Origin of the sequence: Streptomyces sp. NRRL S-244 (assembly GCF_000717915.1) — a bacterium.
Classification (GTDB): Bacteria; Actinomycetota; Actinomycetes; order Streptomycetales; family Streptomycetaceae; genus Streptomyces.
This window is the reverse complement of the sequence record NZ_JOCX01000046.1, coordinates 1-53652: the sequence shown is the minus strand read 5'-3', so window position 1 is coordinate 53652 and position 53652 is coordinate 1. Positions and strand designations below refer to the sequence as shown.

The window sequence follows — 53652 nt, the reverse complement described above, 5'->3', positions numbered from 1 at the left end:
GCCAAACTCTCACCGCGGCGGCGACCGCGGTGTGGTGTGTGCCACTCGCCCCACCCCGCCCCCCCCCTCTCCCCTCCTCCGCGTACACGCGCGGTCACGACCCGTGGTTCTGCGCCGACGGCACGCACGGGCGCCACCGATAATCATGCCCGTGGAAGATCTTGGATTTCGCCGGGCCGCGCCCGCCCTGGCCGTCTTCGCGGCGGTCCGGCTGCTCGGGCTGGCCGTGCTCGCGCTCTGGTGCGCGGCGGCCGGCAGCAGCCCGCACACGCTGCTGTCGGCGCGCTGGGACTCGCTCTGGTACGCCCGCATCGCCGCCGAGGGGTACGGGTACGAGGTGCTCCTCCCGAACGGGGACGTGCACTCGAACCTGGCCTTCTTCCCCCTGCTGCCCTGGCTGGAGCGGCTGGTGGCGGCCCCGACCGGGCTGTCGTACGGCTCCGCCGGCCTGGTGGTCTCGGTGGTGGCCGGGCTCGCGGCGGCCTGGGGGATCTTCGCGGTCGCGGACCTCCTCCACGGCCGCCGGGCCGGGGTGTTCGCCGCCGGGGTCTGGGCCGCGCTGCCCGTCGGGATCGTGCAGTCCATGGCGTACAGCGAGTCGCTGTTCACGGCCCTGGCCGCCTGGGCGCTGTACGGGGCCCTGCGCGGCCGGTGGCTGACGGCCGGCGTGCTCGCGGCCGGGGCGGGGCTGACCCGCCCGGTCGGCGCCGCGGTGGTGGCGGCGGTCTGGGTGGCGGCCGCCCTGTCCTGGCGGCGCGGGGAGCGGTCCTGGCGGATGGCGGCGGGGGCGGTACTGGCCCCGCTGGGCGCGGCCGCGTACGTGCTGTGGGTCGGGGCGCGCACCGGCGGCGGGCTGCTCGGCTACCTGGACGTGCAGGGCGGCTGGGGCAACGGCTTCGACGGCGGCTGGGCGTTCGCCCGGTTCATCGGGGCGAAGCTGGCCTCCTCCGCCGCGCCCGCCGGGGTCGGGCTGATCGCGGGGGTCGCGCTGGTGCTGTGGCTGTACTGGCTGTGCGTACGGCAGCGCCAGCCGGCCGCGCTCCTCGTCTACTGCGGGATCGTCGTCGCGCTGGCGCTGTGCGCGTCGGGGTACTTCGGCTCCAAGCCGCGGCTGTTGCTCCCGGCGTTCCCGCTGCTGCTGCCGGCGGCGGTGGCGCTGGCCCGGTGGCGGACCGGGCGGGCGGCGGCGGTGCTGGGAGTGGTGGCACTGGCGTCGGCGGTGTACGGAGCCTTCTGGCTGAACGGGTCGGGGCCGCCGTAGGGGCCCGCCGGTCTGCCCGCCCGGCCCGCCCGACGCGCACGGCCCGCCCGGCCCGCCCGACGCGCACGGCGTGGCCGCGTAACGGAATGGATCATTCCGATCCATCTTTCAGCAAAGTAATTGAGCCGCGGTGATAAAGCGCGGCCGGGTATGCGAAAGAATGGCCAGGGCAATGGATCAAGACACCTCCAACTAATGCCTGAATGCCAGGAATTAAGCGCCGCGTGAGACCAACTCCACATCACATGGTCATCACAAAGCCCGTGATTCGACCGGGCCGCCCATCGGCGCGCGGTAACGTCGATTGAGTGCGTACCGACCAAATCCTGACCCGTCTGGAGCGGGTGTTCGCCCGGCTGGACCGGGAACCAGAGCGACCGGCTCATCTGCAAACACCGCAGATGAGCCGGCACCGCGTCGTGCTCCTCGGATCGACCCTCGCGTTCTACCTCGCGATCGTGGTGGCCGTCCTGACCACGTCCTGGCTCGTCCGCCTGGACTGGCAGGTCATGTTCTTCCGGCCCTACGAGCAGTGGCCGCAGCTGCACGCCTTCCTCGACTACCTCGTCGTCCTGGGCCAGCGCGGACCCACCGCGGTCATGGTCGCCGCATGGCTCGGCTGGCGCTCCTGGCGCCAGCACACCCTCCGCCCGCTGATCACCCTCGGCGTGGCACTGCTCCTGCTCAACATCACCGTCGGCGCCGTCAAGCTCGGCCTCGGCCGGCTCGGCCCGCACTACGCCACGCAGATCGGCTCCGCCGAGCTCTTCGCCGGCGGCGATATATTTCCTTCCGGCCACACCGCCAATGCCGTCGTGACCTGGGGAATCCTGGCCTACCTGGCTTCCACCACGGTCACCCGGCGGGTGCTGTCCGTGGTGTCCGCCGTTGTCTCGCTGAGCGTCGGCGCCACCACCGTGTACCTCGGCACCCACTGGGTGAGCGACGTACTGCTCGGCTGGTCGGCGGGTCTGCTGATCATGCTGGCGCTGCCCTGGTTCGAGCCGCTGATCGCCGGCGCCGAGGCCCGCGTCTTCGCGCTGCGGGAGCGGCTGCGCCGCCGCCTGGAGACCGGAACCGTGCCCGTCCCGGTCGCCACCGCGCTCACCCCGCTGCTCTCCGCGGGCGGCAAGTGGCAGCTCCGGCTCGCCGGTGACGCCGCCGGGGCCGCCGGTCCGCAGGAGCCGGCCGCCGCGCCCGTCCCGGCGACCGCGCAGGCGGCCGTCGCGGGCCCCGGGCACGCCCCGGTGCCCCGGCCCGCCGCGCACGTCTCCGGCCGGCCGCACCTGATCCGGTCCGAGCGGACCCCGGTCACTCCGGTCGGCAGCCGCCGCCCGGCCCACACCGAGCGGCCCGCCGGTCGGGCCGCGGCCCGACCCGCCACCGGCGGCTGATACGCCGGTCGGCAGCACGGGCCGTACGCGGCACTCCGGGGCGGTACGCACACCCTCACCCCGCACCACCGAAATGGCCGAGGCGGGCCGGGTCACCACCCGGCCCGCCTCGGCCATTTCGGTGGTTCCCGCGGCGCATCCGACCGGAACGTCAGCGCAGCGCCCGGAGGTTCGTCCGAACCGGGTCACGCTTGGGTCACGGAATGTCGACAGTTCTTTGACGGGCCCGGCTCCATCCGAAGCACCGCGAAAGCGTCCCCGCGTCATTCTTTTTCCGGCCCGCGACAAGCGGTCCGTACATCCTGTTTCGCATTCCGTCCGGGACCCCCGGAATTTCCCCGGGGATTGCCGCGGCCACCCCGGGGCGGCCGGGTGAACCCCCGCGGTTTCCTTACATCTTCTCCACGGCCCGCCCGAGAAGGTCCCGGGCCGCTCTGATCCGGTCCGTCAGCTCCGGCGGCTCCAGCACCTCGAACTCACAGCCGAGCAGCATGACGTGAATGACGAGGACGTCGAGGTTCACGGCGCCCGTGCGCAGCAGGCAGCTCTCGGCGTCGAGCGGCTCCAGGGCCCCGTCGCTCGGCCCGACGATTCCGGCCGCCGCCTCCGCCGGCACCTTCAGCCTCAGCACCGCCTTGGCCGCGTACGCAGCCTGCGCCACGCCGCGCGACACGTACGCGGCGAGGTCCTCGGCGGGCCCCGGACGCGGGGTGAACCGCGGCCCGTGCGGCGGCCTGGGCTCGATCCGGTCGGCGCGGAAGGTCCGCCAGTCCTCCCGGTCCAGATCCCAGGCGACCAGGTACCAGCGCCGCTCGGTGCACACCAGCCGGTGCGGCTCCACCGCGCGGCGGCTGACGGCGCCCGCGTGGTCCCGGTAGTCGAAGCGCAGCCGCTCGCCGTCCCGGCACGCGGCGGCGAGCTCGGTGAGCACGGAGGGGTCGACGGTGGCGGGCCCCGGCCCGCGCAGCATCGGCACGGTGAACTCGTTGAGCGCCGACACCCGCCGCCGCAGCCGCCCCGGCAGCACCTGCTCCAGCTTGGCGAGCGCCCGTACGGAGGCCTCCCCGATCCCCTCGACCCCGTTCCCGGCGGCCGTGCGCAAGCCCACCGCGACGGCGACGGCCTCGTCGTCGTCGAGCAGCAGCGGCGGCAGCTCGGCACCGGCGCCCAGCTGGTAGCCGCCGCCGGTGCCGGGGCTGGCGTTCACCGGGTAGCCGAGCTCCCGGAGCCGGTCCACATCGCGCCGCACCGTCCTCGGGGTCACGCCGAGGCGCTCCGCGAGATCGGCGCCGGTCCATTCGCGGTGGGCCTGCAACAGGGACAGCAGGCGGAGCAGTCGTGCGGAGGTCTCCAGCATGCCGAGCAGTCTGCCCGTACCCCGGCCCGCGTCCGAATCGCCCCCGCGGGCCGAGACCCCGTCAGGAAGCGGGCACGGCCACCGGTGCCGCGGGGGCCATCGGCGCCGCCGGGACCGGGGTCGGCGCCGGGGTCGGCACCGGCGCCGTGACCGGAACCGGAACCGGCGCCGGTGGCGGTGGCGGTGGCGGTGGCGACGACGGCGGTAGCGGTGGCTCCGGCGGCAGGGCCAGCAGCGTGCCGACCACCAGCGCCTGCGGCTTCGGGCCGATCACCGCCCGGTTCGCCTCGTACAGCGCCTGCCAGCCGCCCTTCAGCCGGTACCGCCGGGCGATCTTCTCCAGCGTGTCCCCGGTCCGGACCACGTGCATGCGCCCCGTCAGCCCGTACCGCTTGGAGCACACCGGCCACGCGTCCCACCCCTGGAACCCCACCACGTCCTCCGCCACCCTGATCTGCTGCTCCCGGCTCGCCAGATCGGCCCGCGCCGCGAAGACCAGCCCCCCGTACTCCTCCCACGTCGGCTGCCAGAACTGCAGGCCCCCGTAGAAGCCGTTGCCGGTGTTGACCGCCCAGCGCCCGCTGCTCTCGCAGTCGGCCACGCAGTCCCAGGGCCACTGCCCGCCGGGACCGCAGTCCCCCGGGCCGGTCCCGATGATCCCGGGCGAGCCGGGGTGGGCCGCCCCCGCGGGCCCGGGCGCGGGGGGCGGCGGGGCCGCGCCGGCCCCCGAAGGGAGTACGAGGACGAGGGCCAGCGCGGCAGCGGCGGCGGCACCGGCCGCCGAGGCGGCCCGCCGGATCCGGAGGTCGGGCATCGCGTCACGCTACGCAGCACCGCGGCGCCCGCCCGGCCTTGCCACGCGGAACGCCCCGCGGCCCACCCGGTCGGCGGAGCCGCCGCCTCCGCTGGAAACGGCCACTTCCGACCACCAACTGCGCACATGCAGAAAAGAGTTGGCAGGAAAACAAACCGCCGGTCCGACCGTTCACCCCTCCGGGGGCCCGGTTCGATTCCGTTCCCTCCAACGGCGTGACCCCGGCCGCCGCTCGGCCGTTGAGCCCGGCGAGCCGGGAACCGCCCGGCCGCCCCCGCTCGCCTAGTCCGAGGAGCCAGCCCGTGCCCCGCATGCTCGACGTCAGTGATGAGGTACGTGCCGAGATCGGTGACGAAGAAGCCGAGAGGCTGCTCACCGGCGACGACGCACCGCGCAGCTACGACTGCACCTCCTGCCGCACCCCGGGGGACCCCGAGACCGACCGCACCAGCACCGTGCTGTTCGTCGGCGAGGAGACGGCCGTCCTCGCCTTCGCCCACGCCGGCTGCATCCCCTCGCAGGTGGTGACCGTCTCCGAGGAGCAGCTCCAGGGCGCGGTCCGCAGCATCACCGGCGACAGCCCCGCCGGCGGCCAGTCCCCGCAGAACGTGCCCGGCGGCCAGGCCGTCCTCGGCATCACCAGCGGCCTGGTCCTGATCGGCGGCGAGCTGCACCCCGCGCTCGTGGTCGAGCCGACCGCGCCGATCGCCCGCCCCGGCACCACCGGCCCCGGCGACGACTTCCTGCCGCTCCTCATCGAGCAGGGGTTCGTCCCGGTCACCAAGACCGCCGAGCTGCCCTCGCCGCTGAACGACTGGTCGGTGCTGCTGGCCGCGGGCCAGCTGCACGCCGTGCTCCAGCCGGGTGTCCCCGGCGGCGGCCAGGTCGCCTGGTGGCAGGCGCACCAGGCGCTGTCGGTCACCGACGGCTGGCGGGCCGCCGTCCACAAGACCCAGCGCGTGCTCGTCTACGCCGCCCCGGTCGGCTCCATCGGCCAGCAGCCCCGCGAGGACCTGCTCCGCGACGCGCTCGACAAGGCCGCCGCGGTCGGCAAGCTCGTGGCGGCCTCGATGCCGCTGGCGGGCACCTCCGGCGCCTGAACGGCGCCTCGACGGCCTCTGATTCCCGCCGCCGGCAGGGATCCCGGAACGCCGCGCCGCCCCCGTCGAGGGGGCGGCGCGGTATGCGCCGGGGGTACGCGGTCCATCCCGCGCACCCCCGGCGATCTGCGTTTTTCTGCTCTGGCCCGCATCCGCAGGGCCCCGGGTTCGTTGGCTGATACGTGCATTCATACGACCCCTCCCGCGCCCCTGCCCACGCGAGCACCGTCTCCCCGATGCGCCCCGCAAGGGACCGGGAGAGCGCCCCGGCCGCCGTCTCGCACACCCCGATCTACGACACGCTGTACTCGGAGTACCTGCGCGCCTTCCGGGCCCTGCCGGGCGACCGTACGGGCGAGGAGGACCTCGGGTTCACGGCGTTCTGGTACGCGGGCGGCGGCTCGTACCCCGGCGGCGGCACGGCGTACGGCAGCGGCACCGGCGGCTCCGGGTACGCAGGCGGCTCGTACGGGAGCGGCTGGAACGGTTCCGCATGGCAGACGGACCCCTGGCCGGCCACCTACGCCCCCGCGCCGCAGCCCTCGTACGCGTACGCCGGGTCCGCGACCGGCGGCGCCGACCACGCCGCCACCGGCTCCGCATACGCCGGCGGGCGGCAGCACCACACCGGGATGCAGCACATCCCGGCGGCCCTGCCGCCCGCTCCGCGCCGGGGTTACTGACCCCGGACCGGCGCTCGCCGCGTACTTCTTCCCGGCCCCTACTTCTTCTTGTGCTGTGCGCCGCGCTTCTCGCGCACCCGCACGGAGATGTGGATCGGGGTCCCCTCGAAGCCGAACTCCTCGCGCAGACGGCGCTCGATGAAGCGCCGGTAGCCGTGCTCCAGGAAGCCGGAGGCGAAGAGGACGAACCGCGGCGGCTTGCTCCCCGCCTGGGTGCCGAACAGGATGCGGGGCTGCTTGCCGCCGCGGATCGGGTGCGGGTGGGCCGCGACGACCTCGCCGAGGAAGGCGTTCAGCCGGCCGGTCGGGACGCGCGTCTCCCAGCCCGCGAGGGCCGTCTCGATCGCCGGGACCAGCTTCTCCATGTGGCGGCCGGTGAGCGCCGAGACGTTCACCCGGGGCGCCCAGGCGACCTGCTGCATCTCGGTCTCGATCTCGCGCTCGAGGTAGTAGCGGCGCTCCTCGTCGAGCTCGTCCCACTTGTTGTACGCGATCACGATCGCGCGCCCGGCCTCGACGGCCATGGTGATGATGCGCTGGTCCTGGACGCTGATCGTCTCGGTGGTGTCGATCAGGATGACCGCGACCTCCGCCTTCTCGACGGCGGCTGCCGTGCGCAGGGAGGCGTAGTAGTCGGCGCCCTGCTGGAGGTGCACCTTCTTGCGGATGCCCGCGGTGTCCACGAACTTCCAGGTGACGCCGCCGAGCTCGATCAGCTCGTCGACCGGGTCGCGGGTGGTGCCGGCCAGCTCGTTGACGACGACCCGGTCCTCCTTCGCGACCTTGTTGAGCAGCGAGGACTTGCCCACGTTCGGGCGGCCGATGAGCGCGATGCGCCGGGGGCCGCCCACCGGGGTGCCGCCGAAGGTCTGCTCGGGCGCCTCGGGCAGCGCCTCCAGGACGGCGTCGAGCATGTCGCCCGTACCGCGGCCGTGCAGCGAGGAGACCGGGTGCGGCTGGCCGAGGCCCAGGGACCACAGGGAGGCGGCGTCGGACTCGCCGCTCTGGCCGTCGACCTTGTTCGCGCACAGGACGACGGGCTTGCCGGCCCGGCGCAGCAGCTTGACGACGGCCTCGTCGCTGTCGGTGGCGCCGACCTTGGCGTCGACGACGAAGACGACCGCGTCGGCGGTCTCGATGGCGTACTCGGCCTGGGCGGCGACGGCGGCGTCGATGCCGAGGACGTCCTGCTCCCAGCCACCGGTGTCGACGACCTTGAAGCGGCGGCCGGCCCACTCGGCCTCGTACGTGACGCGGTCGCGGGTGACGCCCGGCTTGTCCTCGACGACCGCCTCGCGGCGGCCGATGATGCGGTTCACCAGGGTCGACTTGCCGACGTTCGGGCGGCCGACGACGGCGAGCACGGGCAGCGGCCCGTGGCCCGCCTCCGCGATCGCGCCCTCGACGTCGTCTACGTCGAAGCCTTCCTCCGCGGCGAGCTCCATGAACTCCGCGTACTCGGCATCGCCAAGCGCTCCGTGGTCGTGCTGGTCGTTCATGAAGTCCGTTCCTCGTCGTTCGTGGTGATCGGTGGTGCCCGCGCAGCGCGGTTCCACTACTAGGTCAAGTCTCGCTCAGCGCCCGGTCAGGCGCTTGGCGTCGGCCAGGTGGGCGGTCAGCCTGCTCTGGATGCGTACGGTGGCCTCGTCCAGGGCCGTACGGGTACGGCGGCCGGTGCCGTCGCCCGCGTCGAAGGCGGAGCCGAAGACGACGTCGACCCGGCTCTTGAACGGCGGCAGTCCGCGGACCAGCCGCCCTTGGCGCTCGGTGCTGCCGAGTACGGCGACCGGCACGACGGGCGCGCCGCTGCGCACCGCGAAGTACGCGAGCCCGGCGCGCAGCGAGGCGAAGTCGCCCTCGCCGCGGGTGCCCTCGGGGAAGATCCCCAGGGCTCCGCCGTTGTCGAGCACCGCGAGCGCCTTGCTGATCGCGCCCCGGTCCGCGCCCGTACGGTCGACCTTGACCTGGCCGATCCCGTCCAGGAACGGGCCGAGCGGGCCGACGTACGCCTCCTTCTTGATGAGGAAGTGCAGCGGCCGCGGGGCGGTGCCCATGACCATCGGCCCGTCGATGTTGTGCGCGTGATTCACGGCAAGGATGACAGGCCCCGATGCGGGCACGCGCCAGGCGCCCAGCACGCGCGGCTTCCACAGCCCGTACATGAGGCCGATGCCGATCCGCCGGCCGAGCGCCGCACCCTTGAGGGAGGGCGTTCCGCTCACTTGCCGCGCCGCTCTTCGACCAGGGTCACGACGCATTCGATCACCTGGTCGAGCGTGAGCTCGGTGGTGTCGACCTCGACGGCGTCGTCGGCCTTGGCCAGCGGGGAGGTCTTGCGGCCCGAGTCGGCGGCGTCGCGCTTGATCAGGGCTTCCTTGGTGGCCGAGAGGTCCGTGGCCTCCTTGCCGCGCAGCTCACCGCTGCGGCGCGCGGCGCGGGCCTCGGCGGACGCGGTCAGGAAGATCTTGAGGTCGGCGTCGGGCAGGACGGTGGTGCCGATGTCCCGCCCCTCGACGACGATCCCGCCCTCGGCCGACGCGGCGATGGAGCGCTGGAGCTCGGTGATCAGGGTGCGCACCTCGGGGACGGCGCTGACGGCGCTGACCTTGGAGGTGACCTCCTGGGTGCGGATCGGGCCGGAGGCGTCCAGGCCGTCGACCGTGATGGTCGGCGCGGCCGGGTCCGTACCGGAGACGATGCCGGGCTTGCCGGCGGCCACGGCGATGGCGTGGGGGTCGTCGGTGTCGATCCCGTTGGTGATCATCCACCAGGTGATGGCCCGGTACTGGGCACCGGTGTCCAGGTAGCGCAGCCCGAGCTTGGCGGCCACGGCCTTGGAGGTGCTGGACTTGCCCGTGCCGGAGGGACCGTCGATGGCGACGATCACGGCGGACGGAGCTGCGGTTTCCACGGTGCGGGCACCTTCCTGGTTGCGCGTACGTGTCCGGGCGCGCCAAAGCGCCCCTCTCCAAGGTTACCGGCCCCGGACACGGGCGCCGCCCAGTACCGGGGAGGAGGGCCGACCGGTACCGGGGAGGAGGGCCGACCGGCTACTGCTGGCGCAGCGCCCAGCCGCGTTCGCGCAGCTCCGCGGTGAGGGCGGCGGCCGCCCTCGGGTCGACCATGAGCTGGACCAGGCCGGCCTGCTGGCCCGTGGCGTGCTCGATCCGCACGTCCTCGATGTTGACCCCGGCCCGCCCGGCGTCGGCGAAGATCCGCGCGAGCTCGCCCGGCTGGTCGCTGATCAGCACGGCGACCGTCTCGTACGCGATGGGCGCCGCGCCGTGCTTGCCCGGTACCCGGACCCGGCCCGCGTTGCCCCGCTTCAGGACGTCCTCGATGCCGGCCGCGCCGCCGCGCCGCTTCTCGACGTCCGCCGACTGGAGCCCGCGCAGTGCGTCGACCGTGGCCTCGAGGTCGGAGGCGATGCCGGCGAGGACGTCGGCCACCGGGCCGGGGTTCGCCGAGAGGATCTCCACCCACATCCGCGGATCGGAGGCGGCGATCCGCGTCACGTCCCGGATCCCCTGGCCGCACAGCCGCACCGCCGTCTCGTCGGCCTCCTCCAGGCGCGCGGCGACCATGCTGGACACCAGCTGCGGGGTGTGCGAGACCAGCGCCACCGCCCGGTCGTGCGCGTCGGCGTCCATGACCACCGGTACGGCCTTGCACAGGGCCACCAGTTCGAGCGCCAGGTTGAGCACCTCGTGGTCGGTGTCCCGGGTCGGGGTCAGCACCCAGGGCCGGCCCTCGAAGAGGTCGGCGGTCGCGGCGAGCGGGCCCGACCGCTCCTTGCCCGCCATCGGGTGGGTCCCGATGTACGCCGTGATGTCCACGCCGAGGGCCGCGAGCTCCCGGCGCGGTCCGCCCTTGACGCTGGCCACGTCCACGTACGCCCGGGCCACGCCGCGGCCGATCGCCTCGGCCAGCGACGCCGCCACGTGGGCCGGCGGTACGGCGACGATCGCGAGGTCGACCTGGCCCTCGGGGGCCTCGTCGGTGCCGGCGCCGAGGGCGGCGGCCGTACGGGCCTGGGCCGGATCGTGGTCGGCGAGGTGGACGGTGATCCCGCGGGCGGTCAGGGCGAGCGCCGCGGAGGTGCCGATCAGTCCGGTTCCGATCACGACGGCGGTTCTCACGGGGGCGCTCCAGGGGTGCGGGTGACGAGTAACGGCAAGTCAGGGCCAGAGTAGCCAGCGCACACGCCGAGAGGGCCCGGCAGCCCGTCATGTGGGACGGCGGCCGGGCCCTCGGCGCGCTCCAACGCTCCGACGCGCGCGGGTCAGAGGTTCTGCTGGCGGATGATGTCCTCGAGCGACCCGCTCGGGATCGAACCCGCCGGGCTCAGCTTGTCGACGGCGTCCGGCAGCGACTCCGCGATCTGGTCGGCGGCCTCCTGCGGGCTGACCCCCGCCTGCTGGGCGACCTGTTGCAGGGTGTCGTCCGGCAGCGCCTCGGCGATCTGGGCGCCGCTGACGGGCTTGTTGTCGCCCGTGCCGATCCAGGACTGCGCCTGGTCGGCGAGACCGGACTTGCTGAGCATGTCCATCAGCCCGCCGAGCGGATTGTTCCCGCCTCCGGCCCCCTGGGCCCCGGCCGCACCGCCGCCGCCCATGAGGGCACCGAGCAGCGCGCCGAGGATGTTGCCGCCGCCACCGCCGCCTGCCTGGCCGCCGCTGCCGCCTCCGAGGAGACCGCCCAGAAGGGAGCCGAGGTCGTTACCCGCCATCGTCCATGCCTTTCGAGAGGGTTCGGGACACGGACAATGTCACCCGATCCAGTCCATTCCGCCACTTGGTGCAAGCGTTCGGCAGCCCCTGCGGTAGAACGATCGACATGATCTTCCACATCGTGCCGCTCGCCGACTGGACCGCCGAGCCCGAGCTTCCGTACGCCCCCTCCTCGCTCGACTCGGAGGGCTTCGTGCACTGTTCGGCGGACCGCCCGACGGTGCTCGCGATCGCGGACGCGCACTACCGCGACGTACCGGGTCCGCTGCTGGCCGTCGAGCTCGACGAGCGGGCCCTGACCTCGGAGGTCCGCCGCGAGGGTGAATCGGGCGGCCGCTACCCGCACGTCCACGGCCCGTTGGACCGGGCGGCCGTGGTCCGCCTCTGGGAGGTCGTGCGTACGCCGGGCGGCCCGACGGAACTGGCCCCGTGGGAGCCGGGCTCCTGAGCCGGGCGGCGCGGGGGCTTCTCCTGGGGCCCCCGACACGCCAGGATGCTGCTCGCCATCCCGGAGCGACCCGATCGAGGAGCACCCCATGAGCGACCCCACGCCGACGGCCCGCCGTACCGTACTGGCGGCAGGAGCGGCCGTCGCGCTGGCCGGCGGCACGCTCACCGCGTGCGGCGGCGACGAGAAGAGCCCGAACAGCGAGCCCGGCAGCCCCTCGACCCCGGAGGCGGCGGCCCCGTCCTCCCCCTCCTCCCCCTCGTCGGGAACGGGCAAGGCGCTGCTCAAATCCTCCGCGGTGCCGGTGGGCGGCGGCACGGTCCTCAAGGAGCAGAAGCTGGTGGTCACCCAGCCCACGGCCGGGTCCTTCCGCTGCTTCACGGCCGTCTGCACGCACCAGGGCTGCCTGGTGAACAAAGTGGAGGCCGGCACCATCGACTGCCCCTGCCACGGCAGCAAGTTCCAGATCACGGACGGCGCGGTGGCCCACGGCCCGGCGACCCGCCCCCTGGCGGAGAAGCAGATCACGGTGGCCCCGGACGGGGATATCTCGCTCGCGTAGCCCGGCCGCCCCGGCCTACGCTCCCGGGATGAACGCGCCGACCACACCCCCGGAAGCCCTAACCCTCGTACGCGAACACACGATCTACGCGTGCGTGATGGGCTCCCGGGCGTTCGGCCTGGCGACGGAGGCGAGCGACACCGACCGGCGCGGCGTCTACCTCGCCCCGACGCCGCTCTTCTGGCGCTTCGAGAAGCCGCCGACGCACGTGGAGGGCCCGCGGGAGGAGGAGTTCTCCTGGGAGTTGGAGCGCTTCTGCGAACTCGCCCTGCGCGCCAACCCGAACATCCTGGAGTGCCTGCACTCCCCGCTGGTGGAACGGCTGACCCCGCTGGGCGAGGAACTCCTCTCCCTCCGGGGGGCCTTCCTGTCCCGCCGGGTGCACACCACCTTCACCCGGTACGCGATGTCCCAGCACTCCAAACTCGTCGCGGACGTCCGCATCCACGGCGCCCCGCGCTGGAAGCACGCCATGCACCTGCTGCGCCTGCTCCTGTCCTGCCGCGACCTGCTGCGCACGGGCCGCCTGACGATCGATGCCACCGACCACCGCGACCGCCTGCTCGCGGTCAAGCGCGGCGAACTCACCTGGCCGGAGACGGACACCTGGATGACCCGCCTCCGGGAAGAGTCGGACACGGCCCTGACCACCACCCCCCTCCCCCCGGACCCGGACCACGCCCGAGTGGCCGACTTCCTCCTCCGCACCCGCCGCACCTCGGCCCTCGGAGAATCACCGGAAGTCGCCATTCCGCATTGCCCCTGACAGGAATCAGAGGGGATGCAGGCCGAGCAAGAAATGGGCGCACGCATCCGATTCCTCCCCACAAGATCAACTTTGTGTTCATTGGAGGTAAGCAGCGGCAATTCATGCTTTCTGACAGTGCATCCGGTAATGCAAATCACCCTGCTAGTCTGCGCTCCGAATATTTCCATTAGAGCAGTTGGGGTGGGGTGTGAGACGATTTCGCACACGAGGACTTTCAGCGGCTGTGGCCGCAATAGTCCTCGTCGGCGTGCTGCCTGGTGCAGCAATAGCGGCGGAGGCCAAGAAGGGTCCGTCGCTGCCAGTACTGAAGCAGCCGAAGGCAGTTCCGGTGGGGAAGGTTGCCGTTGGGGGCGCCAAGCGTCCGGACGCGGCTTCCGATAATTCTTGGAAGAAGCAGAAACCGAAGGCGAGCTGGCCCGCGGCCGGCTCCGCCGAGGTTTCCCTGGCCACGGGCGGAACTCCCGGCCTGCGCCCTGACCACTCCCGAACGCCCGGAGTGCCGGACCCAGAAGCCGCTGCAGACCAAGAACGACACCCGCACCGGCAAACTGTCCGCCCAGATCAGCACCCCCGGCGTGACAGGCGCCGCAGCGAAGTCCGGCAAGAGGACGATGTCCGCTGCCGCCGCCGCATCGGGCGGCGCGACCGTCCTCGCCGCCACCGCGGAAGCGTCCGGCGCAACGGGCGACTACAAAGCGACCTCGCTGACGGCCTCGGGCTCCTGGAGTGCCGGCGGGCCCACCGGCGGGCTGAGCTGGTCGTACCCCATCGGGGTGCCGGCCGTTCCCGGCGGTCTGCAGCCGGGAGTGGCGCTGGACTACAGCTCGCAGGCGGTGGACGGCCGCACGGCCGCGTCCAACAACCAGCCGAGCTGGCTGGGTGACGGCTGGACGTACGAACCCGGCTTCATCGAGCGCAAGTACAAGGCCTGCCAGGACGACAAGACCGGCGGTACGAACACCACCAAGGAGTTCGACGAGTGCTGGTACAACAACAACGCCGTGCTGCACCTCGGCAGCAAGACCAGCGAGCTGGTCTACGACGCGGCCAAGGGCTGGCACCCGGTCTCCGACTCGGGCGAGAAGGTCGAGAAGCTCACCGGCGCGACCAACGGTGACAAGGGCACGGCCGGCGTCGACGGCGTGGGCGAGCACTGGAAGGTCACGACGACCGACGGCACCCAGTACTTCTTCGGCCTGAACCGGCTCCCGGGCTGGAAGGACAACGGCACCGCCGCCGACGACCCGGTCACCAACTCCACCTGGACCGTTCCCGTGTTCGGCAACCAGGCCGGCGAGCCGTGCTACAACGCGACCTTCGCCAGCGGCTGGTGCCAGCAGGCCTGGCGCTGGCAGCTCGACTACGTCGTCGACACGCACGGCAACGCCATGGCGTACTACTGGAACACCGAGAAGAACAACTACGCCCGGGCCTTCAACGAGTCCACCGGCAAGGGCACCAGCACCCCGTACGTCCGCGGCGGCTGGCTCGACCACATCGACTACGGCCTGCGCGCCGACGCCGTGTACACCGGCAAGGCCATGGGCCGGGTGAAGTTCGACGTCGCCGAGCGCTGCCTGACGGGCTGCGGCACCTTCGACGAAACCAATGCCAAGAACTGGCCCGACACCCCCTTCGACCAGCACTGCAAGGACGGGGACGAGTGCAAGAACCAGTTCGCCCCGACCTTCTGGTCGCGCAAGCGCCTCGCCTCGATCACCACGAACGTGCTGACCGGCGGTGTCCTGAAGCCCGTGGACAGCTGGAGCCTCGCCCAGGACTTCCCCGCGTCGGGTGACGGCGTCTCGACCCCCATGTGGCTGAAGTCCGTCCAGCACACCGGCAAGGTGGGCAGTGACCTGGCCCTGCCGCCCGTCACCTTCGCCGGTGAACAGCGGGCCAACCGGGTCGACAAGACCGGTGACGGGCTCGCGCCGTTCATCCGGCTGCGCATGTCGCAGATCAATACCGAGACCGGCGGCGTGCTCGGTGCGTACTACTCCCAGCCGGAGTGCACCGCCACCAAGCTCCCACCGGCCGACGGGACCAACACCGCCCGCTGCTTCCCGGTGAAGTGGGCCTTCGAAGGCCAGACCTCCAAGGAGGACTGGTTCAACACCTACGTCGTCACCCAGATCGTGGAAAGCGACAACCTGGCGTCCACCCCGGACACCGTGACCGCCTACACCTATCTGGACGGCCCGGGCTGGGCCAAGAGCTCGGACGAGTTCACCAAGCCGGAGGACCGTACCTACTCCGCGCCACGCGGCTACGGGCGCGTACAGACCCGCACCGGCGCCGGTTCGGACCCCAAGACCCTGTCGGAGACGGTCTACTTCCGGGGTGTCGACGGAGCGCAGGTGAAGGACTACGCCGGCGCCGCGGTGACCGACCGCGAGCAGTTCGGCGGGATGCCGCGCGCGTCCGCCACGTACAACGGTGACGGCGGCGCCCTGGTCTCGGCGACCTCCTCGACCCCCTGGGTGTCGGCGGCCACGGCTGCCCGCAGCCGATCGGGGCTGCCCGACCTGCAAGCCTTCATGACGGGCGTCGAGAAGGAGGAGAAGCTGACCACCGTGAGCGGTGGTCAGCGCAAGACCGCCCTCATCCGGTCGTTCGACGCCTACGGCATGGTCTCCCAGACGTCGGACCTCGGCGACACGGACCGCACGGGCGACGAAAGCTGCACCATGGCGTCGTTCGCCCGCAACACCGGCAACTGGCTGATCGAACGGGTGTACCGGATCGAGAAGGTCGCGGTGGCCTGCGGTTCACCTGTCAGTCGGCCGTCCGACGTCATCTCCGACAACCGCTCCTACTTCGACGGCTCGACCACGCTCGGGGCGGCACCCGCCAAGGGCGACGTCACGAAGACCGAGCGGATCAACGGCACCGGAACCGGCTACGACGTCGTCAGCACCACTCCGGTCGCCGACTACGACATGTACGGCCGGGCGCTGACCGCGACCGACTCGTACGGCAAGACGGTCACCACGGTCTACACGCCGGCTACGGGCGAGGTGCCCACCACCACGGTGGTCACCAACCCGCTCACGCACAAGATCACCACGGTCTCGGACCCGCTGCGCAGCCAGCCTCTGAGCGTCACGGACGCCAACAACAGGGTCACCACCACCGCCTACGACCCGTTCGGCCGGGTCACCAAGATCTGGATCCCGACCCGCCCGGCCTCGGCCAATCCCGATTCGCCCAGCTACAAGTTCTCCTACCTCGTCCGCCAGGACGGCCCGAACGTCGTCACGACGAGTGCCCTGGACCACAACTCGGTCTACCAGTCGTCCTACGCCTTCTTCGACGGCCTGCTGCGTTCCCGGCAGACCCAGGCTCCCTCGCCCGACGGCCAGGGGAGACTGATCAACGAGACCTCGTACGACACGCGCGGTCAGGCCTGGCGCTCTTCCGGCATGTACTACGCGAGCGGCAGGCCGGAGCCCGTCCTGGTCACCGGTCAGGAGCTGGACTACCCGGCGTCCACCGACACCCTCTTCGACGGCGCGGGCCGTGTCACCGACGTGATCTCCCGCAGGTTCGGTGACGAGACCAAGCGCAGCTCGACGGTCTACACCGGTGACACCACGACCGTGATCCCGTCGGTCGGAGGCGGCAAGAAGACGGTGGTCGACGCCAGGGGGCTCACCACCAAGGTCGAGACGTACACCGACGCAGCCCGTACCACGTCCCAGCCGACGACGTATTCGTACGACAAGCTCGGCCGGCTTTCGCAGGTCACCGATCCGGTCGGCGCGGTCTGGAAGTACGGCTACGACGTCGCCGGCCGCCAGACCCACGTGGAGGACCCCGACAAGGGCATCTCGGACGTCACCTTCGACCAGGGCAACCGGGCGACCGACATCCGCAATGCCCGGGGTATCACCCTGCACACCGACTACGACGAACTCGGCCGCAAGACTGCGTTGAAGCAGGGCACCACCACTCTCGCGAACTGGGCGTACGACACCGCCACCGGCGGCAAGGGCCAGCTTGCGAAGTCCACCCGCTGGATCGACGGCAAGGCCTTCGAAGAAGCGGTCACGGTCTACAACGGTGCCTACAAGCCGGTCACGAGCCAGGTCACCATCCCCGCTTCGCCGGAGAACGGCACCCTGGCGGGCACCTACAAGTGGACGACCAGCTACAACGCCAACACCGGCCAGGTGATGTGGGTCCAGCAGCCCGCCATCGGCGACCTGCCGGCCGAGAAGATCAACAACACCTACACGGCTGCCGGCGGCCTGCTCGACACCGTGGGCGCGGGCATCGACCCGCTCGTCTCGGCGATGACCTACGACCACTACGGCCGGGCGACCCGGGCCGAGTACGGCGACTTCGCCAAGCACGTGTGGAGCTCCTTCGAGTACGACGACCACACCGGCGCGATGACCCGTTCCGTCACCGACCGTGAACTGGCACCGGGGCGCATCGACGACACCAGCTACGGATACGATCCGAGCGGGAACATCACCTCGGTGAAGACCGTCTCCGGCCAGGACGCGCAGCAGGTGACGGACAACCAGTGCTTCACCCTGGATGCGCTGCAGCAGATCACGCAGGCCTGGACCACCGCGCCCGCCGCTCAGAACAACTGCGCGGCCGGCCCGTCCGCGGCCACGGTGGGCGGCCCGGATGCCTACTGGACGACGTACACCTACGGCGCCACGGGCAACCGGAAGACGGAGGTCCAGCACAAGACGCCGTCGGGCCCGGCGGCGGACATCACCCGCACGTACGGAGCCCCGGCCACCGGCAAGCACGCTCTGCCGTCGGTCTCCCAGACCGGCCCGGCGGGTACCGCTTCGGAGTCCTACGCCTACAACGAGACGGGCAACACCACCAGCCGCAAGGTCGGTTCCGCGGCCGAGCAGATCCTGGAGTGGGACACCGAGGGCCATCTGGCCAAAACCAAGCAGGGGACGCTGACCACCGGCTACCAGTACGACGCCGAAGGCAAGCGGGCCACCCGCACCGATTCCTCCGGGACCACGCTGTACCTGCCGGGTGGCAACGAGCTGAAGCTCGCCAAGAACGGCACGCTCACCGGTACCCGCTACTACACGGCCGGCGAGACCACCGTGGCCATGCGGACCGGTGGCAAGCTCACCTTCCTGCTGGCCGACCACCACGGCACCGGCACCACCCAGATCGACGCGTCGACCCAGGCGGTCGTCCGCCGCAAGACCGCCTTGTTCGGCGGCCCCCGCGGTGCGCAGCCGTCCGACTGGGCCGGTGAGCGGGGCTTCGTCGGAGGCACCCGGGACGCGGACACCGGACTGACCCACCTCGGCGCCCGCGAATACGACCCGGCCACGGGCCGGTTCATCTCCGTCGACCCGTTGATGGACGTCACCGACCCCCTCCAGATGGACGGGTACGGCTACAGCCACAACAACCCCATCACGCACAGCGACCCGACCGGTCTGCGGGACCTCGACCTAGCGGATTACTGCAAAGACAATCCGCTTGACTGCGAGAACAAGAAGGGCAAGCAGGTTCTCAGGCACGTCCAAGAGAAGACGCCCCTGATTACCGTGGGCAGCCCGAAGAAGAACAACATCACGAAGGTCTATGACCGCCAGGGCGTACCCCACGTGATCAATGGCGTGCCCGACAACGATGCATCGAAGCAAGCGTTCCAGGTGATCAACGACGATCTCCGAAGGGCCGGGCTGTACTACGACCCGAAAACCGGGAGCGGCTCGATGTACCTCTCGCAGGACGACACGGCGGCGGGGGGTGAGGACGGAACCACCGTCGGAAAGAACGCTCCCATCTTCGATGCCGACGGGAACCCGGTGAAGGCCGGCACAACTGCCGACTTCGTCAAGGTCACCTGGAAGAACGGCCAGATCATCGACGTCGATTCGTACGAGGCCACGTCGGGGAAAACCATTAAGGAGGCGGCCGATACCATAAACAACAAAATGGATCCGGCAGGAAAGAACCAGACGAACCACGTCGTCTTCGTCGCCCAGGACATGGCTCAGGCGCAGGAGCTGGCCGAAATGTACAAGGACGACGACAGAGTCAGGATCATCAGCCCGACGGGGGACTTCGACTCACGACGGACGGCCACCCCGACGGTGCCCTCCGCCAGGGGAATACCCAAGGAGCCGAAGGGCTCCAAGGTCCGTGGCTTCGGACTGGTCGGTGGCGTTCTGGCCGTGGCCCAAGCACCCGGATACGTCCGCGAATACGGCTGGGTCCAGGGAGGCTGGGAAATGTTCAAGGACTCCGTTGATCCGCTCGGCGTGTCCGACGGAATGAGCGATCCCTTCTTCTCCACCAAATCGAACGTCTGTGACCCCACCCGCCCCTACCCGGGCTGTGCCTGAGGACGCCTTCTGACACCCGTATGAGAACCCGGGCCCCGCACCTCCCGTGCTTGCGAGAGGTGCGGGGCCCCCTCGCACTCAGGGGGCGTCGGTCCGGGCCAAGTGCCCGGTGATGCTCGCCGCGTACGGCTCGCGCTTCGTGTGCGGCAGAGATACCTCGACGAGCGAGCCTCCGTAGATCATCCACAACCCGAAGCAGGAGTCCTCCTCGTCGCGCACGAGCACTTGGACCGATTCGGGGTTGGGCCACGGCAGGGATTCGAGGTGGGGCAGCAGACCGTGCCAGTTGTGACGCATGAATTGGATGACCCACGCGTAGCACTCCTTTGAGGGCACACGCGATCCGTAGAACATCCCGTCGTCGATGCGCGTGAAACGCTGATGCCACTCCCGGCTCTTATCCGACCGGGTCAGCGGCTCCATCACCTCTTCGGCGTTCCTCGCCAACACGATCACCTCTGCGAATCTGCTCATGCCTCATTCTCTCAGGCGTCCCAGAGCGTGCCGAAGGTGAGGAGTTCCTCGCGGTACTCGATGCGGGCCTCCCAGTCGCGGGGCCAGACGTCCGGGCCGAGGTGGGCGCCGGCGAAGGCGCCGGCCAGGCAGGCGATGGAGTCCGAGTCGCCCTTCGTGCAGGCCGCGCGGCGCAGGGCCGTCAGGGGGGCGTCCGGGAAGAGGAGGAAGCACTGGAGGGCCGTGGCGAGGGCCTCCTCCGCGATCCAGCCGTCGCCCGTCGTCAGGCACGGGTCCGTCTCCGGGGAGGGGTTTCGAAGGGCCGCCGCCAGGCGGTCCAGGACGGCCAGGCAGTCGTCCCAGCCCCGGGCGATGAAGGACTCCGGGCTCGCGTCCGACGCCGTGCGCATCCAGAGGTCGCCCAGCCAGCGCTCGTGGTAGCGGGTGCGGTGGTGCAGGGCGTACGAGCGCAGCTGCCCGACCAGGCCCGTCACCTCGGCGCCCTGCGCGAGGAGGTACACCGCCCGGGCCGTCAGGTCGGAGGCCGCGAGGGCCGTCGGGTGGCCGTGGGTGAGGGCCGACTGGAGCTGGGCCGCACCGGCGCGCTCCTCCTCCGTCCAGCCGGGGACCAGGCCCACCGGGACCACCCGCATGTTCGCCCCGCAGCCCTTCGAGCCGATCTGGCTCGCGTCCCGCCAGTCCCGGGAAGGGTCGTTCAGCAAGCCGCAGGCTCGCAGGCAGGTGTTGCCGGGCGCCCTGTTGTTCTCCGGGGAGTGGTACCAGGCCACGAACTCCTCCCGGACCGGGCCCGCGAGCCGAGCAGGGTCCAAGGAGCCGCGCTGCGCCGCCGTCCGTATGCCGCGCGCCAGTGCCAGCGTCATCTGGGTGTCGTCCGTGACGATCGCCGGGCTCGGCAGCCGCATCTCGCGCCACGGGCCGGTCTTCGCCAGGATCGACGGGACGTCGTTGAACTCCGTCGGAAAGCCCAGCGCGTCGCCCAGGGCGAGGCCGAGCAGGGCCCCCGTCGCCGGCCGCTTCTGCAGGTTCATTTCTGGATTCCTTCCGTAGGACGGAGCAGCGGGGGGTGGAGGGCCGTCGCCGGGCCCGCCCGGTACAGCGCGGCCGGTTTGCCGCGGCCTCCGGTCAGCCGGGCCGCCCCCGGCACGGCCTCGACGAAGCCGGGCGTGGCCAGCACCTTGCGGCGGAAGTTCGGCCGGTCCAGGGGGGTGCCCCAGACGGTCTCGTAGACGGACTGGAGCTCCCCGAGGGTGAACTCGGGCGGGCAGAACCCCGTGGCCAGGCAGGTGTATTCGAGTTTGGCCCCGATGCGGGAGCGCGCGTCGGACAGGATCCGCGCGTGGTCGAAGGCCAGCGGCCCGCTCTCCCCCACCGGCACCCAGCGCGCCTGCGCCGCGTCCCCGCCGCCCTCCGCCGCCGGCTCCGGCATGTCCGGGACCAGGGCGGCGAAGGCGACCGAGACCACCCGCATCCGCGGATCGCGGTCCGGATCGCTGTACGTGCGCAGCTGCTCCAGGTGCAGCGAGGCGACGACCGCCTCCGACAGGCCGGTCTCCTCGGCCAGTTCCCGGCGGGCCGCCGCCTCCGCCGACTCCCTCGGCAGCAGGAAGCCGCCCGGGAGGGCCCAGGCGCCTTCGTACGGCTCCTGCCCGCGCCGGATCAGCAGCACGTGCAGCGCCCCGCCGCGGACCGTGAACACCGCCAGGTCGACCGTCACCGCGAAGGGCTCGTAGGCGTGCCGGTCGTACCCCTTCATCGGCGCTCCGGCAGGGGGTCCGCGAACTGCCATCCCCCGGCCAGCAGTTCGTCGACCGCCGCGACGGCCGTCGCCAGCCGCGCCGCGCGGTCCCCGCGCACGGTCAGGAAACGCCTGCCCGTGCGCGTGAGTTCCTCGCGGAAGCGGTCCGTCATCCACGGCCTCAGGTGCTCGCCGTCGCGCAGCCCGTCGTCCTCGAACGGCACGTCCGCGTGGTCCGTAAGGAGGTACAGGTCCCTGTGCGTCAGCGCGGCGGTCTTCTCCACCTCCTCGCTGCGCCCTCCCGTGTACCGCTCGTGCCAGATGCCGGTCGCGAAGGAGTCGGTGTCGCAGATCAGCACCGGCGAACCCGACCGCGCCGCCCGCTCCTCCTCCGCGTCCTGCCGCCGCGCGATCACCGGGAACTCCTCCGACCGGAAGGACACGTCCTCCCAGGTCGCCGCCGGGTCCGCCGCCCGCGCGGCCGCCAGCTTCTCCTCGCTGTACGTGCGCCCGTACTCCGCGACCCAGCCCGTCCCGGCCCAGACCCCGCCGCGCGCCCGGTAGTGCGCCGCGAGCGCCCGCGACAGGGTGGTCGTACCGGTCGACTCGGCGCCGAGTACGACGATCCGCCGGGTCAGGGCCGCCCGTACGCCCGGCCCCAGGAACTCCCAGTTCCCGACCGGGTCCGCCCGTACCGCCGTACCGGAGACGGGGAAGCGGGTACGGCCCGGGTCCACGCGGACCTCCTCGGCCCCGAACCGCCGGGCGAGCTCCGTCCCGTACTCCTCGGAGGTGAAGACGGCGTCGACGCGCCCCGGCACCGCGCCCCGGAAGACCGCCATGTGCGCCTCCCAGACCGCCGGGTCGTGCAGGTCGACCGGGATGTCGTCGACCGCGCCGACGACCTCCGCCCCCGGGTGCGCCTCGCGCATCCACGCCACCCGGTCGGCGAGCGGCACCGACTCCACCGAGGCCGCGCACACCAGCACGGTCAGCCGCTCGCACTGCTCCTGGGCGGTGCGCACGAGGTGGTGGTGGCCGGCGTGCGGCGGGTAGAACTTGCCGAGCACCAGTCCGTGCCCGTAGCGCCTCGCGCCGCTCATGCCGTCGCCTCCGCCGCCGTACGGGCGCCGCGCGCGGGCAGCATGCGGCGCCAGCCGAGCAGGCCGACGACGCAGAGCGCGAGGAAGCCGGCGTACAGGGCCGAGGTCAGGTACAGCCCCTTGTACGCGTACAGCGGGATGTAGACGAGGTCGGCGGCGATCCACAGCCACCACGACTCGACGAGCTTGCGGCACTGGCCGTACGTGGCCATGAGCGAGAGCCCGGTGGTCAGTGCGTCCCAGAACGGGACGGTGGAGTCGGTGACCCCGCTCAGCAGGAGCGTGAGCCCGAGCACCCCCACCGCCCCCGCCGCGGCCAGTACGGCCCATTCGGTGCGCGTGGTGCGGCGCACCGGCAGGGCCTCGGCGGTTCCTGGTCCACCCCCGTGGGTCCAGGACCACCAGCCGTACGCGGCGAGGGCGATGAAGACGATCTGGAGCCCGGCGTCGGCGTACAGGCCGGACTGGGCGAAGAGCACGATGAAGAAGACGTTGTTCGCGATGCCGATGGGCCAGTTCGCGACGTGCTGCCGGGCGACGAGCCAGACGCACAGGGCTCCGGTGGCGAAGCCCACGATTTCGGTCCAGCCCATGACGGCCGCCCCCCTCGTTCTTTAATAGTCATGTTGACTATAAACAGGGGGGAGGGTCCCTGACAAGCCGAAAAAGCCCGCAGTGCCACGGGGGCACTGCGGGCTTCTCCCAGCCGTTGGGCGAGGGGTTACAGACCGACCTCGCGCATGAGCATGCCGACCTCGGTGTTGGTCAGGCGGCGCAGCCAGCCGGACTTCTGGTCGCCCAGCTCGATGGGACCGAAGGAGGTCCGGACGAGCTTGTCGACGGGGAAGCCCGCCTCGGCCAGCATGCGGCGGACGATGTGCTTGCGGCCCTCGTGGAGGGTCACCTCGACCATGTAGTTCTTGCCGACCTGGTCCAGCACGCGGAAGTTGTCGGCGCGGGCGTACCCGTCCTCCAGCTCGATGCCGTCCTTGAGCCGCTTGCCGATGTCACGCGGCAGCGAGCCGGTGATGGCGGCCACGTACGTCTTCTTCACGCCGTACTTCGGGTGCGTGAGGCGGTGGGCCAGCTCACCGTGGTTGGTGAGCAGGATGATGCCCTCGGTCTCCGTGTCGAGCCGGCCGACGTGGAAGAGCCGGGTCTCGCGGTTGGTGACGTAGTCCCCGAGGCACTGGCGGCCGTCCGGGTCCTCCATGGTGGAGACGACGCCGGCGGGCTTGTTCAGCGCGAAGAACAGGTACGACTGGGTGGCGACCGTCAGGCCGTCCACCTTGATCTCGTCCTTCGGCTGGACGCGCTTGCCCTGCTCCAGCACGATCTCGCCGTTGACCTCGACGCGCGCCTGCTCGATGAGCTCCTCGCACGCGCGGCGCGAACCCATGCCGGCGCGGGCGAGCACCTTCTGCAGGCGCTCGCCTTCCTGCTCGGCGCCCGGGAAGGTCTTCGGGGTCTTGATCACGGGCTTGTCGGCGTACCGGTCGCGCACGCGCTCCTCGATGCGCGCGTCCAGTTCGCGGGGGCGGGACTGGCCGCTGCGGCTGCCGGGGCCGCTGCGCGGGCCGCCGGCCCCGCCGATGCCGGGGGTCTTGGAGGTGCGGGGACCGCCCTTGGCACCGCCGCGCGCCGAGTCGCCGCGGGCACCGCCGCCACGGCTGGCGTCGCCCGCGCCGCGGGCACCGCCGCCGCCGGCCTTGGCACCGCCGCGGCTGCGCTCGCCCTCGGGGCCGACGTCGTAGCGGCGCTCCTCGGGGCGGGGGTTGCGGGGCCGCTGCGGGGCCTGGTCGCGGTCACGGTCCCGGTCGCGCGGGGCGCCGGAGCCGCCGCCGTAGCCGCCACCGCCGCTGTAGCCGCCGCCGGAGCTCCCGCCGCGGTAGCCACCGCCGCCGGAGCCGCCGCGCTGGCCGCCTCCACCGCTGGAGCTGCCGCCGCGGTAGCCACCGCCGCCGGAGGAGGAGCCGCCGCGGGTGTTACCGCGCCCGCCACCACCGCCGCCGCTGCTGTTCCTGTTGCCGCCACCGTTGCCGTTGCCGCTGCTTCGCATCAAAGTTCCGTCGTCTTGTCGTCTTCATCGGTATCCGGTGCATCCGGATCGAACGACGGAACACCCTCTTGCGTATCGGCTTCGATCGCGTCCGCCTCGGGGAGGAAGGGCGCGAGCTCCGGGAGCTCGTCCAGGCCGCGCAGGCCCATCCGCTCCAGAAAGTAGTTCGTCGTCCTGTACAGGATCGCACCTGTTTCGGGTTCCGTGCCCGCCTCGGCCACCAGACCCCGCTGGAGCAGGGTCCGCATGACCCCGTCGCAGTTCACTCCGCGGACCGCCGAGACCCGCGAACGGCTCACCGGCTGGCGGTACGCGACCACCGCCAGGGTCTCCAGGGCCGCCTGGGTCAGCCGGGCCTGCTGGCCGTCCAGTACGAAGGCCTCGACGGCGTCCGAGTACTCCGCCCGGGTGTAGAACCGCCAGCCGCCGGCGACGAGCCGCAGCTCGAAGCCGCGCCCCTGGACGGCGTACTCGTCGGCCAGCTCGCGCAGGGCGTCCGCGACCTCGCGCGGGGTGCGGTCCAGCACCTTGGCGAGGTGCGCCTCGGTCGCGGGCTCGTCCACGACCATGAGTACGGCCTCCAGGGCGGGCTTCAGCGCGAGCCCGGCCACGTCGCTCATTCCTTGACCTCCACGATCCGGTCGAACTCGTCGGTGACGGTCGGCATCCCGTCGCCGTCCCCGCCGCTCCAGCGGACGGTGAGCGTCCGCAGGGCTTCCTCCTGGTCGAGGACCACCGCCTTCTCGCGGTAGAGCTCCAGGAGGGCCAGGAAGCGCGCGACGACGGTGAGGGTGTCCTCGGCGTCCTCGGTCAGCTCCTGGAAGGTGGCCTCGCCGCGCGCCTTGAGCAGCGCGACCACCACCGCGGCCTGCTCCCGCACGCTGACGAGCGGGGCGTGGATGTGGTCCACGTAGACCTGGGGCTTGGCCTTGGGCTGCATGGCCTTGACCGCGAGCCGGGCGAACCCCTCGGCGCCGATGCTGATGACGACCTCGGGCAGCAGCTCGGCGTGCTGGTCCTCCAGGCCCACGGTGCGCGGGTAGCGGCGGCCCTCGCTCTCGGCACGCTGCTCGAAGATCTCGGCGATCCGCTTGTACGCGCGGTACTGGAGCAGCCGGGCGAAGAGCAGGTCGCGGGCCTCCAGCAGGGCGAGGTCGGCCTCGTCCTCGACCTCGGCGGCGGGCAGCAGGCGGGCGGCCTTCAGGTCGAGCAGGGTGGCGGCGACCACGAGGAACTCGGTGGTCTGGTCGAGGTCCCAGTCGGGGCCCATGGCGCGGATGTGCGCCATGAACTCGTCGGTGACCTTGGAGAGGGCCACCTCGGTGACGTCGAGCTTGTGCCGGGAGATCAGCTGGAGCAGCAGGTCGAAGGGCCCCTCGAAGTTGGCCAGCCGCAGCGTGAACCGCCCGTCGGTCTGCACCCCGGGGACGGCGTCCGGGCCCGGTACGACGGCGGCCGCTTCCACTTCGCCCTCCACGGGCTCCTGCGGGGCCCCTGCGGGGGCCTCCGCGGGCTCGGGGGGCTCGACGGGGTCCTCGCCCGGCCCCGGCGCCACGGGCCCCTCAGAGGGCGCGTGAGGCTCTCGCGGCCCGGACGCGGCCGGGGCACCCGGCCCGCGCCCCAGACTGCGGCGGGCGGGGCGGCTGGGATCTGCGGGAGGGGGCATCACGGTCCAAGGCGGTGCGGAAGCGGTGTCGGTCGGTCGGCCGGAGCCAGCCCCAAGGCTGCCACGCCCCACCCACCACCCTCCCCCGGACCCGCCCGGGGGACGGAAGCGGCAGGCCGCCCGGCGGCGGAGGGGGCAGAAGCCACGGGGGCAGGAGCGGAAGGTCGACCGGAGCAGCAGAGGGCCGAAGCCGCCAGAGGCGCAGCAGAGGGCCGAAGCCGCCAGAGGGGAAGCAGGAGGCCGACCGGAGGAGCAGGCGGAAGCCACAGGGCCGGAAGCGGCAAGCTGACCGGCGCGGCAGAGGGCCGAAGCCGCCGGGGGGAAAGCAGGAGGCCGACCGGAGGACGGGGCAGGAGACGCGGGAGCGGGAGCGTGAAATCCGCACCGGGGGTGCAGTCAAGGCAGGCCCGGTGGCCCACCCTCCCCGCCTTCCGACAGCCCGTCACGGGCCCGCCTGCCGCCTGTGCCACCGGTCACTACAGGTAGGAGGGTCCACAGGCCGCACACCGACATCAGACCGGCATCGACCATGGTCACGACCAACGGACGGCGCACAGGTGCCGGTGGGCGGGACGGGACGACGGACGGGGCGTCGTAAGGCGCGGGGAAGACGGCCCGCAGGCCGGGTCCGACGTCAGGCCCGGCGGGCAGGGGCGGCTGCGGGCCTGCCTGCGGGGTCATGTCCCCGCACTCCACCGACACCGCCCCGCCGGAGCCACTGCCATCACCACCGCCCGGCACCACAGGCCACCATCCGGGCAACGCCCACCATCCCGGCACCGCCCGCAATCAGGCAGTCGCACCCCCGCCGCCAGGCGGTCGGGCCCCCGCCTGCCACGCGATCGGCACCTTCGCCGCCAGGCGGCCAGCACCCCCACCGTCAGGCGGTCGGGCCCCCGCCAGCCAGCCGGTCAGCACCCCTGCCGTCAGGCAGTCGCACCCCCGCCGTCAGGCGGTCGGGTCCCGCCGGCCCGGCTGTCAGCGGCCGCGGAGTCTGCGGACCAGGATGCTCGCGTCGCCGCGGGACTCCAGGTCCGCGAGCACGACCGCCACCGCCTCGCGGACGATGCGGCCGCGGTCCACCGCCAGCCCGTGCTCGCCGCGCAGCACCAGCCGCGCGTGCTCCAGGTCCATGAGCTCCTCGGCGGAGACGTAGACCGTGATCTTCTCGTCGTGCCGTTCGCGCCCGCTGGGCCGGCGGTTCGCCCCGCGGCCCTGGCCCTTGCCCCGCCGGGGCTCCGGGCTGACAGAACCTTCCTGCGGGCGGCGGGGACCCACCACCGACTCCGCGGCGGCCGCCGCGGCCTCCCGGCTGCGGCCCTCGCCCGCCGTGCCCTCCGCCGAAGCCGCCGCGTGCTCCCCGGCGCCCGACTCCTCCGGGCCCCGCCTCGGCGAGGACGACTGGAGCGCCATCCCCCCGGTCGTACGGAACAGTTCGTCGGCTCCGGGCAGACTCACTCGGCGTGACACCGGGCGAGCACCTCCCTGGCCAGCTGGCGATAGGCGGCGGCCCCGACGGAGTTGGAGGCGTAGGTGGTGATCGGCTCACCGGCGACCGTGGTCTCCGGGAAGCGCACCGTGCGGCCGATGACCGTGTGGTAGACGTGGTCGTCGAAGGCCTCGACGACGCGCGCCAGCACCTCGCGGCTGTGCACCGTACGGGAGTCGTACATCGTGGCGAGGATGCCGTCGAGCTCCAGCTCGGGGTTGAGCCGCTCCTGCACCTTCTCGATGGTCTCGGTCAGCAGCGCCACACCGCGCAGCGCGAAGAACTCGCACTCCAGCGGCACGATGACCTTGTGAGCCGCCGTCAGGGCGTTCACGGTCAGCAGGCCGAGCGAGGGCTGACAGTCGATCACGATGTAGTCGTAGTCGGCCATCAGGGGCTTCAGCGCCCGCTGCAGCGTCGACTCTCTCGCGACCTCGCTGACCAGCTGCACCTCGGCAGCGGACAGGTCGATGTTGCTCGGCAGCAGGTCCATGTTGGGGACCGCGGTCTTGAGCAGCACCTCGTCGGCCGACATGCCCCGCTCCATGAGCAGGTTGTAGACCGTCAGGTCGAGTTCCATCGGGTTCACGCCGAGGCCCACGGACAGCGCGCCCTGCGGGTCGAAGTCGACGAGCAGCACGCGGCGCCCGTACTCGGCGAGCGCCGCACCCAGGTTGATGGTCGACGTGGTCTTGCCCACGCCGCCCTTCTGGTTGCACATCGCGATGATCTTCGCCGGACCGTGGTCGGTCAGCGGACCCGGGATCGGGAAGTACGGCAGCGGCCGTCCGGTCGGGCCGATCCGCTCACGGCGCTGGCGGGCAGCGTCGGGGGCGAGGGTGGCCGCGTACTCGGGGTCGGGCTCGTACTCCGCGTCCGGGTCGTAGAAGTGCCCTTCGGGCACGTTTTCGTAGTCGGCGAAACCCACGGGCTTTTCGCCGCTCAGGTCGCCGGCCCTGGAGTTCACGTCTAGGCCGTCCATGCTCTTTTGGGGCGTCGTCATGTGCTGGTGGTTTGCGAAGGTGCGGACCGCGACGGAGCCGACCGCTTCGAGCCCGCCGGATCCTTGGCCCCGGTCTGGCGTCCCTGCTCGACCACCCCCGGGAGCAAATGTCGACTCATTCACAAGTCGTCTTACCTCCTCGGACGTGACCAGGACACTTATCGATAGGTCAGCGTGGCACCATGCCGACGGTTGGCGACTCTATGGCGTGTCACCACTCAGCGGCAACACAATCCGTCGGACCGGCAACGATGTGTCGGCAACCGAACACCACTCTGTCAAGGGCGTCCGGGCCGTCACCGCGAAGTTTCGCGGGTGTGCGAAAGGGTTAAAGGGTTACGTTCGAGGCGAGTTGAGCGGTGTGCGCCCGTACCCCCCAAACGCCTCCGGCCGGACCTTGGGGGCAAGGTCCGGCCGGATACGTGAGATTGACGTCAGTCGTTGACGGGGTCTGACCGATCAGCCGAGCAGCGTGCCCAGCTCAAGGGTCGGCAGGCCGTGCGCCTCGGCGACCGGACCGTAAACGACCTGGCCGTCATGGGTGTTGAGGCCCAGCGCGAGCGCGGGGTCACGGCGCAGCGCCTCGACCCAGCCGAGGTTCGCGAGCTGCACGATGTAGGGCAGCGTGGCGTTGGTCAGCGCGTAGGTGGAGGTGTTCGGCACCGCGCCCGGCATGTTGGCGACGCAGTAGAAGACCGAGTTGTGGACCTGGAAGGTCGGCTCGGCGTGGGTGGTCGGACGGGAGTCCTCGAAGCAGCCGCCCTGGTCGATCGCAATGTCGACAAGGACACTTCCGGGCTTCATCTTGGCGACGAGCTCGTTGGTGACCAGCTTCGGGGCCTTCGCACCCGGGATCAGGACGGCGCCGATGACGAGGTCGGCCTCGACGACGGCCTTCTCCAGCTCGTAGGCGTTGGAGACGATCGTCTTGATCTTCGTGCCGAAGATCTTGTCGGCCTCGCGGAGCTTGTTGATGTCGCGGTCCAGCAGGGTCACGTGGAAGCCCATGCCGATGGCGATCTGCGCGGCGTTCCAGCCGGAGACGCCGCCGCCGATGACCACGCACTCGCCGGCGTGGGTGCCGGGCACGCCGCCGGGGAGCACGCCGCGGCCGCCGGCCGAGCGCATCAGGTGGTAGGCGCCGACCTGCGGGGCCAGGCGGCCCGCGACCTCGGACATCGGGGCGAGCAGCGGGAGCGCGCGGTTGGCGAGCTCGACCGTCTCGTACGCGATGGCGGTGGTGCCGGACTCCAGGAGGGCGTCCGTGCACTCGCGGGAGGCCGCGAGGTGCAGGTAGGTGAAGAGGGTCTGGTCCTTGCGGAGGCGGTGGTACTCCTCGGCGATGGGCTCCTTGACCTTCAGCAGCAGGTCGGCGGTCGCCCAGACCTCGTCCGCGGTACCGAGGATCTCGGCGCCGGCGGAGACGTACTCCGCGTCCGTGATCGAGGAGCCGACACCGGCGTTCTGCTCGATGAAGACCTGGTGGCCGTTACGGACCAGCTCATGCACGCCGGCGGGCGTGATGGCGACCCGGAACTCGTTGTTCTTGACCTCGCGGGGGATGCCGACCTTCATCGTCGATCACGGTCCTTGGCTCAGGGGATTTTTCGGGGCACTTCCATACATACCCGCCCACAAGAACGCGCAACGGGATGCACCACGGGATGTCGTGGTGAAGCCAGTCTAATGAAGGACGACGCGCTGTCTAGCCTTGCAAACCAATAATCTCAGTCGGAACCACTACGGATTTCGCAGGCTGCGGGGTCGTCTCCCAGCAATCTGTCGGCCGCGGACCGGTGCAGCCTTGCGGCGGCCGGGTCGCCGAGCCGGTCGAGGGTGTCGGCCAGACGCACCTGGAGCGCGGCCTGAAGCCGCAGGTCTCCGGCCCGGCGCGCGAGCTCCACCGCCTCGCGGCAGGTGTGCAGCGATTCCTCGGGCCGCCCGGCGTACTCCTGGATTCGCGCCATTTCGCTCAACGCCTTTGCCTGGCCGGGTACATCGGCCAGTTTCCGGTACCCCGCGGCGGCGGTCCGCCAGCTGCGCAGCGCGTCCCCGTAGCGGCCCGCGTACGTGTGCACGTTGCCGAGCCGTCCGTACAGCCGGGCCTCGTCCGCCCGCTCCCCGCGCGCGAGGGCCTGGGCCAGGGCCCGGCCGAACCAGTCGGCGGCCCGGTGCCAGTCCGCGAGCTCCTGGTAGGCGCCCCCTACGGATTCCATCGCGCGGCCCGTCGCGTACGGGTCATTCGCCGCCCGTCCCGCGCCGAGCGCGGCCCGGTAGCGCTCCAGCGCCTCCTGCGTACGGCCGGTCTCGGCGTCCAGGTCGGCCAGGTTCAGCAGGGCCGCGGCCTGCTCCCGGTGCAGGCCGCGGCGCTCGGCCACGTCCAGGACCAGGCGGTGCAGCCCGTACAGCTCGGGGGCGGCCTCGGCGGTGCCGCGGTGCTCCGCGAGGGCCCGCACCAGGGCTGCGACCAGCCGGCGGGCCAGGGTGTCCAGCCCGCCGTCGGCCACGGCGAGGGAGGCGGCCGCCGACAGCGCGGGCAGCCGGGTGTCGAGCCAGGTGGCGGCGGCCCGCCGGTCGGGGAAGCGCAGCGCGCGCGGCAGCCCGTCCAGCCTCTCCCGCACGTCCGCCTCGTCCGCCCCCTGCTCGTCGGGTTGCGCCATGACCCGGCACGAGTGCAGCAGGCGTACGGTGCGCTCCAGCATCCGGGCCCGGGCCAGCTCGACCTCGGCGGGGCGCTCCTTGGTCTCCAGCAGGGCCTGGAGCAGCGGTACGAGGCAGCCGGGCAGCAGGAAGAGCCCGTCGGAGGCATGGCGCAGGAGGCCCAGCCCGGCGAAGTCCTCCAGGGTGGACTGGGCGGCGGCCACGGAGCAGCCGGCGAGGGCGGAGGCGGTGTGCGAGTCGACGATCCCGACGGGGGCGAGCGGCAGCAACCGGAGGGTGCGCTGGGCGGGCTGCGGCAGGGACTCGTAGACGAGCCGGAAGCCGCGGCCGAGCGGCCCGCTGGTGCCCGGCGGCATGTCGTGGAGCTGCTTGGCCACGTCGGAGACGGCGGCCTTGGGGTGCGCGGCGAGCCAGCCGCCGACCAGGGCCAGCGCGGCGGGCTGCCCTCCGCACTCCTCGGCGAGGCCCTCGGCGGCGCGGGGGTCGACGGCGATCCGGGTGTCCCCGATGCGCTGGGCGAGCATCTGGACCCCGGAGGGGGTGTCGAGCCCGCCGAGGGTGCAGGGGCGGACATCCGGAATCCCGGTGAGCGGTCCCTCGGCGGTGATGACGACGAGGCATTCGGGGGTGTCCGGCAGCAGGGCGTCGACCTGGTACGGATCGGCGGCGTCGTCGACGAGCAGGATCGCCTTGCGGTGGGCGAGGGCGGCGCGCAGGGCGGAGCTGAGCTCGTCCTCGGCGGCGCCGGGGGGCGTGGGCTCGCCGAGCCCCTCCAGCAGGGTCCGGATCGCCCGCTCGGTGGTGACGGTCTGCCCGCCGGGGGAGGTGAGGCGGGTGCGCAGGACCCCGTCGGGGTAGTCCTCGCCGACCTCGCGGACGAACGCCTCGGCGAGGGCGGTGCGGCCCGACCCCGGCCGCCCGGCGACGAGCAGCACGCGCGCCCGGGGCGCCTTGGCCTTGCGTCCCGAGAGGGTGTCGAGCCCGGTCCGTGCGATGTCCTCGCGCAGCTCCTTGAGCTCGCGCCGCCGCCCGACGAAATCCGTCACGGATCCGCTCCTCTCCCTGCCTTCGGGTTGCGAGCGTAGTTCACGCAGAGCGACGACCCGTGTGGAGCGCGGCGGACACATCGCCCAATCGGATCAGCGGATCGTCACACCACGCTCCCGCGGGCCCGGGAGGAGGGGTTACGCCTCGTACGGGCGGGCCGGCCACGGCGGCTGGGCCGGGCGCAGGGCGTCCAGGCCGCCCGGGGCGGCGAGCGCGGCCGACAGGGCCAGGGCCCCCGTCACCAGGCCCGGGTTGCCGAGCCGGCCCTCGAGGACGCCGCGGACCAGGTCCGCGAGCGGGACGCGGGCGACCTCCATGTCCGCCTCTTCCTCCGAGACCTCGTACCGCGCCCCCTCCGCCTCGGAGAGGCCGCGCGCGAGGAAGACCCGGATCGCCTCGTCGGAGCCGCCGGGGGACGCGAAGAAGTCCACGAGCACCCGCCAGTCCTCCGCCTTGACGTGCGCCTCCTCGTACAGCTCGCGCTGGGCCGCGTGCAGCGGGTTCTCACCGGGTACGTCGAGCAGCCCGGCCGGCAGCTCCCACAGCTTGTGCCGTACGGGGTGGCGGTACTGGCGCAGCACTAGCACGCCGCCGTCCTCGTCGTACGCCAGCACGCACACCGACCCCGGGTGCACCTGGTAGTCGCGGCGCACCACCGATCCGTCCGGCATGCTCACCTGCTCCGAGCGGACCGCCGTCTTCGCGCCCTCGAACGGGGTCCGTGAGGCGATGACCTCCCACGACTCCCCGCTGTCTGCGATGCCCATGGCCATGACCCGTACCCCGTACCTTCCGAATGCGCGACAGAAGACGCGTCAGAAACGCGACAGCCGGGGCACGTTCCGTGCCCCGGCCGTCTACGTTATGCGGTCAGACCGTCACTTGGCCTTCGCGGCCTGCTGGCGCTCCACCGCGGCCTTGACCAGGCCCGCGAACAGCGGGTGCGGCCGGGTCGGGCGCGAGCGCAGCTCCGGGTGGGCCTGGGTGGCCACCAGGTAGGGGTGCACCTCGCGCGGGTACTCGACGTACTCGACGAGCTTGTTGTCCGGGGAGGTGCCGGAGAAGACGATGCCCGCCTTCTTCTCCAGCTCGCCGCGGTAGGCGTTGTTGACCTCGTAGCGGTGGCGGTGGCGCTCGTCCACGTACGCCTGGTCGCCGTAGACCTCGCGCACGATGGAGCCCTCGGCGAGCTTCGCCGGGTACATGCCCAGGCGCATGGTGCCGCCCAGGTCGCCCGCGCCCTCGACGAAGGCCAGCTGCTCCTCCATCGTGGAGATCACCGGGTGGGGGGTGGAGGCGTCGAACTCGGTGGAGTTCGCGTCCTCGATGCCCGCCAGGTTGCGCGCGGCCTCGATGACCACGCACTGCAGGCCCAGGCACAGGCCGAGCAGCGGGATCTTGTTCTCGCGGGCGTAGGTGATCGCGCCGACCTTGCCGTTGACACCGCGGTCGCCGAAGCCGCCGGGCACGCAGATCGCGTCCACGTCGCCGAGCGCCTCCGCGGCGCCCGCCGGGGTCTTGCAGTCGTCGGAGGTGACCCACTTGATCTGGACGCGGGCCTTGTTGGCGAAGCCGCCGGCGCGCAGCGCCTCGGTCACCGACAGGTACGCGTCGGGCAGGTCGATGTACTTGCCGACGAGCGCGACCTTGACCTCGTGGTCGGGGTTGTGGACGCGGTCCAGCAGGTCCTCCCAGACCGTCCAGTCCACGTCGCGGAACGGCAGGTCGAGCTTGCGCACGACGTACGCGTCGAGGCCCTCGGTGTGCAGCACCTTCGGGATGTCGTAGATCGACTTGGCGTCGATCGCCGCGACGACGGCCGCCTCGTCCACGTCGCACATCAGCGAGATCTTGCGCTTGATGGAGGTGGGGACCTCGCGGTCGGCGCGGAGCACGATCGCGTCGGGCTGGATGCCGATGTTGCGCAGCGCCGCGACCGAGTGCTGGGTCGGCTTGGTCTTCAGCTCGCCGGAGGGGCCGATGTAGGGCAGCAGCGAGATGTGCACGACGAAGACGTTGTCGCGGCCGACCTCGTGGCGGACCTGGCGGACGGTCTCCAGGAACGGCAGCGACTCGATGTCGCCGACCGTGCCGCCGACCTCGGTGATGACGACGTCGACGTCCTCGGTCGCCATGCGGCGGATGCGGCTCTTGATCTCGTTGGTGATGTGCGGGATGACCTGCACGGTGTCACCGAGGTACTCGCCGCGCCGCTCCTTGGCGATGACCTGCGAGTAGACCTGGCCGGTGGTGACGTTGGCCGAGCCGTCGAGGTCGACGTCGAGGAAGCGCTCGTAGTGGCCGATGTCCAGGTCGGTCTCGGCGCCGTCGTTGGTGACGAACACCTCGCCGTGCTGGAACGGGTTCATCGTGCCCGGGTCGACGTTCAGGTACGGGTCGAGCTTCTGCATCGTGACCCGCAGGCCGCGCGCCTTGAGCAGCGCACCCAGGCTGGAGGCCGTCAGGCCCTTGCCGAGGGACGAAGCGACACCCCCGGTGACGAAGATGTGCTTGGTCGTCATGGCTGTGCTGTTTCGAAAAGCAGCGGGCGGCGTCGCCAAGAGGGGGCTCCCGTGGTCGCGAAGTTGAGGTGCGTCCGGCGCCGGCCACCATCGAACCGGAGGCTCTCAGGGGGCGCCGAAGCTGCGGTTTCGGGGCTCCTGATTCGCACAGGCAGACCACCGGTCCACGGGGTACCAGCCTATCAGCGCCCGGGCCCGTCCGCCTCCGGGCACGCGCCGCCACGACCGTTCGACGGAGCGCCACCGGCCGTCCCGGGGCCGGTCACGCCCGCATTCACCCAGGTCACCCATTCGGACTAGACACATTGTCCTCTGACTTCAGTAGATCACTAGGGTGCCGTCATATCCTGCTCGGATATCGCATCACATCGCCGCCGAGCAGTCCGGCAGACGGCGTAACCCGGCCGCATCCGGAATCATGAGCTCAGTGCGGGGATCCATACCCACGGGACCGCGCAACCGCGCAATGCAAGCGCCCTTCGGGGCGGACGTGGCCGTTCGACTGGGAGATCTAACGTGTCCGGGCGCATCGAGGATTACGCACTGATCGGGGACATGCAGACCGCCGCGCTGGTCTGCCGGGACGGATCGGTGGACTGGCTGTGTCTGCCCCGTTTCGACTCCCATGCCGTCTTCGCGAGCATCCTCGGAACGGAGGATCACGGCTTCTGGCGCATCGGCCCGGCGTTCCACGGGGGCGCCGAAGCCCCCGCGGCGACCCGCCGCCGCTACCAGGGCGACTCGCTCATCCTGGAATCGGAGTGGGACACGCCGCGCGGCACGGTCCGCGTGACCGACTTCATGCCGCCCCGCGAGGACCACGCGCCGCAGCTCGTGCGCATCGTCGAGGGCGTCAGCGGGCGCGTCCCGATGCGCTCCGCGCTGCGCATGCGCTTCAGCTACGGCCGGGTCGTGCCCTGGGTGCACAAGGTCGACGGGCGCACCGTCGCCGTCGCGGGCCCCGATTCGGTCTGGCTGGACACCGACGCGCAGACGTACGGCAAGGACCTGACGACGTACTCCGACTTCACCGTCGGCCCCGGCGACCGCAAGGCCTTCTGCATCAGCTGGCAGCCCTCCCACAAGGGCGCGCCGGAGACCCCCGACGCGCAGGAGGCGCTGGCGACCACCACCGCGTTCTGGCGCGAGTGGGTCGACCACTGCACGTACCACGGCCCCTACCGCGAAGCCGTGATCCGCTCCCTGATCACCCTCAAGGCGCTCACGTACGGCCCCACCGGCGGCATCGTCGCCGCGCCCACCACCTCGCTCCCGGAGGAGATCGGCGGCGTCCGGAACTGGGACTACCGCTACACCTGGCTGCGCGACGCCGCCATCACCCTGTCCTCGCTGCTGCGCACCGGCTACCGCGAAGAGGCCCAGGCCTGGCGCGAGTGGCTGCTGCGCGCGGTCGCCGGGGACCCGGAGAACCTCCAGATCATGTACGGGATCGCCGGCGAGCGGGAACTCGGCGAGACCGAGCTGGACTGGCTGCCCGGGTACGAGAACTCCCGCCCGGTCCGGGTCGGCAACGGCGCCGCGCACCAGCTCCAGCTGGACGTGTACGGCGAGGTCACCGAGGCCCTGCACCTGGGCCACATGACGGGCCTGGCGCGCAACGACTACGCCTCGGTGCTCCAGTTGAAGCTGATCCGCTACCTGGAGGAGCACTGGGACCAGCCGGACGAGGGCATCTGGGAGGTGCGCGGCCCGCGCCGCCACTTCGTGCACTCCAAGGTCATGGCGTGGGTGGCCGTGGACCGCACGATCAAGCTGATCGAGAGCGGGGACGCGGACGGCCCGCTGGAGCGGTGGCGCGAGATGCGCGACGAGATCCACCAGGACGTGTGCGAGAAGGGCTACGACAAGGAGCGCAACACGTTCACCCAGTCGTACGGGTCGAAGGAGCTGGACGCCTCCCTGCTGCTGATTCCGCAGATGGGCTTCCTGCCGCCGGACGACAAGCGGGTCATCGGGACGATCGAGGCGATCCAGCGCGAGCTGTCGACCCCCGACGGGTTCATCCTGCGCTACCCGACGACCGGCGACGAGGCGGGCGTGGACGGCCTCGAGGGCGACGAGGGGGCGTTCCTCGCGTGCTCGTTCTGGATGGCGGACGACCTGGCGATGATCGGCCGGGTCGACGAGGCGCGGCAGCTGTTCGAGCGGCTGCTGGCGCTCCGCAACGACCTGGGACTGCTGGCCGAGGAGTGGGACCCGCGCCTCCAGCGCCAGGTCGGCAACTTCCCCCAGGCGTTCAGCCACGTCCCCCTGATCGACACGGCCCTGCGCCTGACGGCGAGCGGGGCGTACGGGGGCTGAGGCCGGGCGTTCCGGAGGCGATGGGGTTCGGGGGCTGCCCCCGAACCTCCGCGCCGCGCGGCTGCACCCGGCCCCGCCTACGCTGGAATGGTCCTATGCCTCCTCCCGAAGGAGGGGTGAGCCATGGCGCCCACCTCGAAGGCCGGCCAGGCCCTGACCGTGCTCCGCGAGGATCTGGCCGGTGAGGTCTTCGCTCCCGGCGATCCCGGGTACGAGGAGGCCCGGACGGTCTTCAACGCGATGGTCGACCGCCGGCCCGCGGTCATCGCCCGGTGCGAGAGCGAGGCGGACGTCGTCACCACCGTCCGGTTCGCCCGTGAGCTGGACCTGCCCATTGCCGTGCGCGGCGGCGGCCACAGCGTCGCGGGGATGTCCCTCAACGACGGCGGCGTGGTCGTCGACATGCGCCGGATGCAGGAGGTCACGGTCCACCCGGGGGCGAAGGCCGTACGCGTCGGGGGCGGCGCGGTGATGAGCGTGCTGGACCGTGCCTGCCAGCCGTACGGGCTCGCCACCACCGGCGGCCGGGTCTCCACCACCGGGGTCACCGGCTTCACCCTCGGCGGCGGCTCCGGCTGGCTGGACCGCAAGTTCGGGCTGGCCGTCGACAACCTGCTCGGCGTGGACCTGGTCACCGCCGACGGCAGCACCCTGACGGCCACTGCCGAGGACAACCCGGAGCTGTTCTGGGCCCTGCACGGCGGCGGCGGGAACTTCGGGGTCGCGACCTCGATCACGCTACGCCTGCACGAGCTCCCCGAGTTCGCGATCTGCATGCTGCTGTACCCCCTGGAGGCCGGGCCCGAGGTCCTGCACACCTACCGCGACGTCATCGAGAACGGCCCCGCCGAGGCGGGCGGCGGCATGATCTACCTGACCGCCCCGCCGGAGCCCTTCGTACCGCAGCACCTGGTCGGGACCCTGATGGCGGGCGCCCTGCTCACGTACGCGGGCGACGAGGAGGCGCTGCGCAAGCTGGCGGCGCCGCTGCTCGCACTGCCGCACGAGGTGGAGGTGCTCACCGCCCTGCCCTACGCGGACTTCCAGTGCATGCTGGACGACCCGCCGGGCCTGCGGAACTACTGGTCCGCGGAGTACCTGACCGGCATGCCGGACGAACTCGTCAGCGTCTTCTGCGCCCTCGGGAACGTGATGCCGACGGGCGGGACCCAGCACGTGCTGTTCCCGCTGGGCGGGGCCATCGCGGACGGGCCGTCGGAGTTCCCCGTTCCGTACCGGGACGCGCCCTGGGCCGCGCACCCGTTCGGCATCTGGGAGGACCCGGCCGAGGACGAGCGCGCCGTGCGGTGGGTGAAGGACGTCTGCGCCCACGTGCGGCCGTGGAGCACCGGCGCGGTCTACCTCAACTTCACCGGCGACGAGGGTTCCGAGCGCGTGGCGGCCGGTCTCGGCGCGGAGAATCTGGCCAGGCTGGGCGCGGTGAAGCGGACGTACGATCCGGACAACGTCTTCCGCTTCAACCACAACATCAAGCCGGCCTGACCCCCTGGTAGCGTCCCGCGACATGGACAACCAGGGCGGGATCACCGTTCAGCGGGCACTGGAACTGCCCGGACTGCGCAGCGGACTGCCGGAGGTGGTGGCCTGCGCCGACCGTCTGGGCCGGACCGTGCGCTGGGTGCACGCGGGCGAGGTGCCGAACATCGCCTCCCTGCTCAAGGGCGGGGAGCTGCTGCTGACCACGGGGCTGGGCCTCGGCACCCGCCCCGCCGAGCAGCGTGCCTTCGTACGGCGCCTCGCGGACCGGGGGATCGCCGCGCTGGTGGTCGAGCTGGGCCCGCGCTTCACCCGGCTCCCGGCGACGCTCGTCGAGACGGCCCGGGCGGCCGGCCTGCCGCTCGTGCAGCTCCACCGCGAGGTGCCGTTCGTGGCGGTCACGGAGGAGATCCACACCGAGATCGTCAACCACCACTACGCCCTGCTCCAGCGGGCCGAGGAGGTGCACCGGCGGTGCACGGAGGCCCTGCTCAGCGGTGGCGGGATCCCCCAAGTCCTGCACATCCTGGCCGACTTCACGGGCAACCCGGTGTTCCTGGAGACCCCCGACGGGCAGCTCCTGTACGCGGCCGGCCCGGTCTCCGGGGAAGCCGCGGCGGACCCGCTCCAGGTCTGGGAGGGGCTGCGGGGCCAGCGCGAGGCGGAGCCGTCGGCGAACGCGGTCCTGATCGACGTGCCCGGCGGCGGCCACGGCACGGGCTCGGTCCGCGCCCGGGTGGTCCTGCTGGGCGTGTCGGCGCCGCTGCTGCCCGTCCACCGGATGGCGGCGGAACGGACGGCGGGGGTACTGGCCGTGGTCCTGATGCAGGCCCGCCAGGAGGACGAACTGGCGGCGCGCGGCCGCGGCGACTTCCTGACGGACCTGGCGGAGGGCCGCATCTCGGCGGAGGACGCCCCGGCGCAGGCCCGCGTACTGGGCTTCAAACCGGGGTCGGGCCCGCTCCTGCCGGTGGTGATGCGCCTGTCTTCGGACCTGGGCCCGTCGGGCAACTGGGCGGTCCTGGCCAGGGCGGTCCTGGAGGAGCTCTCCTCGGTGGGCGTACCGGTGCTCCTGGGCGTACGCCCGGTGGAAGGCCGGGTACCCCTGCTGGTCTCCCTGCGCTCCGAGTCGGAACGCACGACGGTGGCGGACCGCGTGGCCGCCGCCCTCCGGGCGGGCGTGGAGCGGGCCGGCCTGGACCGCGCGGCGGCCCCGCCGGCGGTGGTGGTGGGCGTGGCGGGCGGCTGGGCCGCCGCCTCGTCGGGCCTGCGGCACGCGGCGGAGACCGCCACGGCGGCGCACGGGCTGCCCTCCCGCCCCTGGTACGACGCCCGCCGCCTGGACATCGACCTGCTCCTGTGGCGGCTGCGTGAGCATCCCGACCTGGCGGCGTTCGTGGACCGGGCGATCGGCGCACTGCGGACCCACGACCTGACGTCCCGCCCGCCCCTCCTCCCGACCCTGGAGACGTACCTGGCCCACGCGGGCCGCAAGGCGGAGACGGCGCGCGAGCTGCACCTCAACCGCCAGACCCTGTACAACCGCCTGGCCCGCATCTCGGAGCTCCTGGGCACGGACCTGGACGACCCGGAGACGGTCCTCTCCCTGAGCCTGGCCCTCCGCGCCCGCCGCCACGTACCTTCTTGACGCGCCGCTCGCGCCGCTCGCGCGGCTCGGCGCCAGGGCGGCTCCCCGCCCCCGGGGCTCCGCCCCAGACCCCTGCGCAGCCGCACGCCCTGTGGGCGGCTGCGGCTACTTGAGTCGGTCCATCAGCTCGTCGTAGACCGACAGGATCTGGGCCACCGTGTCGTCCTCCGTGGGCCAGGTGGCCGCCTGGGCGTGGCCCGCTGCGGCGAGGGCGGCGCGGCGGGGCGGGTCCGCGAGGAGGTCCGTCACCGCCGAGGACAGGGCGGCCGCGTCCCCGTACGGCACCAGCACCCCCGCCTCCCCGATCAGCTCCGGGACGCCCCCGACCGCCGTCGCGACCAGCGGTACCCCCGCCCGCAGTGCCTCCTGCGCCAGCAGGGACCGCGCCTCCCACCGGCTCGGCAGCACCGCCACGTCCGCCGCCGCCAGCAGCTGCGCGGCGTCGCGGCGGCGCCCCAGCAGCCGTACCGGCAGCCCCTCGGCCTCGATCCGCCGGGCCAGTTCGGCCCGCTGCGGGCCCTCCCCCGCGATCACCACCAGCGGCAGCGGCTCCAGCACCCGCCACGCCCGCGCCGCGTCCAGCAACACCGAGTACCCCCGGTGCTCCACCAGGCTCCCGACCGCGATCAGCAACGGCCGTTCCACCGCGCCCAGTTCCGCCCGCGCCTTGCCGGGGTCCGCCCCGGCGTCCGGGCCGGTCTGCCCCATCGGCACGGCCACCGGCGCCAGCCGCGCGTCCCGCGCACCGCGCGCCCGCGCCAGGTCCACCTGGTCCGACGAAGCGCCCAGCACCACGGCCGCGGCCCGCGCCACATGCCGTTCCAGCACCCGCCCCAGCCGCCCGAACGCCCCTTCGGCCGCCGGCCCGCCGCCCTGCCAGGTCACCACCAGCGGCACCCGGCGCCCGCGCAGCGCCAGCGCGGCCCGCATCCCGGCCCGCACCCCGTGCGCGTGCACCACGTCCGCCCCGGCGCACACGGCCCGCAGCGCACTCACCGCGTCCGGGGTGAACTGCGCCCCCGCGCCGGTGAAGTCGTACTCCCCCTCCGCCTCCACGGGCGCGCACACCGTGACCCGTACCCCGCGCGCGGCGAGCCCGGTCGTCAGCGACCGTACGTGCGCGCTGCTGCCCGCGCTGGCGCCGCCGAGTACCTGGACGGTGCGGAGCGGCGGCCGCCCGTACGGCTGTGCGGGGACCGGGATCGAGACCGGGGAGCTGCTCACGGGCCGAAGCTCCAGGGTGAGGGAGGCAGAGACGTCGCCCAGGATGCCAGTCCGCACGTGCGTTCCGGGACCATACGGGTGCGGATCCCGCAGGAGATACCGTCACGCGCCCCCGAGCCTCACCCACACGGCGTAGCGCCCGTCACCTTCCCGGCGCGCGCCGAGGGCCCGGGACGGATGCCGTCCCGGGCCCTCTCGGCCTATGGCAGCCGCTACGCGTCCGCGCGCGCCGCCGCCAGGAGTTCCTCCGCGTGCGCCCGCGCGGAGACCGAGTCCTCGTGGCCCGCCAGCATGCGCGAGAGCTCGCGGACGCGGTCCTCGCCCTCCAGGATCTTGACCCCGCTCCTGGTCACCGATCCGTCGTTGGTCTTCTCCACCAGCAGCTGCCGGTCCGCGAAGGCGGCCACCTGCGGCAGGTGCGTGACGACCACGACCTGCGCCGACTTCGCGAGCTTCGCGAGCCGCCGCCCGACCTCGACGGCCGCCTTGCCGCCGACGCCCGCGTCGACCTCGTCGAAGAGGTACGTCGGCACCGGGTCGGAGCCGGCGAACACGACCTCCACCGCCAGCATCACGCGCGACAGCTCACCGCCCGAGGCACCCTTGGCGATCGGCCGCGGCTGGGCTCCCGGGTGCGGGGCCAGCAGCAGTTCGACCTCGTCCGTGCCCGAAGGCCCGTACGCGACCGGACGGCCGTCGACCTCCACGCCCTCGGGGTCCTCCACCTGCCGGATGTCGATCGTCACCCGCGCGTGCGGCATCGCCAGCGAGGCCAGCTCCTCCGTGACGGCCGAAGCGAACCGCGTCGCCGCCTCCACCCGGGCGTCCGTCAGCGCCTGTGCCAGCAGCGACAGTTCGGCCCGCAGCCCGTCCCGCTCGGCGGTCAGCTCGGTGATCCGCTCGTCGTCGCCGTCCAGCTCCAGCAGCCGCACCGAACCGCGCTCGGCCCACTCCAGCACGGAGTCGATCGAGTCGCCGTACTTGCGCGTCAGCTGGGTCAGCGCCGCCCGCCGCTCCTCCACCGCGGCCAGCCGCAGCGGATCGGCGTCCAGGTCGTCCGCGTACCCGGCCAGTTCCCCGGCCACGTCGGCCAGCAGGATCCCGAGCTCCCCGATCCGCTCCGCGAGCGCGCCGAGCGCCGGGTCGTGCGACCGTACGGCGTCCAGGGCCCGGTGCGCGCCGGCGACGAGCGTGTTCGCGTCGACGCCCTCCGGGTCCTCGACGTCGCCGGCGAGCGCCCCGTGCGCGATCTGCGCCGCCGAGGCCAGCGATTCGGCGTGGCCGAGCCGCTCGGCCTCCGCCGCCAGCTCGGCGTCCTCGCCGGCCAGCGGCTCCACGGCCGCGATCTCCTCCAGGCCGAAGCGCAGCAGGTCGGCCTCCTGGGCCCGTTCCCGGGCCCGGGTGGTGATCTCGTCGAGTTCGACGGCGACCGCGCGCAGCCGCCGGTAGGCGGCCCCGTACTTCTCCAGCGGGACGGCGACGGCGTCTCCCGCGTACCGGTCGAGGGCCTGGCGCTGCCGGGCCGGCCGCAGCAGCCCCTGCTGGTCGGTCTGCCCGTGTACGGCGACCAGGTCGTCCGCGAGTTCGCCGAGCAGGCCGACGGGCACGGAGCGGCCGCCGACGTGGGCGCGCGAGCGCCCCTCGGCGGACACGGTCCGGCTGATCAGCAGGGCGCCTTCGTCGAGCTCGGCCCCGGCCTCCTCGGCGCGTACGGCGGCGGGCGCGCCGGGGCGCATGACGATGCGGCCCTCCACGACCGCCGCCTTGGCCCCGATCCGCACCAGGGCCGGGTCGGCGCGACCGCCGAGCAGCAGGCCGAGGCTGGTGACGACCATCGTCTTGCCCGCGCCGGTCTCGCCGGTCACCGCGGTGAAACCGGGCGACAGCTCGACCACCGCGTCGTCGATGACCCCGAGCGACCGTATCCGCATCTCCTCAAGCACGGGACGACGATACCGAGGTTTCACCGATGCCATGTGACGTCACCCGTCGGGAGTTTCCCGAACGCATGTGCTATTAGGCGGGCTCTCAGCGAGGCGCCCCGCGCCACCCCGACACCGGCAGCGCGAACTTCGCGACCAGCCGGTCCGTGAACGACGCGTGGTGCAGCCGGGCGAGCCGCACCGGCACCGCCCCCCGCCGGACCTCCACCCGGGCCCCGGCCGGCAGCTCCAGCATCCGGCGGCCGTCGCACCACAGCACCCCGTGCGGAACCCCCTGCTGCACCTCCACCGCCAGCACCGAGTCCGGCGAGGTGACCAGCGGCTTCGCGAACAGCGCGTGCGCGCTGATCGGCACCATCAGCAGCGCCTCCACCTCCGGCCAGACCACCGGCCCGCCCGCGGAGAAGGCGTACGCCGTCGAACCGGTCGGGGTCGCGCAGACGATCCCGTCGCAGCCGAACCCGGACACCGGGCGCCCGTCGATCTCCAGGACCACTTCGAGCATCCGCTCGGGGGACACCTTCTGGACCGCGGCCTCGTTCAGCGCCCAGTCCCGGTGGATCACGTCGCCGTTCGTCCGGACGAGCACGTCGAGGGTCATCCGCTCCTCGACCTCGTACTCCCGCGTCACGACCCGGTCCACGACCTTGTCCAGGTCGTCCCGCTCCGCCTCCGCGAGGAATCCCACCCGGCCCAGGTTCACGCCCAGCATCGGCACCCCCGAGCCGCGCGCGAACTCCGCACCGCGCAGCAGGGTCCCGTCGCCGCCCAGCACGATCAGCAGCTCGCAGCCTTCGAGCACCTTGGGGGTGCACTCGGCCACCAGCTCCACCTCGGGCGGCAGCGGCAGGTCCCTCGCCTCGTACTCGACGACCCGTACGCCCAGACCGTTCTTGAGCAGCCCCTGTACCACCAGCTCGGCGCTTCGGATGGCCGCCGGCCGCCCTGTGTGCGCGAGGAGGAAGACGGTCCGCCCCCGCCCCGGAACCACTGATTCCGAGTCGTGTGAGTTGTTCGTGGTATCCGACGACCTGTCCGCTGATTCAGTCACTGAGGCCCCTCCGCCACTGCACGGTCGACATCCGCCGGGTCGAGTGCCGGTGCCCCCGCCCGCAGCCACAGAAAGTACTCGACGTTCCCCGACGGACCGGGCAGCGGACTCGCGGTCACCCCGAGAACCCCCAGCCCCAGCTTCGCCGCCCGGGCCGCCACCTCGCGCACGGCCTCCGCCCGCAGCTCCGGGCTGCGCACGACGCCGCCGCTGCCGAGCCGGTCCTTGCCGACCTCGAACTGCGGCTTGACCATCAGCACCAGGTCCGCGTCCGGCGCGCAGCAGCGCACCAGGGCCGGCAGCACCAGGCCGATGGAGATGAAGGACAGGTCGCCTACGACGAGGTCCACCGGGACCCCGTCGAGCTGCTCGACCGTCAGCTCGCGGACGTTCGTACGGTCCTTGACGGTGACCCGGTCGTCGCTCTGCAGCGACCAGGCGAGCTGCCCGTAGCCGACGTCGACGGCCATGACGTGGGCCACGCCCGCGCGCAACAGCACGTCCGTGAACCCGCCGGTGGAGGCGCCGGCGTCCAGCGCCCGGCGGCCCTCGACGGCCAGCCCCTGCGGCTGGAAGGCCGCGAGCGCGCCGGCGAGCTTGTGGCCGCCCCGGGAGACGTAGTCGGGGTCGCTGTCGTCCTTGAGGACGACGAGGGCCGCGCTGGTCTCGACCTGGGTGGCCGCCTTGGTCGCGGTGGCGCCGCCGACGGTCACCCGGCCCGCGGCGATCAGCTGGGCGGCGTGCTCGCGCGAGCGGGCCATGCTGCGGCGTACCAGTTCGGCGTCCAGGCGGCGGCGTGCCACTCCTGCCACGTTCGGTTCAGCTCCTGTTTTCGTACGGTCCGGGGACGGGCGGTGCGTCCAGCGCGGTCAGCGCGTCGCGCAACCCCCTGTGCACATCCTCGTACACCGCGAGGTGTCCGTCCGCCGTGAGGTGGTCGGCTTCGGCCAGCCGCTCCAGGCGCGCGTCCACCCCGGCGTGGCCGGTGGGCGTACGGACGAGCCCCAGGGGCTCGGGCGCCGCTTCCCCTTCCCCGGAGGCCTCCGGGGAATCCGGCACCTCCGGCGCCGCTTCGGCCGCTTGCGCCGCTTGCGCCGCTTCCGGTACGTCGGCCATGTCGTCGGTCATGCCCCGACGCTACCCCGAAGCACCCGGGCGGCCACGTACGGCTCTGCGGTACGGTCGAGATCACGATGGCTACGATCGATGAGTGCCGAGCCGCACTGGACAGACTTTCCGGCAACCTCGCGCAGGCCGACGGCGGTGTGCGCGGCGCCGCCGCGATGGACCGCTCCCTGAGCTGCCACATCACGGACCTGGACCGGACCTTCACCGGGCGCCTCGAAGGCGGCCGGATCCGGGTGGACGCGGTCTCCCCCGGTCCGCCCGCCGCGAAGGCCGAGATCCGGCTCGCGATGACGGGCGACGACCTGGTGGCGATGGTCGCGGGCGAGCTGAAGTTCGCCAAGGCCTGGGCCTCCGGCCGGGTCCGTCTGGAGGCCGGCTTCCGCGACCTGCTCCGCCTCAAGAGCCTGCTGTAGTCCCCGTCGTCAGGCGCCCGGCCGGCACCTTCGGCTTGCGCGCCGCCGGGATCACCAGCGGGGTGCCCGTCTCCGGGTCGTCGATGATCTGGCAGCGCAGGCCGAACACCTTCTCCACCAGCTCCGCCGTGACCACCTCGGCCGGCGGCCCCTCCGCCACGACCCTGCCCCCGCGCATCGCGATCAGGTGCGTGGCGTAGCGGGCCGCGTGGTTGAGGTCGTGCAGCACGGCCACCAGGGTCCGCCCCTGCTCCTCGTGCAGCTCCGCGCACAGGTCCAGCACGTCGATCTGGTGCTGGATGTCCAGGTACGTGGTCGGCTCGTCCAGCAGCAGCAGCGGTGTCTGCTGCGCCAGCGCCATCGCGATCCACACCCGCTGGCGCTGTCCGCCCGACAGCTCGTCCACCGAGCGGTCCGCGAGCTCGGCGACCCCGGTCGAGGCCATCGACTCCCGGACGATCCGCTCGTCCTGCGGCGACCACTGCCGCAGCAGCCCCTGGTGCGGGTACCGGCCGCGGGAGACCAGGTCGGCGACCGTGATCCCGTCCGGCGCGATCGAGGACTGCGGCAGCAGCCCCAGCGTCTTGGCGACCTTCTTGGCCGGCATCGACCCGATGGCCTGCCCGTCCAGCAGCACCTGCCCCGCGGACGGCTTCAGCATCCGCGACAGGGCCCGCAGCAGCGTGGACTTGCCGCACGCGTTGGGTCCGACGATCACCGTGAACGAGTGGTCGGGGATCTCCACCGACAGGTTCTCGGCGATGACCCGCTGGTCGTAGCCGAGGGTCACGTTCTGCGCGGTCAGCCGCTGCACCTGCGTACTCCTTGAGTTGCTCGTGTCCGTGCTCATATACGTCCCGCCTTGCGCTCGGTGACGAGCAGCCAGAGCAGGTAGACGCCGCCGACCAGCCCTGTCACCACGCCCACCGGCAGCTGGTCGGCGCCGAAGGCGCGCTGCGAGGCCCAGTCGGACACGAGCAGCAGGACGGAGCCCATCAGCGCGCCGGTGAGCAGGCTCGACCCGGGCGAGCGGGTCAGGCGCCGGGCCAGCTGGGGCGCGGCCAGGGCCACGAAGGAGATGGGCCCGGCGGCCGCGGCCGCCGCGGTGGTCAGCAGGACCGCCGCCAGCATCAGCAGCATCCGCGTACGTTCCACCCGTACTCCGAGGGCGTACGCGGCGTCGTCGCCCATCTCCATCATCCGCAGGGCCCTGCCCTGCCCGAGGACCAGCGGGAACAGCACCGCGCAGGTCCCCAGCAGGGGCCAGACCTGGCTCCAGTCCCGGCCGGCGAGCGATCCGGTCAGCCAGACCATCGCGCGGGTGGCCTCGACGAGCTGCGCCTTGGTCAGGAGGTAGTTGATGACGGCGACGAGCATCGCCGAGGCGCCGATGCCGACCAGCACCAGCCGGTAGCCGTGGATGCCCCGCCGGTACGACAGCAGGTACACGAGGACGCCGCTGAGCAGCCCGCCCGCCAGCGCTCCCCCCGCGACCGCGTTCGCGTCGCCCTTGAACAGGACGATCACGGTGAGCGCGCCGACCGCCGAGCCGTAGCCGAAGCCGAGCAGGTCCGGGGAGCCGAGCGGGTTGCGGGAGACGGACTGGAAGACGGCGCCCGCCATGCCGAGCGCGGCGCCCACCAGCAGGGCGACCAGCACCCGCGGCAGCCGCAGGTCGTTGACGATGAAGTCGTTGGCCGGCGTGCCGTTGCCCAGCAGGGTCTGTACGACGTCCCACGGCGCGATCTCGAAGTCGCCGGTGCCGATGAGGACGACGGCCATCGCCAGCGCGGCCGCGGTGAGCAGCAGCCCGACCGCCAGCGCACGCGGCTCCATCCGCAGGGACAGCCCGCCGGGGCCGCGCAGGGCACGGGATCCGGGCTTGTCCGCCCGAAGGTCGACGGTCACAGCTGGGCCATCCTCTTGCGCCGGACGAGGTAGATGAAGACGGGTCCGCCGATCAGCGCGGTGACGATGCCGACCTGGAGCTCGGCGGGCCGGGTGACGACCCGGCCGACGACGTCCGCGCCCAGCAGCAGCACCGGGGAGAGGACCGCCGAGTAGGCGAGCACCCACCGCATGTCCGGACCGGTGATGATCCGCACCAGGTGCGGGATCATCAGCCCGATGAAGACGATCGGCCCGCAGGCGGCCGTCGCCGCCCCGCACAGCAGGGTGATGGCCACCATCGCGCCGATCCGGGTCCGCGTCAGATGGGCGCCGAGGGCCCGCGCGGTGTCGTCGCCCATGGCCATCGCGTTGAGCGGCCGGCCCAGCGTGAGCGCGATCAACGCGCCCACCAGCAGGAACGGCGCCACCTGCCGGACGGTGTCCATGTTGGCGGAGGCCAGGGAGCCCACGGTCCAGAAGCGCAGCTTGTCCAGCGCCTTGCTGTCCATCAGCTGCACGGCGTTGATGTAGCCGACCAGGGCCGCGCTGGCCGCCGTACCGGCGAGCGCGAGGCGCACCGGCGTCGCGCTGCGGCTGCCGCCGAGTACGTAGACCACGACGGAGACGACGGCGGCGCCGAGGAAGGCCCACCACACGAACTCGCTGAGCGTGGAGGCCCCGAGGAAGGTGATCGCCGAGACCACGGCGGCCGCGGCGCCCGCGTTGACGCCGAGGATGCCCGGCTCGGCCAGCGGATTGCGGGTCAGCGCCTGCATCACGGCGCCGGAGAGGCCGAGCCCGAGCCCGACCATCAGCCCGAGGAGGGTGCGCGGGACCCGCAGATCGCGCACCACCACGTCGGAGGGGGTCCCTGCGTAGTGGAACAGGCCGTGCCAGACCTGGTCGAGGGGTATCTGCTTGGCGCCCACGGCGATGCTCGCCACCGCGATCAGCGCCAGCACCACGAGGGCGCCGAGCAGACCGGCGGCGCGCGCGGCGTGCCGCGGGCGGATGGCGGCGACCGGCGCCGCGCTCTGTTCAGGGGGACTCTCGACCAACACGGAGTTAGGTTAGCCTACCCTGCTCCTGAACTGGCCCTGAGGAGCCGGGGATACCCGCGGACCACCGCCGGACGGCCCGCCGGGACGCGCCGCGCACGCCCCGCGAACACCCCCGGGCCCCGGCCCTGCTCCCGCCCCGCCTACAGCCCGATCCGGGCCAGCGCCTTCCCCGCGTCCAGCGTGCACGAGCCGTCCCCCGCCTGCGTCCACGCCGCCGCGCACAGCGCCCGCAGCCCGTCGACCGGGTCGAGCGGGTCCACCGGATCGTGCTCGCCCCGCAGCTCCAGTACGCCCGCCACCGCCACCGCGGTCCAGCCCCCGCAGCGGAAACCCTCCCCCGCCGCCACGACCTCCGGCTGCCCCGTCAGCAGCCCGCGCAGATCCCGGTCCACGTACGTCGGCCGGTGCCTCGGCTCGGCCCGCAGCAGCTGCGCCGCGTCCGTCACCCCGGTCAGCACCAGCAGCGAGTCCACGTCCCCGTTGAACGCGCCCTCGATGTCCGTGTCCAGCCGGTCCCCGACCACCAGCGGCCGCTCCGCCCCCGTCCGCAGCACCGTCTCCCGGTGCATCGGGGGCAGCGGCTTCCCCGCCACCTGCGGCTCCGCGCCCGTGGCGATCCGTACGACCTCCACCGCGGCCCCGTTGCCGGGCCCGATCCCCCGCGCCCCCGGAATCGTCAGATCTGTGTTCGACGCGTACCACGGCACCCCGCGGTGGATCGCGTACGAGGCCTCCGCGAACCGCGACCACGGCAGATCCGGGCCCCCGTACCCCTGGACGACCGCCGCGAGGCCCTCCTCGTCGGCGGACTCCACCGGTACGAGCCCCCGCTCGCGCAGCGCGACCCGCAGCCCCTCCCCGCCGATCACCAGCACCTTCGACCCCGGCTCCACCTGCTCCGAGATCAGCCGGGCCACCGCCTGCGCCGACGTGATCACCTCGCCGGCCTCGGTCGGGATCCCCAGCTCGCCCAGGTGCCCGGCGACCGCCTCCGGGGTCCGCAGCGCGTTGTTCGTGACGTACGCGAGATGCATCCCGCCGGCCCGTGCCGCGGCGAGGGACTCCGCCGCGTACGCGATCGCCTCGCCGCCCGCGTACACCACGCCGTCCAGGTCCAGCAGGGCCGTGTCGTACGCCTGGTGCAGGCTGCGCTCGCTGCCCGCCGGACTCGTCCTGCTCTGCCGGGTCATCCTGTCGGCTCCCTGTCCGCTCGATCCTCGACCGGTCCGTACGTCCGTGACCGATACCGACCGCGTGTGCGCTGCGGTCTTCCTCACCCGATCATCCCGCATCGCGAGACGCGTCTTACCATGCACCAATGACCACACCTGGTACCGCGGACGACGGGCTGCGCCTGATCCCCTTCCATGGACTGCGCTATGACCCGGAGCGTGTCGGCAGCCTGGCCGCCGTCACCTCACCGCCGTACGACGTGGTCGTACGCCCCGACGGCGTCGACCACCTCGAGTCCGCCGACCCGCACAACATCGTCCGCCTGATCCTCCCGCAGGCCGACACCCCCGCCGAGCGCAACGAACAGGCCGCGCACACCCTGCACGACTGGCTCTCCAAGGGCGTCCTCAGCCCCGACCCCGAGCCCGCGCTCTACGTCTACGAGCAGCGCAAGGGGAACGTGCTGCAGCGCGGCCTGATCGGCGCCCTCGCCCTCTCGAAGCCCGACGCCGGCATCGTCCTCCCGCACGAGGACGTCATGCCCGACGTGGTCACCGACCGGGCCGGCCTGATGCGGGCCGCTTCGGCCAATCTGGAGCCCCTCCTCCTCACCTACCTCGGCGGCGACCCCGCGGCCGGCGCGACGGCGGTCGTCGAGCGGATCGCCGCAAGCCCGCCCCTGCTGGCCACCACCACCGAGGACGGCTTCCGGCACCGGCTCTGGGCCATCACGGATCCCGCCGACCTGGCCGCGGTCACCGCCGACCTCGGCCACCGCCAGGCCCTCATCGCCGACGGCCACCACCGCTGGGCGACGTACCTGCGCCTCCAGGAGGAACACCAGTCCCCCACCGACTGGGACTTCGGCCTGGTCCTCCTCGTGGACACCGCCCGCTACCCGCTCCAGGTCCGCGCCATCCACCGGATGCTGCGCCGCCTCCCGGTCGCGGACGCCCTGGCCGCCGTCGAGGGCCACTTCCTGGTCCGCCCGGTCGACGGCCCGCTGCCGCTCGCCCTGGAGGCCCTCGCCGACGCCGCCGAGCGCGGCAACGCCTTCCTGCTGGCCGGCGACGGCTCCTTCCACCTGGTCACCGACCCTGACCTGGACCTCCTGGAGCGCACCGTACGGCGCGACCGCCCCGAGGCCTGGCGCCGCCTGGACGCGACCGTCCTGCACGCGACCCTGCTCGACACCCTGTGGCAGATCCCGGACACCCCGGACCAGATCACGTACATCCACGACGCGGCGGCCACCGTCGACATGGCCGAGCGCCACGGCGGCACCGCGGTCCTGCTGCACCCCGTACGGGAGGCGGTCGTCCGGGACCTGGCCCGCCAGGGCGTCACGATGCCCCGCAAGTCCACCTCCTTCGGCCCGAAGCCGGCCACCGGCCTGGTCCTGCGCAGCCTCGACTGACCCGGCCCGACCGGCTCGAACCGGCCGCGGACACGAAAAAGGGCGGTACCCCCGGAGGGGTACCGCCCTTTCTCAATGGATCCGGTTCAGCGCTCAGGCCTTGTCGCGGTCCTGCGCGTCGTCCTCGTCCTCGTCCTCGACGACGACGATCTCGTCCGTGACGTCGACGTCGGCGTCCGCCTCGGAGCGCTCCAGAGGCTCGTACTCCTCGTCGTCCTCGTCGTAGTACTCGGCCTGGTCGGAGGCACGCTCGGCGGCAGCCACCTCGGCGGCGTCCTGCTCGTCGTCCTCGTCCTCGTCCTCGATCGCGTCCGGCTCATCGCCGACGAGCGCGTCGACGAACTCGACCCCGTCCAGCTCGGCGAGCCGGTCGGAGGCGTCCATCGCGCCGTCCTTGTCCGCCTCGACCGTCTTGGCGAACCACTCGCGCGCCTCGTCCTCACGGCCGGCCGCCAGCAGGGCGTCCGCGTAGGCGTACCGCAGACGCGCGGTCCACGGCTGGACGGAGTTGGAGGCCAGCTCCGGGCTCTGCAGGGTCACGATGGCGGCGTCGAGCTGCCCCATGTCCCGCCGCGCACCGGCGGCGACCAGGCGCATCTCGACCTGGCCGGCCTTGTCCAGCTTCTGCACCTCGGGCTCGCCGGCCATGGCCAGCGCGCGCTCGGGGCGGCCGAGGCCGCGCTCGCAGTCGGCCATGACGGGCCACAGCTCGACGGATCCGGTCATGCGCTTGGCGGCGCGGAACTCCGCGAGCGCCTCGCTGTACTTCTGCGTGGCGTACGCGGCGAAGCCGGCGGCCTCGCGCACGGCGGCGACACGGGAGGCCAGGCGCAGGGCGATGCGCGAGTACGCGTACGCCTGCTCCGGGTCCTCGTCGATCAGCCGGGCGACCATGACGAGGTTCCTGGAAACCTCCTCGGCCAGGCCCTTGGGCAGGCTCAGGAGCTCCTGGCGCACGTCGGCGTCGATCTCGAGACCGGTGACGTCCTCGTCGATCGGAAGCCGCTTGACCGGGTCCCGGTCGCGGTCCGCACGGTAGTCGCGGTCGCCACCGCGGTCGTCGCGGCCGCCACGGTAGCCGCCGCGGTCGCCGCCACGGTCGTCACGGCCGCGGAACCCGCCGCGGTCGCCACCGCGGTCGTCGCGGCGCGGGTAGGACGGGCGGTCCCCGCCACGGTCGTCACGACCGCCGCGGAATCCACCGCGGTCGTCATCGCGACGCGGGTACGAGGGACGCCCACCGCGGTCGTCATCGCGGCGCGGGTACGACGGACGGTCGCCACCGCGGTCGTCACGGCGGAAGCCGCCGCCACCACCGGAGGGACGCTCACCGCGGTCGTCGCGGCGCGGGTAGGAGGGACGGTCCCCACCACGGTCGTCACGACCGCCGCGGAAACCACCGCGGTCGTCATCGCGACGCGGGTAGGAGGGACGGTCGCCGCCGCGGTCGTCGCGACGGAAGCCACCGCCACCACCGGAGGGACGCTCACCGCGGTCGTCACGGCGGAAGCCGCCACCGGCGGGCCGGTCGTCACGGCGCGGGTACGAGGGACGGTCGCCACCGCGGTCGTCGCGGCGCGGGTAGGACGGGCGGTCCCCACCACGGTCGTCACGACCGCCGCGGAAACCACCGCGGTCGTCATCGCGACGCGGGTACG

General features: G+C 72.5%; 43 protein-coding genes and 1 pseudogene. 13 read left to right on the top strand and 31 right to left on the bottom strand.

Translation table 11 applies throughout. The annotated features are described in order from the left end of the window. Positions 1 to 145: 145 nt before the first annotated feature. On the top strand, positions 146 to 1261 hold the full coding sequence (locus IF02_RS0131235; RefSeq protein ID WP_030162996.1) for a glycosyltransferase family 39 protein: 1116 nt from the start codon (positions 146 to 148) through the stop codon (positions 1259 to 1261). A 308-nt stretch (positions 1262 to 1569) separates the two neighbouring features. Next, complete coding sequence (locus tag IF02_RS0131230; RefSeq protein ID WP_030162994.1) at positions 1570 to 2655, top strand: phosphatase PAP2 family protein; 1086 nt, start codon at positions 1570 to 1572, stop codon at positions 2653 to 2655. A 391-nt stretch (positions 2656 to 3046) separates the two neighbouring features. Here IF02_RS0131230 and IF02_RS0131225 read toward each other — a convergent pair whose 3' ends face one another. Both IF02_RS0131225 and IF02_RS36155 read right to left on the bottom strand, forming a co-directional pair. After that, positions 3047 to 4012 carry a helix-turn-helix transcriptional regulator gene (locus tag IF02_RS0131225; RefSeq protein ID WP_030162992.1) on the bottom strand — a complete coding sequence of 322 codons (966 nt, stop codon included), beginning with the start codon at positions 4010 to 4012 and terminating at the stop codon, positions 3047 to 3049. 61 nt (positions 4013 to 4073) lie between these two features. Further along, positions 4074 to 4826, bottom strand: coding sequence for a transglycosylase family protein (locus tag IF02_RS36155; protein WP_078622439.1), 753 nt, complete (start codon positions 4824 to 4826; stop codon positions 4074 to 4076). Between the two features lie 302 nt (positions 4827 to 5128). Between IF02_RS36155 and IF02_RS0131215 the strand changes: the two genes are divergently transcribed. Further along, positions 5129 to 5926, top strand: a complete 798-nt coding sequence (locus IF02_RS0131215; RefSeq protein ID WP_030162989.1) for a hypothetical protein — start codon at positions 5129 to 5131, stop codon at positions 5924 to 5926. A gap of 236 nt (positions 5927 to 6162) precedes the next feature. Beyond that, the gene (locus IF02_RS0131210; RefSeq protein ID WP_324603795.1) at positions 6163 to 6609 is read left to right on the top strand and encodes a hypothetical protein; all 447 of its coding nucleotides are present in this window, start codon (positions 6163 to 6165) and stop codon (positions 6607 to 6609) included. A 38-nt stretch (positions 6610 to 6647) separates the two neighbouring features. On the opposite strand, the gene der is transcribed toward IF02_RS0131210, so the two are convergent. From der to IF02_RS0131185, 5 genes and pseudogenes are all read right to left on the bottom strand, one after another. Next, positions 6648 to 8108 (bottom strand): ribosome biogenesis GTPase Der, encoded by a 1461-nt coding sequence (der, locus tag IF02_RS0131205; protein WP_030162984.1) that lies wholly within the window; start codon positions 8106 to 8108, stop codon positions 6648 to 6650. Between the two features lie 75 nt (positions 8109 to 8183). Continuing rightward, entirely contained in the window at positions 8184 to 8867 is a 684-nt protein-coding gene (locus IF02_RS0131200) for a lysophospholipid acyltransferase family protein (protein ID WP_051696667.1), read from the bottom strand. Next, positions 8828 to 9520, bottom strand: a complete 693-nt coding sequence (cmk, locus tag IF02_RS0131195; RefSeq protein WP_030162980.1) for a (d)CMP kinase — start codon at positions 9518 to 9520, stop codon at positions 8828 to 8830. The genes IF02_RS0131200 and cmk overlap by 40 nt, the downstream gene beginning before the upstream one ends. 139 nt (positions 9521 to 9659) lie before the next feature. Further along, positions 9660 to 10748, bottom strand: a complete 1089-nt coding sequence (locus IF02_RS0131190) for a prephenate dehydrogenase (RefSeq protein WP_030162978.1) — start codon at positions 10746 to 10748, stop codon at positions 9660 to 9662. Between the two features lie 143 nt (positions 10749 to 10891). Beyond that, a pseudogene (locus tag IF02_RS0131185) lies at positions 10892 to 11353 on the bottom strand (YidB family protein); the annotation flags it as partial. A gap of 92 nt (positions 11354 to 11445) precedes the next feature. Between IF02_RS0131185 and IF02_RS0131180 the strand changes: the two are divergent. The 4 genes from IF02_RS0131180 to IF02_RS0131165 all read left to right on the top strand — a co-directional run bounded on the left by IF02_RS0131180 (position 11446) and on the right by IF02_RS0131165 (position 19468). Beyond that, a complete protein-coding gene (locus IF02_RS0131180; RefSeq protein WP_030162974.1) occupies positions 11446 to 11787 on the top strand; it encodes a DUF952 domain-containing protein in 342 nt (113 codons plus the stop codon). Positions 11788 to 11875: 88 nt separating this feature from the next. After that, positions 11876 to 12349 (top strand): Rieske (2Fe-2S) protein, encoded by a 474-nt coding sequence (locus IF02_RS0131175; protein WP_030162972.1) that lies wholly within the window; start codon positions 11876 to 11878, stop codon positions 12347 to 12349. A 28-nt stretch (positions 12350 to 12377) separates the two neighbouring features. Beyond that, the gene (locus IF02_RS0131170; protein ID WP_030162969.1) at positions 12378 to 13115 is read left to right on the top strand and encodes a DNA polymerase beta superfamily protein; all 738 of its coding nucleotides are present in this window, start codon (positions 12378 to 12380) and stop codon (positions 13113 to 13115) included. Between the two features lie 578 nt (positions 13116 to 13693). Beyond that, complete coding sequence (locus IF02_RS0131165) at positions 13694 to 19468, top strand: RHS repeat domain-containing protein (protein WP_234318379.1); 5775 nt, start codon at positions 13694 to 13696, stop codon at positions 19466 to 19468. Positions 19469 to 19546: 78 nt separating this feature from the next. Here IF02_RS0131165 and IF02_RS0131160 read toward each other — a convergent pair whose 3' ends face one another. The 14 genes from IF02_RS0131160 to IF02_RS0131095 form a co-directional block, all read right to left on the bottom strand. Further along, the gene (locus IF02_RS0131160; RefSeq protein WP_030162965.1) at positions 19547 to 19942 is read right to left on the bottom strand and encodes a hypothetical protein; all 396 of its coding nucleotides are present in this window, start codon (positions 19940 to 19942) and stop codon (positions 19547 to 19549) included. An 11-nt stretch (positions 19943 to 19953) separates the two neighbouring features. Continuing rightward, the gene (locus IF02_RS0131155) at positions 19954 to 20970 is read right to left on the bottom strand and encodes an ADP-ribosylglycohydrolase family protein (protein WP_030162963.1); all 1017 of its coding nucleotides are present in this window, start codon (positions 20968 to 20970) and stop codon (positions 19954 to 19956) included. Further along, entirely contained in the window at positions 20967 to 21695 is a 729-nt protein-coding gene (locus IF02_RS0131150; RefSeq protein ID WP_037837480.1) for an NUDIX hydrolase, read from the bottom strand. The genes IF02_RS0131155 and IF02_RS0131150 overlap by 4 nt, the downstream gene beginning before the upstream one ends. Then, complete coding sequence (locus IF02_RS0131145; RefSeq protein ID WP_030162959.1) at positions 21692 to 22780, bottom strand: AAA family ATPase; 1089 nt, start codon at positions 22778 to 22780, stop codon at positions 21692 to 21694. Before IF02_RS0131145 ends, IF02_RS0131150 begins: the two co-directional genes overlap by 4 nt. Then, the gene (pnuC, locus tag IF02_RS0131140; RefSeq protein ID WP_106977387.1) at positions 22777 to 23373 is read right to left on the bottom strand and encodes a nicotinamide riboside transporter PnuC; all 597 of its coding nucleotides are present in this window, start codon (positions 23371 to 23373) and stop codon (positions 22777 to 22779) included. The genes IF02_RS0131145 and pnuC overlap by 4 nt, the downstream gene beginning before the upstream one ends. A 128-nt stretch (positions 23374 to 23501) precedes the next feature. Beyond that, complete coding sequence (locus IF02_RS0131135; RefSeq protein WP_030162953.1) at positions 23502 to 24839, bottom strand: pseudouridine synthase; 1338 nt, start codon at positions 24837 to 24839, stop codon at positions 23502 to 23504. Further along, entirely contained in the window at positions 24839 to 25459 is a 621-nt protein-coding gene (gene scpB, locus IF02_RS0131130; protein WP_037837479.1) for an SMC-Scp complex subunit ScpB, read from the bottom strand. The genes IF02_RS0131135 and scpB overlap by 1 nt, the downstream gene beginning before the upstream one ends. After that, positions 25456 to 26505, bottom strand: coding sequence for a segregation and condensation protein A (locus IF02_RS0131125; protein ID WP_030162949.1), 1050 nt, complete (start codon positions 26503 to 26505; stop codon positions 25456 to 25458). Before IF02_RS0131125 ends, scpB begins: the two co-directional genes overlap by 4 nt. Before the next feature lie 978 nt (positions 26506 to 27483). After that, positions 27484 to 27975: a hypothetical protein gene (locus tag IF02_RS0131120; protein ID WP_078622437.1), complete on the bottom strand. Its 492-nt coding sequence runs from the start codon at positions 27973 to 27975 to the stop codon at positions 27484 to 27486. Next, the gene (locus tag IF02_RS0131115) at positions 27960 to 28997 is read right to left on the bottom strand and encodes a ParA family protein (RefSeq protein ID WP_229340921.1); all 1038 of its coding nucleotides are present in this window, start codon (positions 28995 to 28997) and stop codon (positions 27960 to 27962) included. The genes IF02_RS0131120 and IF02_RS0131115 overlap by 16 nt, the downstream gene beginning before the upstream one ends. A gap of 459 nt (positions 28998 to 29456) precedes the next feature. After that, positions 29457 to 30572: an alanine dehydrogenase gene (ald, locus tag IF02_RS0131110; protein WP_030162942.1), complete on the bottom strand. Its 1116-nt coding sequence runs from the start codon at positions 30570 to 30572 to the stop codon at positions 29457 to 29459. 152 nt (positions 30573 to 30724) lie between these two features. Beyond that, entirely contained in the window at positions 30725 to 32785 is a 2061-nt protein-coding gene (locus IF02_RS0131105; protein ID WP_106977386.1) for a tetratricopeptide repeat protein, read from the bottom strand. Positions 32786 to 32842: 57 nt separating this feature from the next. Then, positions 32843 to 33472 carry an NUDIX domain-containing protein gene (locus IF02_RS0131100; RefSeq protein ID WP_030162938.1) on the bottom strand — a complete coding sequence of 210 codons (630 nt, stop codon included), beginning with the start codon at positions 33470 to 33472 and terminating at the stop codon, positions 32843 to 32845. A gap of 111 nt (positions 33473 to 33583) precedes the next feature. Then, a complete protein-coding gene (locus tag IF02_RS0131095) occupies positions 33584 to 35227 on the bottom strand; it encodes a CTP synthase (RefSeq protein ID WP_030162937.1) in 1644 nt (547 codons plus the stop codon). A gap of 516 nt (positions 35228 to 35743) precedes the next feature. Between IF02_RS0131095 and IF02_RS0131090 the strand changes: the two genes are divergently transcribed. From IF02_RS0131090 to IF02_RS0131080, 3 genes are all read left to right on the top strand, one after another. Beyond that, complete coding sequence (locus IF02_RS0131090) at positions 35744 to 37549, top strand: glycoside hydrolase family 15 protein (protein WP_030162936.1); 1806 nt, start codon at positions 35744 to 35746, stop codon at positions 37547 to 37549. A 123-nt stretch (positions 37550 to 37672) separates the two neighbouring features. Then, positions 37673 to 39052 (top strand): FAD-binding oxidoreductase, encoded by a 1380-nt coding sequence (locus IF02_RS0131085; RefSeq protein ID WP_030162934.1) that lies wholly within the window; start codon positions 37673 to 37675, stop codon positions 39050 to 39052. 22 nt (positions 39053 to 39074) lie between these two features. Beyond that, a complete protein-coding gene (locus IF02_RS0131080) occupies positions 39075 to 40694 on the top strand; it encodes a PucR family transcriptional regulator (RefSeq protein ID WP_030162933.1) in 1620 nt (539 codons plus the stop codon). 105 nt (positions 40695 to 40799) lie between these two features. On the opposite strand, the gene IF02_RS0131075 is transcribed toward IF02_RS0131080, so the two are convergent. The 5 genes from IF02_RS0131075 to IF02_RS0131055 form a co-directional block, all read right to left on the bottom strand. Then, a complete protein-coding gene (locus tag IF02_RS0131075; protein WP_030162932.1) occupies positions 40800 to 41918 on the bottom strand; it encodes a glycosyltransferase family 4 protein in 1119 nt (372 codons plus the stop codon). A 212-nt stretch (positions 41919 to 42130) separates the two neighbouring features. Next, positions 42131 to 43894, bottom strand: a complete 1764-nt coding sequence (gene recN / locus IF02_RS0131070) for a DNA repair protein RecN (protein ID WP_078622435.1) — start codon at positions 43892 to 43894, stop codon at positions 42131 to 42133. Between the two features lie 52 nt (positions 43895 to 43946). Next, entirely contained in the window at positions 43947 to 44852 is a 906-nt protein-coding gene (locus IF02_RS0131065) for an NAD kinase (RefSeq protein WP_030162929.1), read from the bottom strand. 56 nt (positions 44853 to 44908) lie between these two features. After that, positions 44909 to 45724: a TlyA family RNA methyltransferase gene (locus tag IF02_RS0131060; RefSeq protein ID WP_030162927.1), complete on the bottom strand. Its 816-nt coding sequence runs from the start codon at positions 45722 to 45724 to the stop codon at positions 44909 to 44911. 7 nt (positions 45725 to 45731) lie between these two features. Then, on the bottom strand, positions 45732 to 46040 hold the full coding sequence (locus IF02_RS0131055) for a hypothetical protein (protein ID WP_030162926.1): 309 nt from the start codon (positions 46038 to 46040) through the stop codon (positions 45732 to 45734). A gap of 65 nt (positions 46041 to 46105) precedes the next feature. On the opposite strand from IF02_RS0131055, the gene IF02_RS0131050 reads away from it, so the two are divergent. Further along, on the top strand, positions 46106 to 46453 hold the full coding sequence (locus tag IF02_RS0131050; protein WP_030162925.1) for an SCP2 sterol-binding domain-containing protein: 348 nt from the start codon (positions 46106 to 46108) through the stop codon (positions 46451 to 46453). Here the strand turns inward: IF02_RS0131050 and IF02_RS0131045 are convergent. From IF02_RS0131045 to IF02_RS0131030, 4 genes are all read right to left on the bottom strand, one after another. Beyond that, positions 46437 to 47303 (bottom strand): ABC transporter ATP-binding protein, encoded by an 867-nt coding sequence (locus tag IF02_RS0131045; RefSeq protein ID WP_106977385.1) that lies wholly within the window; start codon positions 47301 to 47303, stop codon positions 46437 to 46439. The genes IF02_RS0131050 and IF02_RS0131045 overlap by 17 nt on opposite strands. Then, the gene (locus IF02_RS0131040; protein WP_051696668.1) at positions 47300 to 48289 is read right to left on the bottom strand and encodes a FecCD family ABC transporter permease; all 990 of its coding nucleotides are present in this window, start codon (positions 48287 to 48289) and stop codon (positions 47300 to 47302) included. The genes IF02_RS0131045 and IF02_RS0131040 overlap by 4 nt, the downstream gene beginning before the upstream one ends. Before the next feature lie 68 nt (positions 48290 to 48357). Continuing rightward, positions 48358 to 49404 (bottom strand): iron chelate uptake ABC transporter family permease subunit, encoded by a 1047-nt coding sequence (locus IF02_RS0131035; protein ID WP_030162922.1) that lies wholly within the window; start codon positions 49402 to 49404, stop codon positions 48358 to 48360. A gap of 140 nt (positions 49405 to 49544) precedes the next feature. Continuing rightward, positions 49545 to 50594 (bottom strand): HAD hydrolase-like protein, encoded by a 1050-nt coding sequence (locus IF02_RS0131030; RefSeq protein WP_030162917.1) that lies wholly within the window; start codon positions 50592 to 50594, stop codon positions 49545 to 49547. Positions 50595 to 50722: 128 nt separating this feature from the next. Between IF02_RS0131030 and IF02_RS0131025 the strand changes: the two genes are divergently transcribed. Next, positions 50723 to 51994 carry a DUF1015 family protein gene (locus tag IF02_RS0131025; protein WP_030162916.1) on the top strand — a complete coding sequence of 424 codons (1272 nt, stop codon included), beginning with the start codon at positions 50723 to 50725 and terminating at the stop codon, positions 51992 to 51994. Between the two features lie 93 nt (positions 51995 to 52087). On the opposite strand, the gene IF02_RS0131020 is transcribed toward IF02_RS0131025, so the two are convergent. Beyond that, positions 52088 to 52951: a tetratricopeptide repeat protein gene (locus IF02_RS0131020; RefSeq protein WP_030162915.1), complete on the bottom strand. Its 864-nt coding sequence runs from the start codon at positions 52949 to 52951 to the stop codon at positions 52088 to 52090. Positions 52952 to 53652 lie beyond the last annotated feature (701 nt).

Excerpts from the sequence above, each read along its gene's own strand:
- IF02_RS0131040 (WP_051696668.1), bottom strand. The coding sequence starts at position 48,289 with ATGGAGCCGCGTGCGCTGGCGGTCGGGCTGCTGCTCACCGCGGCCGCG.
- IF02_RS0131150 (WP_037837480.1), bottom strand. The coding sequence starts at position 21,695 with ATGAAGGGGTACGACCGGCACGCCTACGAGCCCTTCGCGGTGACGGTC.
- IF02_RS0131135 (WP_030162953.1), bottom strand. The coding sequence starts at position 24,839 with ATGCGAAGCAGCGGCAACGGCAACGGTGGCGGCAACAGGAACAGCAGC.
- pnuC (WP_106977387.1), bottom strand. The coding sequence starts at position 23,373 with ATGGGCTGGACCGAAATCGTGGGCTTCGCCACCGGAGCCCTGTGCGTC.
- IF02_RS0131180 (WP_030162974.1), top strand. The coding sequence starts at position 11,446 with ATGATCTTCCACATCGTGCCGCTCGCCGACTGGACCGCCGAGCCCGAG.
- IF02_RS0131145 (WP_030162959.1), bottom strand. The coding sequence starts at position 22,780 with ATGAGCGGCGCGAGGCGCTACGGGCACGGACTGGTGCTCGGCAAGTTC.
- IF02_RS0131105 (WP_106977386.1), bottom strand. The coding sequence starts at position 32,785 with ATGTGTCCGCCGCGCTCCACACGGGTCGTCGCTCTGCGTGAACTACGC.
- IF02_RS0131115 (WP_229340921.1), bottom strand. The coding sequence starts at position 28,997 with ATGACGACGCCCCAAAAGAGCATGGACGGCCTAGACGTGAACTCCAGG.
- IF02_RS0131235 (WP_030162996.1), top strand. The coding sequence starts at position 146 with ATGCCCGTGGAAGATCTTGGATTTCGCCGGGCCGCGCCCGCCCTGGCC.
- IF02_RS0131210 (WP_324603795.1), top strand. The coding sequence starts at position 6,163 with ATGCGCCCCGCAAGGGACCGGGAGAGCGCCCCGGCCGCCGTCTCGCAC.
- IF02_RS36155 (WP_078622439.1), bottom strand. The coding sequence starts at position 4,826 with ATGCCCGACCTCCGGATCCGGCGGGCCGCCTCGGCGGCCGGTGCCGCC.
- IF02_RS0131045 (WP_106977385.1), bottom strand. The coding sequence starts at position 47,303 with ATGAGCACGGACACGAGCAACTCAAGGAGTACGCAGGTGCAGCGGCTG.
- IF02_RS0131160 (WP_030162965.1), bottom strand. The coding sequence starts at position 19,942 with ATGAGCAGATTCGCAGAGGTGATCGTGTTGGCGAGGAACGCCGAAGAG.
- IF02_RS0131085 (WP_030162934.1), top strand. The coding sequence starts at position 37,673 with ATGGCGCCCACCTCGAAGGCCGGCCAGGCCCTGACCGTGCTCCGCGAG.
- scpB (WP_037837479.1), bottom strand. The coding sequence starts at position 25,459 with ATGAGCGACGTGGCCGGGCTCGCGCTGAAGCCCGCCCTGGAGGCCGTA.
- IF02_RS0131030 (WP_030162917.1), bottom strand. The coding sequence starts at position 50,594 with ATGACCCGGCAGAGCAGGACGAGTCCGGCGGGCAGCGAGCGCAGCCTG.
- IF02_RS0131125 (WP_030162949.1), bottom strand. The coding sequence starts at position 26,505 with ATGCCCCCTCCCGCAGATCCCAGCCGCCCCGCCCGCCGCAGTCTGGGG.
- IF02_RS0131100 (WP_030162938.1), bottom strand. The coding sequence starts at position 33,472 with ATGGGCATCGCAGACAGCGGGGAGTCGTGGGAGGTCATCGCCTCACGG.
- IF02_RS0131055 (WP_030162926.1), bottom strand. The coding sequence starts at position 46,040 with ATGACCGACGACATGGCCGACGTACCGGAAGCGGCGCAAGCGGCGCAA.
- recN (WP_078622435.1), bottom strand. The coding sequence starts at position 43,894 with ATGGCATCGGTGAAACCTCGGTATCGTCGTCCCGTGCTTGAGGAGATG.
- IF02_RS0131050 (WP_030162925.1), top strand. The coding sequence starts at position 46,106 with ATGGCTACGATCGATGAGTGCCGAGCCGCACTGGACAGACTTTCCGGC.
- IF02_RS0131175 (WP_030162972.1), top strand. The coding sequence starts at position 11,876 with ATGAGCGACCCCACGCCGACGGCCCGCCGTACCGTACTGGCGGCAGGA.
- IF02_RS0131095 (WP_030162937.1), bottom strand. The coding sequence starts at position 35,227 with ATGACGACCAAGCACATCTTCGTCACCGGGGGTGTCGCTTCGTCCCTC.
- IF02_RS0131080 (WP_030162933.1), top strand. The coding sequence starts at position 39,075 with ATGGACAACCAGGGCGGGATCACCGTTCAGCGGGCACTGGAACTGCCC.
- IF02_RS0131200 (WP_051696667.1), bottom strand. The coding sequence starts at position 8,867 with ATGCGTCGTGACCCTGGTCGAAGAGCGGCGCGGCAAGTGAGCGGAACG.
- IF02_RS0131155 (WP_030162963.1), bottom strand. The coding sequence starts at position 20,970 with ATGAACCTGCAGAAGCGGCCGGCGACGGGGGCCCTGCTCGGCCTCGCC.
- der (WP_030162984.1), bottom strand. The coding sequence starts at position 8,108 with ATGAACGACCAGCACGACCACGGAGCGCTTGGCGATGCCGAGTACGCG.
- IF02_RS0131225 (WP_030162992.1), bottom strand. The coding sequence starts at position 4,012 with ATGCTGGAGACCTCCGCACGACTGCTCCGCCTGCTGTCCCTGTTGCAG.
- IF02_RS0131170 (WP_030162969.1), top strand. The coding sequence starts at position 12,378 with ATGAACGCGCCGACCACACCCCCGGAAGCCCTAACCCTCGTACGCGAA.
- IF02_RS0131025 (WP_030162916.1), top strand. The coding sequence starts at position 50,723 with ATGACCACACCTGGTACCGCGGACGACGGGCTGCGCCTGATCCCCTTC.
- ald (WP_030162942.1), bottom strand. The coding sequence starts at position 30,572 with ATGAAGGTCGGCATCCCCCGCGAGGTCAAGAACAACGAGTTCCGGGTC.